Consider the following 57,671-nt stretch of genomic DNA (forward strand, 5'->3'; position numbering starts at 1 on the left):
AACGAGAACCGGCTTGCCGTGTATCCGCGCTTCTGGGCTTCATCGGTCGCGGCGAAGAGCTTGCGAACGACATCGAACATTCCGGTGTAGGTCGCGAGGTTTGAACGCGGCGTTCGTCCGATGGGGCGCTGATCGACGAGCACAAGGCGGTCGAAGGAGTCGAGGCCAGCGCTGCCTTCGAGCGAGAGGTCGTCGAGACGGTCATCGGGGTCATCCGCGTCGGCGGCAGCATCCCGAGTAGTGCCCAGCTGACTGCGTACTGCCTGCGCGAGCACGTGAGTGACGAGCGTTGATTTGCCGGAACCAGAGACTCCCGTGACCGCGGTCATGACGCCGAGCGGAAAATCAACGGTGAGATTGCGGATGTTGTGCAGCGAGGCTTTCTTCAGCCGCACCCAGGACTCGGGGGCGCGCACGTCGCGCGTCGGTCGCGCTTCCTGGGGAAAGAGGTAGCGCGCAGTGACCGATTCGGGCACATTCTTGAGGCCGTCGACGGGGCCGGAGTACACCAGTTGCCCGCCGCCTTCGCCTGCTCCGGGGCCGATGTCGACAATCCAGTCCGCCCGTCGGATGACGTCGAGATCGTGCTCGACGACAAAGAGAGAGTTGCCGGATGCCGTGAGGCGGTCGAGCACTTCCAGCAGCGGTGCCGCATCCGCCGGATGCAATCCCGCCGAGGGCTCGTCGAGCACGTAGACGACGCCGAAGAGGCCGGAGCGCAGCTGCGTGGCGATGCGCAGGCGCTGGGCTTCGCCAGGGGAGAGCGTGGTGGAGTTGCGACCGAGGCTGAGATAGCCGAGCCCGAGGTCGAGCAGAACGTCAACGCGGGCGATCACATCGTCGCCGATGCGGTGGGCGACCTCGTTGCCTTCAGACCCTTCGCTTTCGGAGTCGGCACGCGCCATGCCTTCGCGCAGTCGGTCGGCAAGGTCGGTCAGCGGAACGGCGTTCAATTCGGCGATGCTGAGCCCTGCGAAGGTGACGGACAGGGCATTGGCCTGCAGCCCGCTGCCGCCACACTCGGGGCACGTCATGCTCTGCACGAAGCGGAGCGCGCGCTCGCGCATCCGCTCGCTTTGGGACTGCGAGAGCACGTTCATGATGTGCTTGCGGGCACTCCAGAACTTGCCGTTGTACCCGTGGTCGACGCGACCCTCTTCGGGCTGGATGAAGACGGAGGGCTGCTCTTCGGTATACAACAACCAGTCGCGATCCTTGCGGCTGAGCGTGCTCCACGGTGCGCGGGTGTCGATGCCGAGCCCGTTCACGATGCTCTTAAGATTCGCGCCCTGCCACGCGCCCGGCCAGGCGGCGATGGCGCCGTCGCGGATCGACAGCGAGGCATCCGGAACGAGCAGATCTTCCGTGACGTCGTGAACGACTCCCAGGCCGTGACAGCGCGGGCAAGCACCGGTCGCGGTGTTGGGTGAGAAGGCTTCAGCCGAGAGGTGCGTGACGCCAGCGGGATAGGTGCCGGCGCGGGAATACAACATGCGCAACAGGTTAGAGAGCGTGGTGATCGTGCCGACGCTCGAACGCGAGCTGGGAGCGCCCCGGCGCTGCTGAAGCGCGACCGCAGGCGGCAGGCCTGTGATGTCCGTGACATCCGGAGCGCCGACTTGGTTGAGCAAACGGCGCGCATAGGGCGCAACGGACTCGAAGTAGCGGCGTTGAGCCTCGGCATACAAAGTGCCGAACGCGAGCGATGACTTTCCTGAGCCGGAGATGCCGGTGAACGCGACCATGCAATCCCGCGGTACATCGAGGTCAATGTTGGCGAGATTGTTCTCGCGGGCCCCGCGAACGCGAACCCAACCGTCACGATCGTTGCTGTTCATGGGTGCTCCGTTCTCACGGCGCGCGGAGATGGCGGATGCTCAGCAGCGCGCGCTCAGTCATGGTCGTCAAGAGTGGCGAATGTTCCACCCTACGGACAGGATGCTGAACGCTCGGTGAGCGTTCGCTGAGCGCGTGAGCCGCCGACGTGCGCGAGAGCGCCCCGGATGCGCAAGAGCCCCCCGGTATGCGTTAGTCGCTGAGCTTGGTGAGCTGCAGCAGACCGTCCCCGACCGGAATGAGTGAGCTGATCACTGCCTCCGACTGTGCGATCTCTTTGAGAAGAGTGCGGAAGTTGCTGACCGTTGAATCGCGCTGAGCAGGGTCGGCGACACGGTCGCGCCACAGGGCATGGGCAACAACGACAACGCCGCCGGGGCGAACGAGGCGCAGGCCGTGTTCGACATATTCGATGACTGATTGTGGGTCGGCGTCGATGAAGACGAGGTCGTAGCTTGACTCGTTCATGCGTGGCAGAACTCCGGCAGCTTTGCCACCGATCTGACGCACGCGATTCGACGGGATGCCGGCATCCGCGAACACGGCGCGAGCAACCTGTTGGTGATCGATTTCAGAGTCGATCGTGGTGAGTAGAGCGCCGGGGCTGCCGGCGAGCATCCAGAGCCCGCTGACGCCGACACCAGTGCCGACCTCGATGATGCTCTTGGCTCCCGTGGCCGCAGCGAGCAAGGCCAGCTGGGCGCCGACAGCGGGGCTGACCGCTTCGATTCCCAACTCGCTGGAATGCACGCGCGCCGCAGCGATCTCTGGGCGTTCGGTAACGAACTCCTCGGCGTACTTCCAACTCAACTGCTTGTCTGACACATTGCTCCTATCGCTGTGTCAACTGTAGACGCAGCAGCGGCAAGCGCAGGTAAGCTAAACGGGTGTCCTTCGGTCTCACATTCGACAAACTGCTGATCATCGGGATCATCGCTGTCTTTTTGCTGGGCCCCGACCGTTTGCCCTACTACGCATCGCAACTCGCACGCCTCGTCCGGTCGCTGCGTGACATGGCTAGCGGCGCCAAAGACCGCATGCGTGAAGAGATGGGCCCTGACTTCGATGACATCGACTGGAAGCAGCTCGACCCTCGTCAATATGACCCGCGCCGCATCATCCGCGACGCTCTGCTCGAAGACGAAACGCCTCCCGTGAAGGTGCGACCGCCACGATCCGCGGCGTATGCGGAACGGCAGGCGGCGCTCGCCGAACGACAATCGCAACTCAAAGCAGAACTCAAGGCCGGCGAACGCGCCCCCTTCGATAACGAAGCGACCTAGCGCGCCGGTGCATGCCCTCCGGCGCCGAAGCCTTGTCGGCGCCGGTGCCTCGTCGCCACCGACGCCTCAGTGCTAGCGGCGGCGCAGCACCTTCAGCACGGTCAATAGCGTGACCATGAGCCCCGCCATTGCCGCGAACTCGGCACCCGAGCGTGGCAACTGCAGAATGCCGTTCGACTGCGAGACCGTGCGGGATTGTGCGAAGCGCAGAATGCCCTCTGGCCCGTTGCGGCGCCCGAGCCCAGAGTGCTTCATGCCCCCCATCGGGGCGTCCACGCTCGCGAAGCTGCCGCGGTAGCCCTCGTTGATGTTGACGCTGCCAGCATCCAGGCGATCAGCCAAGCGACGGGCGTGCGCGATCGAGCCACTGAAGATGGAGGCGTTGAGGCCGAATTCGGTGTCGTTAGCGCGGTTGATGGCATCCGTGTCGCTGTCAACGGCGGTGATCGCTACAACTGGCCCAAACGTTTCGTTGGCGAAGCAGTCCATCTCGGCGGTGACTCCCGTGAGCACGGTCGGCGCGTAGAAGTAGGGGCCGAGGTCGGGACGCGGGATTCCTCCGGCGAGCACGATCGCGCCCTTCGCGACGGCATCGTCGACGTGGGCCTGAACACGCTCCAGTTGCGCCGCAGAGGTGAGCGAGCCGACATCGCCCGAGAAGTCGAGAGCCGAGGTCTGCGACAGCGCGTTCACGCGTTCGGTGAACGCGCGAGTGAACTCCGCCTCGATCGACTTGTGAACGTAGATGCGCTCGATCGAAACGCACAACTGGCCCATCGAAGCGAAGCAGGCGTAGACGGCATCCGCCGCGGCCTGAATGGGGTCGGCATCGCCGAGCACGAGAAGGGGATTCTTGCCGCCGAGCTCGAGCGAGGCACCGATGAGGCGCCCGGCGGCACGCTTGCCGACCTTCGTGCCCGTCGGGGTCGACCCGGTGAAACAGATGTAGTCGCTGGTATCGACAACGGCGTTACCGACTTGGTCGCCGGGCCCGGCCAGAATCGGCCAGACAGCGGCAGGAACTCCGGCATCGATGTAGGCCTCGCGGGTGGCGAGCATCGAGAGCGCGCCCTGATTGTCGATCTTCTGGATGACGGCACTGCCGGCGGCGAGCGCAGGCACGATATCCATGGCACCGAGAGCGATCGGGTAGTTCCACGGCGTAACAACACCGATGAGTTGCTTGGGGGAGTAGCTCACTCGCGTCGACATCAGCAGCGGAATGCCCGCCCGGCGACGCTTGGTCGCTAAAGTGCGCTCGGCCGAAAGCGCGTAGTAACGCGTTACCGTTGCCGCTTGAAAGATCTCTTCGAAGGCTTGCCCGCGCGTTTTGCCCGACTCGGTCTGCAGCAGGTCGAGCAACTCATCTTGACGTTCTAACAACAGATCGTGGGCGCGCAGCAGCACGCGGCGGCGGTACGCGAACCCGGCGTTTCGCCAGGCGCGTTGGGCGGTGCGGGCGGATGCTGCGGCATCCCGCACATCGCGCGCCGAACTCTGCGGCAACTCGTGCAGCGTCTCGCCCGTGAACGGTGCGATCACGGCGGCGGTGTCGGAGCTGGTGCAGCGCAACTGGGCGACGAGAGTGTCGCGACGACGCGACCCGATCAGTGAGGCAACGGTGGAAGACGACATATCTCAACACTACGACTGACCAGCACAATTTAGGCTGAGCAAAGCGCTAGGCTCACGAAGATGACGACCGCAGCGCCGCGAGCTCTTACCCGAAGCTCCATCGCCACCTATGCCATTGGTTCGCTGGGCACCGGTGGTTTTGGTGCCCTGCCCGGGCTCGTGCTGGTGTACTACCTGACCGACACCTTGGGCATTGCCGCCCTCGCGGCCGGCATTCTCGTGACCGCCGCCAAAGTGTGGGACGTGATCATCGATCCCGTGATTGGTGCGCGCAGTGACCGCAGCCTCGCCCACCGTGGCACTCGCCGACCGGCGATGCTCGTCGGCGCCATTCTGCTACCGATCCTGTTCGTCGTGACGTTCGCGGTTCCCGCCGGAATCGGCCCACTAGCCTCGGGTATTTGGGTCTTCATCGCGTTCGTGGCCACGGCAACCGCCTTCAGCCTGTTCCAAGTGCCGTACATCGCGCTGCCGGCCGAACTGACCCGCAGCTACGACGAACGCACGCGCCTCTTGGCCGTTCGCGTGGTCGTGCTCACTGTGGCGATCTTGCTGTTCGGCGCCGGCGCCCCCGAGATTCGTGACGCCTTTGCGGATGAACGGCTCGGCTATCTCGTGATGGCACTCTCGGCGGCGGCCCTCATGGGCGTTTCGCTCGTGATCTCTTCGTTCTCGGCGCCCACCGGCACGATCTCGGTGACTCCGACGGTATCGATCGTGGAAACGTATCGCTCGGGACTTGCCGCGCTCAAACGCAGCCAACCGTTCCGGGCGCTGCTGCTGACCTTCTTGCTGCAGGGACTCGCGACCGGTGTCATGCTCGCGGGAGCGCAATACGTCGCGACGTGGGTGCTGGGCACCGGGGTCGCGATCCTGTTTGTCTCGCTGATCGGCCCCGCCCTGCTCTTCGCGCCGGTGTGGGCTGCCATCTCGCGTCGCATCGGTAAGGAGCGCGCCTTCGTGTGGGCCTCGGCCTGCTATGGCGTGGGAGCGCTGCTGATCGTTCCGCAACTGTGGGCCCCCGGAGCGTGGATTTATGCGCCCGTCGCGCTCGCCGGAGCAGGCTACGCCGGCATGCAAGCCCTACCTATGTCGATGCTGCCCGACGTGATCTCCCACGACTCGCGCCGTCACAAGATCGCCTCGGCCGGCACCTTCGGAGGGGTCTGGACCGCGGGTGAAACGACGGGAATGGCCCTCGGGGCAACGGTGCTCACGACGGTGCTGGCGGCATCCGGCTATCTCGAATCGGTCGCCAACCAAACCGTGACCCAACCCGATTCGGCCATCGCCGGAATCATCATTAGCTTCAGCATCGTGCCTGCCGTGATCATCGGGCTCTCGTTGCTGACCTTTAGGCGCTACCCGTTGCGCCGTCACCACATTGATGAGGCCGACGGCGGCCCCCAGCCCACCCCCACCCCGAACCCCGCCAGTGGCCGAACCACCACTGCGAACGATCAGGAGACCCGATGAAGTTCGATCACCAGCCCGCCGACATTCTCGAGCGCCTCGCAGCGCTGCGCGAAGCGGATGCTCCCACCCACGGCGGCCATGTGCTGTCGTACGTTTACGACTCCGGCCTTGCTGAGCTCGACGAGCTTGCCGCCAGCGCCATCCGTGCCGTGCAGCCCGTGAATGGACTCGACCCGACGACGTTCACCTCGGTCGCGGTCATGGAACGTGAAGTGCTCGGCTTCGCTCGTGACCTGCTCGGTGGCGATGAGGATGTCGTCGGCACCGTCACGACCGGCGGCACCGAAAGCTGCCTGCTGGCCGTCAAGACGGCGCGCGATGTGTGGCGTGGTGCTGGCTCATCGGTACGCACGGGCACACCTCGACTCTTGGCTCCCGTGACTGTTCATGCGGCGTTCCAGAAGGCGGCGCACTACTTCGGGCTCGAACTGGATCTCGTGCCGGTCGGCCCCGGCGGTGATGTTGCGGCGGCTGATCTCATTGCGCGGATGGGCGACGATGTTGCCCTCGTCGTGGTGTCGGCGCCGAGTTATGCCCACGCGGCGATGGACCCTGTGGTGGAGGTCGCCGCGGCGGCAGCCGAGCACGGTATCGCCTGTCACGTAGACGCCTGTATCGGCGGTTGGGTGCTTCCCTTCTGGGACGACGTTCAGCCGTGGAACTTTGAGGTCGCCGGCGTCACGAGCATCAGCGCCGACCTGCACAAGTTCGGCTACTCGCCCAAGGGCGCTTCGGTCATTTTGCAACGCGGTCGCGACCGTCAGCGCACGCAGTATTTCGCGACGACGCAGTGGCCGGGCTACCCGATCGTGAATCCAACGATTCTGGGTTCGAAGTCTGCGGGGCCTCTGGCCGCAGCGTGGGCGATCATTCAGGCGCTGGGCACGAGCGGGCTCGCTGAGCTCTCCCAATCGTGTGCCCGCTCCACGCGTTCGCTGCGCGACATCATCGCCGGCATCGAGGGTTTGCGTGTTGTTGGCAATCCTGTGGGTCCCTTGCTCGCCATCGCGACCGACGAGTCGGTTGCTCCCGAGCGCCGCGTGGATGCGCATCACTGGGCTGATCAGGTGCGCGAGCACGGCTTCCTGCTGCAACTTCAGCCGTCTCTCGTGCAGAGCGATGGCAGCGTACTGCCCGCCACGACTCACCTCACGATCACGCCCGTGACCGCCGACGTGCTCGACGAGCTCAGCGTGGCGCTCGTGGCTGCGGCCGACGAAGTGCGGGGCGTGCCGGCTATCTCGGCCGAGGCAGTGCTCGCTGAGTTGCCCGCTGAGGCTCTCGCAGCGTTAGGGAACCCGGATGCCGCTCCGCTCGATTCCGCGACCGCTGCGGGCCTCCTGGGCGCGCTCGGCATCGGTGCAGGCGAGCAGGGCCTCCCCGAACGGATGGCACCGCTACTCGCCCTGATCGCCGCAATGCCCGCGCCCCTGACAGAACGCTTGCTCATCGAGTTGCTGGCGCGTTTGGTTGAGCCGCAGGCGTAGTGAGCGAAGAGAGGGCGACCGATGCTCGAGACCGAGTGCTGGGTTCGTTGGCGGACGACATCCTTGCGCTCGCGGGCGGTCGCTTGTTGATCGCCATCGACGGTGTTGACGGGAGTGGAAAGACAGCATTCGCCCGCGAGCTCGCCGCAGCGCTCTCGGGCACGTGCGTCATCGTCATCCATGTCGATGACTTCCTGAACCTCCGCGAGGTTCGCCACCGCCGAGGCCGCGACTCTGCGGAAGGGTTCTGGCTCGACAGTTACGACTATGACGCCTTGCGGCGCGACGTTCTGGCGCCGCTCGGAACAGGCGGAAGTGGCGCCTACCGAACCGCGGCCAGCGATCACCGGTACGACACTGCGGTGAGCCCGCCGCTCCAGTCCGCGCCCGAAAACTGTGTCGTCATTGTGGAGGGAATGTTCCTTCACCGCGATGAGTTGGTTGACGTCTGGGATTATTCGCTGTTTCTCGATGTTCCGTTCTCAGAAACAGCCCGTCGCATGGCGGTGCGAGACGGGAGTAATCCTGACCCCGAGCATCCATCAATGAAACGCTATGTCGGCGGGCAACGTCTCTATTTCGCGGGTGCTCAACCCTGGACGCGGGCAACTCGACTCGTCGACAACACCAACCCCCTCGAGCCGCGCATCCTTGCTGCGGGCACGCGAGCGGGGGACTAGTCGAGAACGGCGGGCCGCGTCATCCACACGTCGTGATCGTCGCTGTCGTAGGGCATGAAGCCGTGACGTTCGTAGAGGCGGATGGCGGGGCTGCCCTGCAGCACCATGAGGCGGAACGGGCGCACATCCGGTCGGCTGAGCGCATCGGCGAGTACTTGCGTGCCAATGCCTCTACCGTGCAGGTTGGTCGGCAGGTAGAAGTGTTCGATCCAGCGCGCGTCGGGTTCGTGGCGCACGGTGATGGAGCCGACATCCGCTCCCTCGACTTGGATGATCTGGGTGTTGTTCGCGACGAATGCCGTGCTCATCCATTGGCGCACACGCACGGGGTCGAAGAGTCCGTGGCGGTCGAGATCAGCGCGCAGCACGACGGCCCGCAGTTCGAGCAACCAGTCGAGGTCGGCATCGGTGCTGGGGCGTAGGGAAAAGTCCACGTCGAGATTCTAAGCCGGGCGGAGACGTGAAGTGGATGCGGCGCTTACGCCGTGTGCTCCCGCTCGAAACGCTGCGCTTCATCCACGAGCGCTTTCACGACCGCGCGCACGGAGGGGCGCTCGGCGCGGTCGGGACGCAACAGCGCCGAGATGAGCCGCGATGACGGCACGCCCTTCAACGGGCGAGTGACGAGACCGTTCTCGCGGTCACGAGTGGTGAAGCGCGGCAGGATCGCGATGCCGTGCCCGGCGGCCACGACGGCTTCGACGATGCTGTTGTCGGTGAGGCGTTGCGCCACTTTGGCTGGTGCGCCATTGGCGGCTTCGATGCGGCGCAGGATGCGGTCGAATGGCAGCCCCTGGGGCACGCCGATCCAGGTCTCGTCGATGAGATCGGCGGGGGTGAGGGCCGCTTTGCGACCGAGAGGGTGGTCCTCCGGCAGGGCAACATCGAGCGATTCCCGCATGAGGGGAACTACGGCAAGACCGCGCTCCGTCCAGGCGGGGAGAACGTGCGGAGAATCCGAGACCACAATGTCAAAATCAGCCGTGAGGTTGGCGACGTCTTCGAGCACCGAATCTTGGTCGTGACAGCTGAGCGTCAGCCCGGCCAAGCGGTTCACCGAATGAAAAAGCCCTGGCAGCAGCATCTCGCCACCGGTGGGGAAAATGGTCATGGTGACGTCACCGCGCGGAGACTCACGAAAGTCGTTCCACAGCGCTTCGGCCTTCTCGATTGCGGTGGCGACATCGGTCGCGGTCTGGGCAAGAGCGCGGCCCGCAGACGTGAGCACGATGCCTCGGCCTACGCGCTCGGTGAGGGGGATTCCGGCCTCGCGTTCCAAGATTTTGAGCTGTTGAGAAACGGCGGATGGCGTGCGCATCGTCGCCTTAGCGACAGCCGTAATGCTGCCGCGATCGGCCAACTCTCGCAGCAGTTCCAAACGCCGTATTTCCATGTAGTTAGCCTACAAGGTTAGATAAGAAAGATCATCTTGTTCTAAAAGGTTGCGGAACGTCAGAATATAGACATGAACTTCGAACTAATCATCATCGCGGCACTTGCTGCAACCGGTATCGTCGCAACCCTGCGTGCCGTTGCAACCGACGGATACCGTCGAGTGCCCACCCGCCGCTACAACACCATGCCGTAGCCAACCGCCAGCCGGTTTACGCAACACCACAGCATTTCTGCTGTGGTGTTTTTGCGTTAACGGGCGTGCTGGCCCCGTCGGGCAGTACGGGCGGCCGCTAGCGCGGGCTGAGGCCGAGCTTGCGGCCAGCGACGCTGCGCTTGAGCGAGCGGAGAGTCGCGGCGAGAGCCGTGATGGCCTGCGCCGCCGGATCCTCGGGAGCTGCGATCACGACGGGAACCCCGGCGTCGCCGCCTTCGCGCAGGGCGATGCTAAGCGGAATGGACGCGAGTACCGAGACCGGCTCTTCTGGCGTGGAGAGCTTGGCTGCGGCATCCGCCCCGCCACCGGAACCAAAGAGTTCGAGCACGCTGCCGTCGGGCTGGGGGAGCCCCGCCATGTTTTCGATGACGCCAATCACTCGTTGACCGGTTTGGCGCGCAACAAGGCCGCTGCGTTCAGCAACATCGGCGGCGGCCGACTGCGGAGTCGTCACGACAACCACATCGGAGTGCGGCAGCAGTTGCCCGAGCGAGATCGCGACATCGCCGGTGCCCGGCGGAAGATCGAGCAGCAGCACGTCGAGGTCACCGAAGAACACGTCGGTCAAGAACTGCTGAATAGTGCGGTGCAACATCGGTCCACGCCACGACACAGCCGTGTTGTCTTCGACAAACATGCCGATCGAAATGACCTTCACGTCGTAGGCGACCGGCGGCAGAATCATCTCGCCGACCTGGGTCGGCTTCGCGCCGTGCAGGCCCAAGAGCCCGGGAATCGAGAAACCAAAAACGTCGGCATCGATAACCCCGACCCGCAGACCACTCTGAGCGAGCGAGACCGCGAGGTTCGCCGTGAGCGTCGACTTGCCGACTCCGCCCTTGCCGCTCGTCACTGCCACAATCTGAGTCAGTGAATCGGGCCCGAACTGCATCGTCTTGGGCTTGCCCTTGCGCAGCTTCTCAGTGAGCGCCTCGCGTTGCGCGCGCGTCATCACCGATACGTTCACCGTGACCGCCGTGATGCCGGCCACACGCTCGGTAGCCTCACGCACGTCACGTTCGATTGAGGTGGCGGCCGGGCATCCGACAATCGTCAAGGTCAAGCCCACGGATGCCGCACCAGCGTCGTCGACGGTAACCCCAGAGATCATGTCGAGCTCTGTGACGGGACGACGAATCTCGGGGTCAATCACCGAGGCGAGGGAGGTGAGAACCGCGGCTTCGAGCTCAGCGTTCACGCTTCTCCGCGTCTTTGGTCTCGTCGTCTTTCTCGAGTTCTTCGAGCAGCGAGCGCAGTTCGGAACGAATGAAGTCTTTGCTCGCCAGATCGGTCATCGCGAGGCGAAGTGCGACAACTTCGCGCGCCAAATATTCGGTGTCGTTGAGGTTGCGCTCGGCACGCTGGCGGTCTTGCTCGATCTGTACGCGGTCGCGGTCATCCTGACGGTTCTGAGCCAACAGAATCATGGGAGCAGCGTAGGAGGCCTGCAGCGACAGTATGAGCGTCAACAGGGTGAAGTTGGTGGCGCGCGGGTCGAACTGCGCGTCGAGGGGCGCGCTCGTGTTGTAAATCAGCCAGACACCCACGAAAGCGGAGAGCCCGACAAGAAACCAGGGGGTTCCCATGCCGCGGGCGAACGCTTCGGAATAGCGGCCCATGCGGTCGCGGCTCTCGAAGATGCCGAAACCTGTACGCAGCCCCTTCGGGCTGTCGAGGCGTGCCTCATTGCGCTGAGACCGTGGAGTGCGTCGTTTAGCGAATGCCACGTGCTGACCTCCCTGCGCGAATGTCTTGCTGCTGAACGATAGTCAGCGGTCTAGTGGATGTGTCGTCAAAGCTGGCCGATTCATCTGTGGTGCTTCGCCAGTCGTCGGGAAGAAGATGGTCGAGCACGTCGTCAATGGTCACCACCCCGAGCAATCGATGGTTGTCATCGACAACCGGAACCGATACAAGGTCATAACTGGCGAGGATGCGCGACACCTCTGCCGCGGTCGTCGACGAGCGCACGGGTTCGAGCGTCTGGTCGATGAGCGCGCCGAGGCGTTCGTTGGGCGGGTAGCGCAGCATCCGTTGAAAATGGACCATGCCGAGCAGCCGCCCGGTCGGTGGTTCGTAGGGCGGCAGCGTGACACAAATAGCTGCGCCGAGTGCAGGGGCAAGATCGTGACGGCGGATGAGGGCAAGACCCTCAGCCACTGTTGCGTCAGCAGACACAATGATCGGCTCGGTCGTCATGAGTCCGCCCGCCGTATCGGGGGCGTAGCTGAGCAAGAAGCGAACATCTTCGGCTTCTTCGGGCTCCATGAGGTCGAGCAGGGTCTCACCGCGCTCGTCGGAGAGGTGGGCGATGAGGTCGGCAGCGTCATCCGGCTGCATCTCATCAAGAACGTCGGCGGCGCGGTCATCGTCGAGCTTATTGAGCAGGGCAACCTGCTCGTTCTCGGGCATCTCCTCGAGCACATCGGCCAGGCGATCGTCGGAGAGTTCGCCGGCGACCTCCATCATGCGCTGTTCGGGAAGGTCGAGCATCGCGTTGGCTAAGTCAGCAGGGAGAAGGTCGGAGAAGCTCGCCGCCAGCTGAGTGGCGGACTGCGCTTCGCCCTTGTTCTGGTTGTGCTTGATCTCATCCCACCGCGCGAAATCGGTGGGGCCCTTAGCGAAGAGGGGCGCACCGCTGGCCTTGGGGCGGCGGACGAAGAGCTGGCTAATCTCCCACTCGCCAATGTCAACTTCTTCAATAGCGACATCTTCAATATGGGCTTCGCCCGAACCATCACGCATGCTGACGCGACGACCAAGAAGCTCCGCCATCACTCGAATTTCGCCACCGCGCTGCTCGAAGCGGCGCAGGTTGAGAACGCCGGTAGTGATAATTTGCCCGGAGCCAATGCTTGTAACGCGACCGATCGAGAGAAAAACGTGGCGTTTACCGGGAATTTCAGCAATCATCCCGACGACGCGCGGGCTCGAATCGGCCCGCTCAACAACGAGCACATCGCGCACTTTGCCGACGCGGTCGCCATTGGGGTCGAAAACAGAGCAGCCCACCAAGCGGGCGACGAATACTCTTGAGGTGCTCACAAGTAAAACCCTACCCTTGCATGGGACAATGAGCTGATGAGTAATTTCAGTGGATTCTCCCGTCGTGCCCCTCTGCAGTCGAGTGTGCCGCGCGGCGACGTTCTTGCGAGCTTTGAGAGCTACACCGATGCCCAAGAGGCGATCAACAAACTGGCGAAGGCCGAGTTCGATGTCAAAGGCATCGCGATCGTTGGTCGTGACCTCACGACGGTCGAGGTCGTGACGGCCCGACTGAGCTACGGGCGTGCGGCGCTCGCCGGTGCCAGTACCGGTGCCTGGCTTGGACTGTTCTTCGGTCTCATCTCCACGATCATTGCGCCTATCACCGCGCAGCAAGTGGCGATCTTCTTCTCCGCAATCGTGGCCGGTGCCGGAATCGGAATGATCTTCGGCGTCGTGAACTACTCGATCATGCGCAAGCGCCGCGACTACGCCGCAACCTCGCAGCTGTTGGCCGAGCGCTACGACGTGATCATTTCGCCGAACCTCACCGCTAAGGCTCACACCGTTCTCGGTACAGCAGCGGCCGGTATGCCCGGAGTACACGCGGCACCGTTTGTGCCGACCCCGACGGGCACGCCAGAGGCGACACCCGCGCCGGAAGCTCCGGAAGCACCGGTCGACGGCGACGACGCGCCTAAGGCCTAAGGCACCGCTCGGGCATTAGGGCCGCGCGGTGCTTGGTACCGCTCGGGCCTCAGCCACAGCGCCGGCCTTCGGCGCCGCTGACACGGCGCGCGCCGAGCTTTCGCTGACGCGCGCCTACGCGACTACGAGCGGGCGATCCAGGCTTCTACGGCATCCGCCGTGCGCGGGATGTTGACCGACAGGTTCTCAGCGCCATCTTCGGTGACGAGAATGTCGTCTTCGATGCGCACGCCGATGCCGCGGTATTCCTCGGGCACGGTGATGTCGTCGGGCTGAAAGTACAGGCCGGGCTCGATCGTGAAGACCATGCCGGGCTCAAGAATTCCGTCGAGGTACATGTCGCGGCGGGCGGCGGCGCAGTCGTGAACGTCGATACCGAGGTGGTGGCTCGTGCCGTGCACCATGTAACGGCGGTGGAACTGCTTGTCCGCTTCCAACGATTCGGCGGCGGAGACGGGCAGCAGGCCCCACTCGGCAGTCTTCTCAGCAATGACACGCATTGCTTCGGCGTGGATGTCGCGGAACTTGATTCCGGGGCGCACGATCGCAAAGGCAGCATCCGCCGCTTCGAGCACGGCGTCATAGACGCGACGCTGCACCTCGGTGAACGTGCCGCTGATCGGCAGCGTGCGCGTGATGTCGGCGGTGTAGTAGCTGTCGAGCTCGATACCAGCATCGATGAGGATGAGGTCGCCGGGCTTCACGGGGCCGTCGTTGCGAGTCCAGTGCAACACGCACGCGTGCGGTCCGGAGGCAGCGATCGTGTCGTAGCCGACGGTGTTTCCTTCGGCGCGAGCGCGACGGTTGAACGTGCCCTCCACAAGGCGCTCACCGCGGGTGTGCTCGATGATGTTGGGCAGGTCGGCAACAACATCGTTGAAGCCCATCTGGGTGGCGTCAACGGCGGCCCGCATCTCAACGACCTCATAGGTGTCTTTGACGAGGCGCAGTTCGCTCAGGTCGCGGCTGAGCTCGTCGTCACCATCGTGCTCGAGGGCTTCAGAGTCGGCGGCGAGCAAACGGCGGCCATCGACCTGGTCGGTGACATCGCGGTCAGCGTCGCGCACGATCAGCGTCGAGGCGTCGACGCGGTCGAGCACAGCCTCGAATTCCGCCAGGGGCAGAGTGGCGACACCGAGGTCGATCGCCACGTTGGCGAGCGACGGGCGCGGACCAGTCCAGAATTCTCCGACATCCGGGTTCGCATAGAACTCGCTCGTGTCGCGGCCGGCGGCCGGGCGGAAGTAGAGAGTGGCGTCGTGGCCGGTGGTCGTCGGTTCCATCACGAGAACACTGCCGGCAACAACATCCGAGCCCCAACCGGTCACGTGCGCGAAGGTCGAGTGGGCGCGGAAGGGGTAGTCGGTGTCGTTCGAGCGCACCTTGGCTGACCCGGCCGGAATGATGAGGCGCTGGCCAACGTGAAGCTGCGACAAGCGCGCGCGGCGGGCAGCAGCGAAGGCCGCCTGCTCACGGGGAACGACTTCAGGATCAACCCGCTCAGCCCATCCCGTAGAGATGTAGTCCGAGAAGCCCGAAGATTGGGGCGTCGTAGAGCGGTTGGAGGTTGCGCGCGGGGTGGGTGCCGAAGAATCTGCCATACCTCTAGTGTCTCCCTTTGTGCGGTTAAACGCACTATTGAGAGGGTCCCTCACTGTTCGCAAAACTTTGCGGATGAGGCGCCCGAGGCTGGGCGCTTACTGAACGGGGGAGAGCGTCGCGAGCACCGGGCGGTGGTCGCTGCCGAAGCCATCGTGAGATTCAATGACGCGCATCCCCGTCGCCGTCCACTCGCTCGTGCTCATGACGTGATCAATCGGGGCGCCCAGAATCGCTGGCAGCTGAGTCGGCCACGTGCCGAGTGCGGCGTTGTCGGTGACCGAGGCGGCATCCGCGCAACTACCGAGAGCGTATTCAGCACCATCGGCGAGGGACGCGTAGTGATCGAGGGTCGAGTTGAAGTCTCCAGCGAGAATGGTGTTGCTGCCGCGGCATTGCTCGGCAAGCCAGTCGAGGTCGGTGCGCCAGTTTGCCATCTCGCCCTGCACGGGCGCGACGGCGTGCACGGCAACGATCGTGGGCATCGACGGGTCTTGGGGAATCGCCACGACACTCGGCAGCGTCGACGTGGTGCGCGTCTGCACATCAACGTCGTACTCGCCGAGGTCGACGCTGATGAGCACCGTGGTGGAGCGCGACTTGGAGATCTGGTCGTACGCCAGAGTGTGCACCCACATGCGTTGACCTTCATCGGCCATGCGCTGTGCGACCTCGAAGCCCAATTCGCGCGTTGTCTCAGGCAACGTGATGATGTCTGCATCGTTTTCTAGCGCAAGATCAGCAATAGCCTCGGCGCCCGGCGCATCGCCGAGGGTGTTCCACGACAACACGGTGATATCGCCATCGGCTTTCGTCTCGAAGCCCGGGCTTCCAAAACCTCGGGTCGACAACACCACGAGAGAGAGCGCGCTGAATGCCAGGCCGATCACCGCGAGCGATGCCGCGAAGCGGCGCATTCGAGGCGACAAGAGCGCGATGAGGGTGAGCGCGAGTACCGCTACGAAGGCCCCGGCAGCGCTCAGCCCGCGCAGCGACACCACCTGGGCGACGCCGACCGTCTGTTCGAGATCGAACAGCTGTGGCCACGCCGCGACAATAAGGGCGGCTGCGGTGGCGAGTATAAAGATCGCCGCGAGAAAGCGTTGAATCATAGCGACCTGAGCCTAGAGCAATAGGCTTGCATAATGCTCAACACCCCGATCGACCTGCACACTCACAGTGCCGTGTCAGATGGTACCGAAACCCCCACCCAACTCGTGCGCTCTGCCGCCCGAGCGGGGCTCGGAACGGTAGCGCTCACCGACCACGACTCCACCGCTGGCTGGCAGGAGGCGATTTCTGCGGCATCCGCCTCGGGAATCAATGTCATTCCGGGCATGGAGTTGAGCACCAATTTCGGCCCAGCGAGCGTTCACGTGCTCGCGTACCTCTTTGACCCGCTCGATCGCACGATCGTGACCGAGACGGCGCGCATCCGCGACGGTCGTCTGCGGCGGGCTGAGCGCATCGTCGAGAAGATCGCCCTCGACTACGACCTGACCTGGGATGACGTGCTCGCCGAATCGTCGGATGGCACGACGCTGGGTCGGCCGCACATCGCTGACGCGCTCGTGCGCAAGGGACACGTCGCTAATCGCAGTGCCGCGTTTGAGAGCATCCTGCACTGGCAGGGCGGCTACTACGAGAAGTACTACGCGCCGAGCCCGCTCGAAGGTGTGAAGATGATCGTCGCTGCCGGGGGAGTGCCCGTGCTCGCGCATCCAGCCGCCCACGGAAAATATCGGTCGATGGATGACGCGGTGATCCGTGAACTCGTTGACCACGGTCTGTTCGGGCTCGAGGTTTACCACCGCGACAACACCGAAGAGGGCAAAGCGTGGCTGTTGACGGTCGTCAAGAAGTTCGGGCTCGAAATCACCGGCTCGAGCGACTATCACGGCGAGGGCAAGCCCAACCGGCTTGCCGAAAACACCACGGCACCCGAAGTGCTCGAGAAGATCATTGCGCGTGCCACAGGATCACAACCGTTTATTGCAGGCGCTAACCCCGCCCCGGAGGAGAACTCATGACCACCAACGCCGAACAGTGGAACGCTTTGACCCCTGAACTGCTCCGCAGCCGGGGAAGTAACAAGTGGACCGCACCCGAAGGTGACCTGCTGTGCGCGGGTGTTGCCGAGATGGATTACGGCACCGCTCCGGCCGTGCTCGAAGAGTGGGCGGCCGTCGCCGAGCGTTTCGGCTTCGGCTACCCCGACGAGTCGGTCGGGCTCGAAATGAACGCGGCGACGGCACAGTGGCACCGTGAGCAGTATGGCTGGCAGCTGGATGCCGCCGACGTTCACCCCCTGCCCGACGTACTCAAGGGTCTCGAGCTGGCGATCACCAAGTTCAGCAAGCCCGGCGCTGCGGTCGTCGTGCCGACTCCGGCCTACATGCCGTTCTTAGCTGTGCCGAAGGACTTCGGGCGCGAGGTCATTGAGTCGCCCATGCTGCGCGGCGACGACGGCAGCTTCGCCCTCGACCTCGACGACATCGCCCGTCACTTTGCCGCCGGCGCCAACCTGCTGATTCTCGCTAACCCCGGAAACCCCACGGGCAAGGTGTATTCCCGTGACGAGCTCGTAGCGCTCGCCGAGGTTGCTGACGCGCACGGTGCGCGCATTTTTAGCGACGAGATTCACTCGCCCCTCGCCCTCTTCGGTAACAAGCACGTGCCTCTCGCGAGTGTGTCGGATGCCGGTGCGCGTGCCGCGATCACGGCCACCAGCACGTCAAAGGCTTTCAACCTGCCCGGGATGAAGTGTGCGCAGATCATCCTCAGTAACGACGCCGACCGCGCACAGTGGGAGTCGCTGAGCTGGCTTGCCACGCACGGCGCCAGCACACCCGGCATGAAGCTCAACACGGCCGCCTACCTTCGCGGTGAGCCGTGGCTACTCGAAGTGCGCGAGTACATCGAGGGCAACATCGAATACGCGCGCACAGCGCTCGCCGAGTTGCTGCCGGAGGCCCGGATGGCTCCCATGCAGGGCACCTACTTGGCGTGGCTCGACTTGCGCGCGTACTCGGATGAGCCGGAACTCTCTGAGATGTTGGCGGAGAAGGCAGGCATCCGGGTCAATGGCGGTGTCGGGTACGGCGCTGTCGGCGCTGGTCACATCCGGGTAAACCTGGCTACCTCGCGGCCCATTCTTGCGCGGATCATCGCACAGCTCGCTGCGGCGCTGAAGGCCTAACCACCGCTCAGCAGCTGTCTCGCGTTACGTTCTTTTGAATTCTGAGCGCGACCGCGCCCACCGTTGGACAGTCGTGGCACACTAAGCGCATGAGCGTTGTCGAGAACTCCAAACTGACCATCGTAGGCGCCGGCAGTGTCGGTGCCAGTGCCGCCTACGCCGCCCTGATCCGTGGCTCTGCCCGCCAGATCGCCCTGTACGACATCGCGACCAAGAAGGTGGATGCTGAGGTGCTCGACCTCGCCCACGGCACGCAGTTCACGGGCTCGAGCCAGATCATCGGCGGCAGCGACATCTCGGTTGCGGAGGGGTCGCACGTCGTGGTGATCACGGCGGGTGCCAAGCAGAACCCGGGCCAAACGCGGCTTGAACTTGCCGATGTGAATGCTCGGATGCTCGGCTCGATGATTCCGCAGTTGATGGAAGTCGCTCCGAACGCCATCTACGTCATCGTCACCAACCCGTGTGATGTGCTCACGGCGCTCGCGCAGGAGCAGTCGGGGCTGCCGCCCGAGCGCCTCTTCGCCTCAGGCACCGTTCTCGACACTTCGCGACTGCGCTGGAAGCTCGCGGAGCGCGCCGGGGTTTCGCCCTCGAGCGTTCACGCCTCGATCATCGGTGAGCACGGCGACTCCGAGTTTCCGCTGTGGTCGCGCGCGACCATCGGCGGCGTGCCGCTGCTCGAATGGCACCGCGATGGGCATCCGCGTATGACAGAGACCGAGCTCGACGAGATCGCCATCAGCGTGCGCGACGCCGCCTACAAGGTGATCGAAGGCAAGGGTGCGACGAACTATGCGATCGGCCTCTCGACCGCCCACATCGTCGAAGCGATCCTCGGGGATAAGCACTCGATCATGCCCGTGGCGCCTGTTCTTACGGACTTCCACGGCATCAGCGGCGTCGCCCTCTCAGTGCCGTGCATCGTCAGCGCTTCCGGCGCGAGTCCCATCAAGGAGACCACCTTCAGCGAGAAAGAGCTCGAGCTGCTGACCCGGTCAGCGACCGCCCTTCGCACGGCGGCAGAATCGTTGCGTCCCTAACTCAGCGGCGGACGCTTCGTCTGCCGTGCCGGGTCACACCAGCGCTTCTCCGGCAGTGCTACCCGCGTTAAGGACGAAAGCCCCGCACGGCGTGCGGGGCTTTCGCGTGAAGTGTGCTGGTTAGGCAGTGGGAGGCGTGCTCGGTGCACCCTCATTGCCGCCGCGACGACGACGAGTGCGCTTGCGGCGAGCGGGTGCTCCACCGTCGTGCGTTCCGCCGCCTTCGGGGCGGGTGCTGTCGTCATTGGCGCGGGCGTTAGCGACCGATCCTCCGTCGCTCGAGCGTGAGCCGGAACCGGATGCGGAATCCGATCCGGCGGAACGGGTGCGGTTGCGAGGCGGGCGTGACGAGTCGGTTGAACGCTGCGATCCGCGACCACCGCCTGATCCCGATCCCGATCCTGACCCGGAGCCACCGGTGCGCACAGCCGGAGCGTGCGATCCGGGAAGGCGGCCCTTGGTGCCCTCAGGAATGTTGAGGTCGGTAAAGAGGTGCGGGCTCGACGAGTAGGTCTCAACCGGCTCGGGGATGCCCATTTCGAGCGCCTTGTTGATGTGCGTCCACTTGAGCATGTCTGCCCAGTCCACGAACGTGACGGCAACACCGGTCTTGCCGGCGCGGCCGGTACGGCCAGCACGGTGCAGGTAGGTGTCGTGGTCATCCGGGATGGTGTGGTTGATCACGTGTGTGACGTCGTTGACGTCAATGCCTCGTGCCGCAACATCCGTCGCGATAAGAATGTCTTTCTTGCCCGCCTTGAACGCGGCCATGGCGCGCTCGCGCTGCTCTTGGTTGAGGTCACCGTGCACGGCAGCAGCGTTGAAGCCACGGTCGTTCAGTTCTTCAACGAGCTTGGCCGCCGCACGCTTGGTGCGCGTGAAGACAACCGTCTTGCCGCGGCCCTCAGACTGCAGGATGCGAGCAATGACCTCATCTTTGTCGAGGTTGTGCGCGCGGTAAACGACGTGCTTGATGTTCTTCTGCGTCAAGCCCTCGTCGGGGTCGGTAGCGCGGATGTGAATGGGCTTGTTCATGAAGCGACGAGCGAGAGCCACGATCGGGCCGGGCATCGTTGCCGAGAACAGCATGGTGTGGCGGGTAGGAGGAGTCTGCGCGAACAACTTCTCGATGTCGGAAAGGAAGCCGAGGTCGAGCATCTTGTCAGCCTCATCCAGAACCATCACCTTGATGTCCTTGAGCGAGAGCATGCGCTGGCTGGCGAGGTCGAGCAAACGACCAGGCGTACCGACGATGACTTGAGCGCCGGCCTTGATCTGCTCGACCTGACCTTCGTAAGCCTTGCCGCCGTAGATGGCCGCAACCTTGGTGGAACGATTGGATGCTGCGAGCACGAGGTCTTCCGCTACCTGAACACACAGCTCGCGAGTCGGCACCACGATGAGTGCCTTTACTCCGGGCTCCGGATCGGTGCCGAGCGACTGCAGTACAGGGAGACCGAAACCGAGCGTCTTGCCGGTACCCGTCTTGGCCTGGCCGATGATGTCTTGGCCGGCGAGGCCCATGGGAATTGTTTGCGTTTGGATCGGGAACGGTTCGAGGATGCCCTTGGTTGCAAGTGCATCGACCATGTCCTGATCGATATTGAGTTCTGAGAAAGTCACGTATGAAGCCCGTCTAGGTGCGAGGCGCCCTTTTTGACCTGGGGCGCTGGAGACCCCCTCCTGAGTCGGGGGGATGCCCGCAGTTTAGCGGGTTGCGCTGGGGTGAGGCCGTGAATTGAGGCGGCGAGGCGCGTTGCAGCAGAGACGTAGGGCACCGAGACGCTCTAAGCTGGCTGCGTGGTTAAGTGGTTTTCGCGCAAACCAGGTCGCATCGAAGTGCCTCGCCTTCGATCACGAGCTGATGCTTCCGCGACCGAAAAAGTAGCCCTAGCGGAGTTCGCTCCCGACATCCTCGCGTTCCTCGGGCGTGCAGCGTATGTGCAACTCATGATCTTCGAAAACCTCTCGCGAGTGATTTCGACGGCGCCAACGACGGCAGCCAAGACAGCAATCGGCAAAGCGGCCGAGTTGTCGATGGCGAAGCACCGCAAGCTGGTCGACGAGATCACCAAAGCTGGCGGTTCGCCCGCCGAAGTGATGGACACCTTCACCAACGAGGTCGACCAGTTCGACCGCATCGCTCGAGGTGCCGACTGGTACGAGTCATTGATCTCGGCCTATTTGAGTGCCGGATTCTTCGACGACTTCTACGCCCGCCTCGCTGCGGGGCTCCCCACGGAATCCCACACTCGGCTCGTCGCAATTTTTCGCGCAGAATCGGGCGAGAAGGTGCTGGCGGAATTCTTGCAGGCGGCAATTGACGAGAATCCTCGTCTGGATTCGCGCCTGGCGATGTGGGGCCGCCGCCTCATGGGCGACATGATGCTGCTGGCTCGTTCCGCGCTGGTCTTTCCCGACCACACGCGCAACACCGAAGCCCAGGTTGAACCCGTGTTCACGGAGCTCGTCGCGTCGCACACCCGCCGAATGGATGCGCTCGGCCTGACCGCTTAGCAGCGATCGTCTCGCTGCTGAGGCTCTAGGTGTCCAGCTATCTAGCTGCCTTGCTGTCTAGTTGCCGTGCGACAGTGTTTCGAAAGCACGCACATCGGCGACTTCGCGGTGACGCGGAAGCATGACAGCCGTGACCAGCGCTGCAGCGATGCCGGCGAGAAGACTCGCAACCCAGATCCAGCCGCCGTCGAAAGTCAGTCCGACCCAGACGAGAGCGACCCAGACGGTCGCTGTGACCGCGGCGCCAATGGCGGGCAGCAGTGCCGCGCCGTACATGCCGCGCGAGGGCAGCAGGTAACGAATGATGGTCGCGAGTGATGCCCCGATGACGGTGACGAACAGCAGTTCCACTGTTAGGCCACGAATCCGATGCGGCGCGACTCTTCTTCTCCGAGTTCAACGTAGGAGACCGATGCGGTGGGAACGATGTAGAGCTTTCCCTTGGCGTCGCGCAGGCTCACGTACTTGGCATCCGAGTTCAATGCCTCGGCAATGATGGTTTCAACCTCGCTCGACGACTGTGCCGACTCGAAGTTGATCTCACGGGGGCTGTTGTTGATACCGATGCTTATGTCCACGAAGACAGATTACGACACAACGCGGGGCGATGAATGTCCCGTTCACTGTCAGCGCATCCCGATACCGTTGATTCATGGTCACCTTGCCCCCTGAGCCAGCGGATGTCGCGGCTTCCGCTCCGCCGAATCTCGACGATTCTCAGCGCGCTGTCGTCGACCTCGCTGACGGTAGGAGTGCGGTGGTCGTCGGCGCGGCAGGTTCCGGCAAAACTGCGACTCTCGTAGAACTCGTTGCCGAACGCGTGCATGCTCGCCAATGGTCGCCGGAGCAGATCGTGGTGCTCTCGGCCACTCGGCAAAGTGCAACGGCACTGCGGGATCGTCTGGCCGCTCGCCTCGATGTGCCCACGCTCGGGCCGATGGCGCGCACGGCTAATTCCTTGGCGTTCGAAGTCATTCGCGAAGCGGCGGCCGTCGCCGGAGACGGCGCGCCCACACTTTTGACCGGCGCCGAACAAGACCAGATTATTTCTGACCTTCTCGCCGGTGAAATTGCCGACGGCACGGGGGCGCCCTGGCCGGCGCACCTCGATCCCGAGGTTCGCCGCCTGCGGGGCTTCCGCACCGAGTTGCGAGATCTGATGATGCGCTGTGTCGAGTTCGGGGTGGCTCCCGAAGACCTCGCGGCGCTGGGCGAACGCACCGATCGGCCGGAATGGGTGGCGGCATCCGCCTTCATTTCGGTTTACGACGCCGTGAAAGCCAGCTACCGTGACCGGCATTTCGACGCGAGTGAGCTGCTGGCCGAGGCCGCCGCACTGATCGAGGGCGGTCACTACGCCGCAATCGATCGGCTGCGGCTGGTAGTGGTGGATGACGCTCACGAGCTCACCGAAGCCACGATTTCGCTCGTACGGGCGCTTGCTTCTCGCGGCATCACGATCATCGGTTTCGGTGACCCCGACCTCACCACGGGCTCGTTTAGAGGCGCTCAGCCTGCCGTGCTCTCGCAGTGGACCGTGCGGCTCGGGCTGGAAAATTGCGAATCACTATTCTTGTCGTCGGTTCATCGCCACTCTGCCGAGTTGCGCCACACCGTTACGGCGCTGACTCAGCGCATCGGTGTGGCCGGGCTCATCGAGCAGCGCAAGTCGCCGGCGGTCGCTACCGGGCCGTCGAGCATCTATAGCTTTCAGCTCTCGACCCCCGCTGAAGAGGTCGCCTTCATCGCTCGGCACTTGCGCGAAAAGCACGTGTTGGAGTCGGTGCCGTGGTCGCGCATGGCGGTCATCGTGCGCACGGGATCCTTGATTCCCTCGCTCGCACGTCAGTTGCGCACGCTCGAAGTTGGCACGAGTGTGTCGAGTGCGCGCAGCGCGGTCCGCGACGAGTTCAGCGTGAACGGACTCATCGTGCTGCTCGAGTTGGCGCTGGCACGTCGCCCGCTGGATGCCGCGGCGGCCGTCGAATTGCTGTGCAGTTCAGTCGGCGGTTTCGATGCCGTCTCGCTGCGCCGCCTTAAAGCGGCCCTACGTCACGAGGCATTGGGCGCCGAGATTTACGACTCGGCCGACGAACTGATTGCTCAGGCGATGGCGGCCCCCGCGGGGTTTGTCACGATCGACAATCGCGTTGCTCGGCACGCTGCTGCGGTGGCCAAAAACCTGCGCGAGACGGCTGACGCCGGTGCCGCGGGTGACACTATCGAAGAGCTTCTCTGGGGTGCGTGGCAGCGCAGCGGGCTGGCAGACCGGTGGTTCGACCAAGCCCTCGGTGCGGGCGTCGTGGCCGAAGAAGCCAACCGCCACCTCGACGCCGTCGTTGCTCTCTTCTCCTCGGCTAAGCGTTTCGTGGAGCGTCGCCCGGATGCTCCCGCGAACGTCTTTCTCAACGAATGGCTCTCGGCCGATGTCGCCGAAGACACGCTCGCGGCTCGCTCCATTATGGATTCGGTCACCGTCGGAACGCCGGCATCCGTCATCGGCCAAGAGTTCGATGTCGTAGTTGTCGCCGGATTGCAAGAGAACGTGTGGCCCAACCTTCGCGTGCGTGGCTCCCTGCTCGGCGCGCCTGACCTGCCGCGGGTACTCGCGGGGGAACAGCTTGCCGTGGCCGACCGTCGCCGCGAAGTGCTGCACGACGAACTGCGCATGTTTGCGCAAGCGGTGTCGCGCGCGACGAGTGAAGTGATCGTGACGGCGGTGGCCGGTGACGACAATATGCCGTCGCCCTTCGTGACTCTGATCCCCGAACCCGACGAGCCCGTGCGCTCACGACCGCCGCTGAGTCTGCGCGGCCTGGTGGGAGTGCTGCGCCGCGAATTGACGACCGGTACGAATCCGGATGCTGCGGCGTCGTCCCTCGCGCGGCTCGCCGCCGAAGGCGTCCCCGGAGCCGATCCGCGCTCGTGGTACGGCTTGCGAGCCCCGAGCACGACCGAACCTCTGGTCGACCTCACCGAACCGGATGCCGAAGTTCGCGTCTCGCCCTCGCGCATGGAGTCCTTCGAGACCTGCCCGTTGCACTGGGCCATCGACCAGCTGGGCGGATCAACGTCAAACACGGCCTCGAACCTCGGCACGCTCATCCACGATGTTGCTGAAACAGCAACCGATCTCAGCGCCGACGCGCTCTTCGCAGCCGTTGAAGAACGGTGGAGCGAGATGACGTTTGAAGCCAGCTGGCAGTCGGAGGCCGAAAAGCGGCGCGCTAAGAAACTCACGCAGCACCTCGCCACCTACCTGCGCGATTTCACCGCCAACGGGGGAGAGCTCGTGAGCAACGAAATGGGTTTCACGCTGCCACTCGAGCAGGCCCTACTCAGCGGAAAGATTGACCGCGTCGAGGTGTACGGCGGCACCACCGCCGTGATTGTTGACCTCAAGACAGGCAAGAACGAGCCAGCGACCGATAAGGCCGTGGCCGATCATCCGCAGCTCGCGGCCTACCAGCTCGCCTTCGCATCGGGAGCGATCGAGGGAGTGCCCGAAGGGCTCGTGAACGGTGGCGCCAAGCTCGTGGTGCTCTCGCCCTCGGCCAAGACCCGCGATTACGTCGACCCCAAACAACAACCGATGAGTGACAAGGAGCTCGAACTGTTCCGACAGCGCGTGATCGAGGATGCACGTGGAATGGCCGGCAGCGTCTTCGTGGCCCGGGTGAGCAGCCACTGCACCGACCCGTGGAGCTTCGGCAATTGCCGCATCCACGTCGTGCCGGCGGTGAGCGCCCGATGATCTCCTCCGTAGACCTCGCCGGGCTCCTGGGAATCCATGCCCCCACGCCGCAGCAGCAAGTCGTGATTGAGGCGCCCCTGTCGCCGGCGCTCGTGGTGGCGGGGGCTGGCAGCGGTAAGACCGACACGATGGCCAGCCGGGTGGTGTGGCTCGTGGCCAACAATTTCGTAACCCCCGACCAGATCCTTGGTCTCACTTTTACGCGCAAGGCAGCGGGATCGCTGAGCAAGCGCGTGAGCGAGCGCATCGCGATTCTGCGCGACGTTCAGAACCGGCATCCGGAACACTTCGAAGCAACACCCGAGACCGCTTCGATCGAATTCGATCAGCCGACGATCTCCACGTATAACTCGTTTGCGAGTGCGCTCTTCACCGAGAACGCACTGCTCATCGGGCGTGAACCGGAGTCGACACTGCTCAACGACCCCTCCTCGTGGCAGCTTGCCCGCAAGCTCGTCGTCGCGAGTACGGATGACCGGCTCGTCGGCCTCGAGAAGTCGATCAATGCGCTCACCGAGGCTGTTCTCGACCTCAGTCATGCGCTCAGCGACAACGTTGCGAACGCGGATGACGTGGCCGCCTACGCGCAGCGCTTCACCCAGATCTCTGAACTCCCGTATGCCGACACCGCGCGCAAGAAAACTCCGTACGCCTCCGTGACCGATGCCGTCGCCGAGATCGGGTCCCTCGAACCACTGCTCGACCTGGCTGTGCAGTACGCGCAACAGAAGCGAGCGCAGGGCCTCCTCGAATTCAGCGACCAAGTCGCGCTCGCGCTCGAAGTCGCTCAGCGCTCGCAGGATGTCGTCGACCACTACCAAGACCGCTACCGCGTCGTGCTGCTCGACGAGTATCAAGACACCAGCGTCGTGCAAACCCGGCTGCTCGCCCGCCTCTTCGGCAACCACTCCGTGATGGCGGTCGGCGACCCGCACCAGTCGATTTATGGCTGGCGTGGAGCGAGCGCCGCCAACCTCGCGCGCTTCAGCCGCGACTTCACCGAGAACGCGGATGCGCAGTACTTTGCGCTCTCCACGAGCTGGCGCAATGCGACCACGGTGCTCGATGCGGCCAACGTGATCGTCGAGCCGCTCAGCGCGCGCTCGCCCGTTCGGGTGGAATCGCTCGGCGCCCGACCGAATGCACCTGCTGGTGCCGTCGATGCGCACTACTTCGAGCACATCGACGAAGAAGCCCAGGGCGTCGCGACTTGGTTTGCGAGCGCTCTCGCCCCGCAAGCGTGGAATCACTACGACCCTGATCCCGACGCGGTGGCTCCGGAGCCGCCCACCGCCGCCATCCTCTTCCGCCGTCGCAGCGACATGGATCGCTTCGCCACCGCACTCGCCGCCCATGACGTTCCTTACCACGTGCTGGGAATCGGCGGCCTGCTGTCGACGCCCGAAATCGTCGATCTGGTTAGTGCGCTGACCGTCATCCATGACCCCAGTGCGGGTTCCGAACTGATCCGCCTGCTCTCGGGCGCGCGCTGGTCGATCGGTACGCGTGACCTGCAAGCTCTCGCTGATTTGTCACGCTGGCTGCTGAGTCGTTCCGTATCGCACACCGAGCTGAGTGACGAAGTGAAACAGCGGATGCGGGAGTCAGTTGCAGTCGACGATTCGGCATCCATTGTTGACGCTCTCGACTTCGTGGGCGAAGCCCCAGCCTCGCACTCGCAGCTCGAAAAATTCAGCGCCGAGGGGCTGTCGCGACTGAAAGACGCCGCCAAGCAATTGGCCTTCTTCCGCTCGCGGGCCGGCCTCGAGCTTGGAGATCTCGTGCGATTGCTCGAACAAGAACTGCTGCTCGACATCGAGGTTGTCGCGAGCCGGCCTCAGGCTCAGGGCATGGCTAATCTGTACGCCTTCCACGATGAGCTTGCAGGCTTCCTGGCGAGTGACGATCAAGCCAACCTCGCCAGCTTTTTGTCCTGGCTGCGCCGTGCTGCTCAGCAAGACATGATGGGGCCGCGTAGCGATGACGCCGAAGCCGGCACGGTGCAACTGCTCACGATCCACGCTTCTAAAGGTTTGGAGTGGGACCTCGTGGCGGTGCCACGCCTCGTTGACGGTGAAGTCCCCGCGACTTCGCGAGAGGGCAAGGGGTGGGTCTCGTTCGGCAAACTGCCGTTCGCCTTCCGCGGCGACGCTGCGGAGCTCCCTGAACTCGAGTGGGAAAACGCTCAATACCAGTCGCAGTTCGACGGCTCCCTCAAAGAGTTCAAAGCAGCCCTGGCCGACCGCCACCAAGCGGAAGAACGGCGTCTCGGCTATGTCGCGATCACTCGTGCCCGCGACAACCTGCTGCTGACCGGATCGTTCTGGTCGAGCCGGAGTAAACCGCAAGCCCCGAGCACCTTCTTGCAAGAGCTTGAGGAGCGCGAATTGATCGGTGAGCTGCCAACCGATCCTGTGAACGACGAAAACCCCACGCTCAACGATGTTGTCGATCCGCTCTGGCCCTTCGACCCGCTCGGCAATCGTCGAGCAACTGTCGAGGCGGCTGCACAGCTGGTCACGACCGCCGACCCCGGCGCTGATGGCCTCTGGGCCCACGAGATCGACCTCCTGCTCGCCGAACGCGCCCGTGCCGCGAGCGAAGCTCGCCGCACCCCGTTGCCGCAGCGCATCCCGGCATCGCGCTTCAAGGACTACATCGCTGATCCCGAAGCCGTGGCGCTCTCGCTGCGGCGCCCCATGCCGGAGAAGCCTTACCGAGCAACGCGACTGGGAACCCAGTTTCACGAGTGGGTCGAATCACGGTTCGGCTCTTCGGCCTCCACCGAAACGCTCGATGCGTTCTCGCTCGAACTCGACGGAGCCGACGACGACAGTGCAGCGGATGCCGAAAAGCTGGCCGAGTTGCAAGCCACGTTCGAACGTTCGGCGTGGGCCACGCGGCAGCCGATCGACGTCGAAATCGAGATTCACGTTCCCTTCGGCGACCGCGTTGTCATCTGCAAGATCGACGCGGTGTACGCCAATGGCGACCGCTACGAAGTCGTTGATTGGAAGACCGGTCGGGCCCCGCGCGATGAGGCTGACCTTGAAGCCAAGCAACTGCAGCTCGCGCTATACCGCCTCGCCTACGCGCAGTGGAAGGGCATTGCTCCTGACATGATCGATGCCGCGTTCTACTTTGTGGCCGACGACACCGTTATTCGCCCGAAGCACATCTCCAGCGAGAGCGAGCTGCGGCAGGCGTGGGCGGGTTCCGTCGGCACAGCGCCGAGTTTCGGCGGCTAGACCCGCTGGTGCGCCCGACTCGACCCGGTGCTGAACCCAGCTCTAGATCACGCGCTACACCCGGCGCTGTACCGGCCGGCTCAGGATCGCCGTGCTGAGCGCCTCGACGGGTTCGCGGGCAGCCATCGGGTTGTCGAGCAGCACGAAGTCCACGTCGCCGAGCTCGGGCAGCTCAAACGATGCCGGCACCTGCGCAAGGTCGGCGGGGATGAGCGATTGCGGAAACACGGCAATGCCGATTCCCGCGCGAACCGCGGCAAGCGCACCGTTCACCTCTTTCACGTTGCAGGTGATGCGCCAGGTGCGCCCATCCGCCTCCAGCGCTCGCATAGCGTAGGCGCGGCCCAAACTGGGCGCCTGATACGCGATGAGGGGCACGGGGGAGCCTGCTTCGAGCGTCATGCTCTTGTGGCCCAACCACACCATCCGGTCGCGGCGTACGAGTCGCCCGCCTTCGGCTCCGGCATCCTGCTTCACGAAGATCAAGTCGAGCTGGCCAGCCTGCAAACGGCGTACGAGATTGCCGCTTTGGCTCACCGTCAGTTCGAGGTTGATATGCGGATACAGCTGGCGAAAGTCGCGCAGGATGCGGGGCAACTGAGTGAGGGCAAGGTCGTCGGCCGAACCAAAACGAAGCCGGCCGCGCATAGCGGAACCGGTGAAGTACTTCACCGCTTGATCTTCCGCCGCGAGGATGGCGCGGGCGAAACCAAGCATCGCCTCGCCGTTGTCGGTAAGGGAGACAGCACGAGTGTCACGCATCACCAGAATGCGCCCGGCCGCGGTTTCGAGCTTGCGAATGTGCTGACTGATCGTCGGCTGGCTGAGCTCTAGGGCGCGGGCGGCATCCGTAAAGCTGCGGTTCTCGGCGACGGCGACGAACGATTTGAGAAGTACGGGGTCGAACACTTTGCTCCATTACGAAACGTAATTGAATTTATAGGCTCGATTATGCCGCGGAATGAGCGCGGAGACAATACGGTTGAACGCGTGAGTATGCCATCTGAGACGTCCCCCGCGACAGTTCCCATCTCGGCGGTCATGCAGCGCCCACTGTGGCGCGACACTTTTAGCTCGCTGCGGTTGCACAATTACCGCCTCTACGTGATCGCGCAATTCATCGCGTACACCGCAGCCTGGGTGCAACGCATCGCCGTCGACTGGCTCGTTCTTGAGCTCACCGGCAACGTCGCCCTCGTGGGGCTCACGATTGCCATCCAGTTCACGCCCACGATCGTGCTCGGCGCCTACGCGGGAGTCATCGCCGACCGGTTCAACAAACGCATTACGCTCATGGTCGCCCAGTCGATCATCGGCCTGCTCAGCCTCTCTCTCGCGATCATCACCATTATGGGAGCGGCGGAACTCTGGCTGGTGTACATTCTGGTGTTCCTGATGGGGGTCGTGCAGGTGTTCGATAACCCCGCCCGAGCCGTTTTCGTCAACGAACTTGTCGGCCCTCGTCATCTGCGTAACGCCATCAGCCTGAACGCCTCAATTTTTCACGCGGGCGCATTTCTTGGCCCGGCCCTCAGCGGTATTCTTATCGTCGCTGCGGGCTCGGGGTGGGCAATTGGGATCAACTCCATTGCCGTGGTTATCGGCGTGATAACCCTCGCGTCGATGCGTAAAAACGAGATCCTCGTTGCTCCCCGTGCCGTGGGCGCGAAGGGACAGATTCGCGAAGCACTGCGCTACATCAAGGCAAAGCCGACTCTGTTTTGGACGATGGTCATGGGCTTTGTCATCGCGGTCTTTGGAATGCCAATGCCGACACTTCTCGCGGCCATGGCCAACACGGTATACGACACCGGTGCCAGCGGCTACGGTCTCTACAACTCGCTCGCCGCGATCGGCGCTCTCCTCGGGGCGCTTGCCTCAGCGCGCCGCTCTAGCCTGCGGTTGCGCACGATTATTTTCGGAGCCGTTCTCTACGGCCTCATGATGATGCTGGCCGGAATCGTTCCCGTCTACGGTCTCTTTTTAGCCGTTCTCATCGGTGTCGGACTTAGCCGCTTGCTGCTCATGACGGCCGCGGAGACGATGGTTCAACTGTCGTCGAATCTCGTCATTCGTGGTCGCGTCGTTGCTTTCTGGGTGATTGTAATCCTGGGTGGCCAAGCTATTGGCGGCCCCCTCATGGGAACCATCGCGGAACTCTGGGGAGCCAAGCTAGCCTTCGTTATCGCCGGGGGTGTTCCCGCGACCGTCGCGATCGCCATCGCGATTTTGCTCGCTCGCTCGGGCCGGTTGACAGTAAAGGTTGCACCGCGGCGTAACGGTCGCTGGGTCGCGATTGTGCCGCATCACCAATTACGCACGATCACGGAACCGATCACGATCGTGGATGCTGACGCCATTCAGGCCGGAATCGATCCGCATCCTGCACCGAAGCGCAACAAGCTGCGTTCGCTGCGGTCATCGCTGCTGCGCCAGTCGGCGTCGAGACGGCGTTCTGACCGGTAGTGAAATGCTGCTATGACCGGTGACGATGAGCGACGGCCGCAGAGAGTCCCGCAATTCAGCCGTAGTAGCGAGCCGACACGGATGCCGCGAGGGTGTTAGACCGCGCGGTTGTCCTTACGCAGCATGGCTTCGACTTCTTCGACCGCCATTGTCGGCGCGGTGTCGGTGCTAATGGGATTCATGATGTCGTCACGAATGTCATCGAGAAGCGTTGTCAGCATTTCACCGGCATCATCAACGATCTCTGTGCTGCGTACTTCGGTGCCATGCAGCAGCCACTTCGCGACCGAAAGCTCAGCATAGAAGTTGGCGCGCTGCTTCAACTGGCGGTCACCAGCACCCCGAGCATCCGCGTAGGCACCAAAAGCGGTATCGATGATCGCCTCATTGCGGGGCCCGAGCAGCCACTGCAGGTCGGTGGCAGGATCGCCGACCTTGATGTCTTGCCATCCCAGCACGCCGGTGACGGCGTTGTTTGCGCTCAAAAATGAGTCCGAGACGAGGGAACCGTTGATGACGGTGGGCTGAAACTGCCACAGCTTGGAGTCTTCGGCCGCTTCGCGCCACCGTTCCAGCAGAGCCGCGGGCACGAGCTTGGTGGCGGCAGCACGGTCGATGATCGAAATGCAGGCGCGTAGTGCCTCGCTGGCGGTCTGCACGGGGAGGCCGGCATCCGCTACAAAGCTCGTGGGGAGGGCGTGAATGGCAGCGATGGCGGCTCCGATAGACGCCGAGAGCGACTTGGGGCCCGTGGTGTACGAGCGCATAGGAACTTTGTTGCCGTAAACGAATTCATAGACGATGCCGCGGGTTTGGCCGACAGGAACCTGCCCGGCGTAACTCGTTACATCGAAGGGAAGGCGCGTACGCACTCCAGCGCTCAGCGCGCGCAACGCCACGAGATCAGCGGACTGCGCATTTTCGGCGGCGGCGTTGCGGGGAACGCGAATAATCCAGTGCTTACCGGCGCGGTCGGTGATGAGCGCCGAGTCGAAGTCGTTGCCATTACCGGTGCCGAACGGGGCGGCTGCGGCGACTTCGAGTCCCTCGACAGCGGAGGTCGCCAGCGCGGCTAGAGTGAGATGTGATCTGGCCATAACACTCAGGGTAGGTCGCTCTGGCGTGCATTTGCCGTACGCCACGCACTTGGGACGGGGTCGATACATGTCACAATCTTTTCTTTCGCGGCTGCCACTGTCGCGATATGAGATTGATCGTGACCACTTAGCTCGAGAAGATCCACGTCTTCTTGATCGTTTGTGGCGTGACTCGGCGACGCGCGTGCTGCCCATTTTTGATGGGTCGGCGCTGCTGGCGGCCGATGGTTCTTTGGCCTTGCTCCACCCGGATGCGATCGAGCGCGGCCACACGAGTGTTTACTTGGGGCGGTCGACGTCTGACACAAGCCCCGAGCCCGTTGGCACTCCCATCGTGACCGTTGAGCTCGAGGATGCCGGTCACTTTGCCGAGGCGAACTGGGGCAACCTGCGCAGTATTGCAACGCAACTGAGCGACCGGGATGCCGGGCTCTTCACCGAGGCGCTGGCTATCTTGAACTGGCACTCCTCGCACTTGTTCTCGCCGCGCACGGGAGAACCGACTGTCGTGGAGAAGGCCGGCTGGGTTCGCCGCGATGTGGCCTCGAAACTCGAGATCTATCCCCGCACTGACCCCGCGATCATCGTCGGCGTGACTGACAACGACGACCGCCTCTTGCTCGGTTCGAACGCGTTGTGGGAGTCCAATCGCTACTCGCTCCTCGCCGGTTTTGTCGAACCAGGGGAGTCTCTGGAATCAGCGGTACAACGCGAGATCTTCGAAGAGTCAGGCGTACCGGTCGTTGATCCGGTCTATTTGGGTAGCCAGCCGTGGCCCTTTCCCGCGTCGCTCATGCTCGGGTTCACCGCGTCCGTCGCTCCGGGTTTCACGGGCCTCGGCACACCAGACGGCACAGAAATTCTCGATCTGCGCTGGTTCAGTCGAGACGAACTTGCCAACTCTTTGAACGACATCCGTCTGCCAGGACACTCGTCGATTGCACGCGCGATCATCGAGCACTGGTACGGCCAACCGATTGACGAACAACCGTGACGCTTGATGCCAATGCACTACTCGACGCTCTTGATGAAGGCCAGCGTCAGGCCGCCGAAACACTCCTCGGGCCGGTCTGTCTGCTTGCTGGCGCCGGCACCGGAAAGACTCGCGCTATTACGCATCGCATTGCGTACGGTGTCGCGACCGGTGTGTACCCTCCCGGACGAGTCATGGCCCTGACCTTCACTAACCGTGCGGCTGGCGAGCTGCGCGGTCGACTGCGTGCCCTCGGCGCCGACGGTGTCGCGGCTCGCACGTTCCACGCCTCCGCGCTCTCGCAACTCAACGCGTTCTGGCCGCAGACCATCGGTGGCACCATGCCGCGACTGCTTGAGGGCAAAGCGCGCATGATCGCCCACGCCTCTGACTCGCTCAAGCTGAAGCTCGACACTGCGACGCTGCGCGATGTTGCGGCCGAAATCGAGTGGCGAAAGACCTCGCGGATGTCGGTGGAGCAATACGGCAACGCCGGTCGCACGCCTCCCGCAGCGCTCACAATCGAGCGCATGGTCGAGTTGCAGACCGCGTATGAGGCGATCAAGGATGCCCGGCGCCAGATCGACTTCGAAGACGTGCTGTTGGCTGCCGCCGGAATGATCGAGGCCGAACCTCGCATTGCGCAACAGGTTCGCGAACAGTACCGGTTCTTCGTCGTCGACGAATATCAGGACGTCTCGCCGCTCCAGCATGAACTTCTGCGGCTGTGGGTTGGCGACCGCGACGATCTCTGCGTCGTCGGCGATGTGAGTCAAACCATCTATTCATTTGCCGGGGCGAGCCCGGAGTTCTTGCTGCGCTTCGCATCGCAGCACGACAACGCTGCGGTGCTGCGTCTCGAGCGCAACTACCGCTCCACGCCCGAAATCGTGCACACCGCCAACCGTCTGATGACGAATCAGAAGGGCGCACTGACCCTGCAGGCAGCCACGACGGAACATTCGCCCACGCCGCAGGTCACCGGGTATGACGACGACAACGCCGAAGCGACCGCAATCGCCGCCACCATCTCCGCTCAGATCGCGGCGGGCACGAGCCCCGAAGAAATCGCTGTGCTGTACCGCATCAATGCTCAATCGCAGCCCATTGAGGCTGCGCTCTCGGCCGCGGGAGTTCCCTTCCTCGTGCGGGGAGCCACCCGCTTCTTTGATCAGCGCGAAGTCAAAGAGGCCATCATGCTGCTGCGCGGTGCTTCGATCAGCACCGCCACCGAACCTCTCTTCAAATCGGTTAGTGACATCCTGCGGTCGATTGGTTGGTCTCAGGATCCGCCCGAGACGGCCGGTGCGGTTCGCGAACGCTGGGAGTCGCTCAACGTGATCATGCGCTTGGCTGAAGACGCTGCCCCCGAAGTCACGCTGCGCGAATTCGTCGCTGACTTGGTTGACCGCCAGAGCAGCAACAACGAACCCCTGCGCTCGGCCGTGAACTTGGCCACACTGCACTCGGCTAAGGGCCTTGAGTGGGAGTGCGTGCACCTCATCGGGCTCAACGAGGGGCTATTGCCGATCAGCTACGCGCGCACCCCCGACGCAATCGACGAAGAACGACGCCTTCTGTATGTCGGGATCACTCGTGCTCGTCGATCGCTCGGGATGTCGTGGTCGGCTAGTGCACAAACAGGCCGGGGTGGGCGTCGTGCCCCCAGTCGGTTCCTCGACGATGTTCGCGATCGGACTCAGCGCTCGTAACGTTCGCTACTTGCTGGCAACCGCAATCCGGGTGGCGAAAACGCAAGCTCTCATCCCTTCGGCCCGTCGCGTAGTCGATCCGAACCGACGACGTGGCATCAGCGGGGGTCTGATCGAACACGGTGTACCCACCGCGACCGAGGCGGTGCAGGGCCATGCGGCCCGCTTCGGCCGCTGCCTCTGCAACAAGCGTCGGAGTCTCGGCGAGCGAGGTGCGCCCCATGAGCTGAGTGGCGATGGCAGGCCAGGACGGGTCGGCATCGCGACGGTGCATGTCGATGCAGAGCAGGCACCCGGTTATCCCCGGTGTCACCACAGGCCCCACCTCGGCAGCAGAGTCGGAAATCACTACCGGCAGGTGCGGGATGTCGCGGCGCAGCCAGTGCGAGTGCACCGAGGGCGGGATGGCGAAGTGGCCAACCAAGATCGCAAGATCGGGATCGGGCTGGCTCAGATCGTGAGGTGTCGCAGCGACTTCGACGGTGACGCCGCTGGAGGAGAGGATCGCGGCGAGTGACTCGACGACGGCACCTGAACCCAACACGGCGACCTGCGCGCTGGGCGGCTGTGGGGGAGTTGCAACGAGTATCGCCGAAAGGGAATCGATGAGTTCGTTGCACTCGAGGGGGTGGGTGCTCGCCAGCATCTCTAAGCCGCTGCGACTTATTCCGGCGACCAATGCGGAGAGAATTTTCTCCTGTGCTTCGGTCACGTTCGGCAGCACAACAGCGGGCGGGTCGATGCCAAATTGGGCGCTGGTGGGGGATCGCCACACAAGCGGTAGTCGGGGGTCTACGCGCAGGATCATGTGCCTATTGTGCACACCTGTCCGATTGGTCAGTGTGAAGATTCCACAGCACAAAAATGAACGGTCGCCAAAGAATGCCCGATCGGGGTCCGATTAAGCCGCCGATGGCCGCCCTAGGAGTTATCGCCCTCGTGCGGGCGGTCACCAGATTCGTCGTTCAGAAGATCGTTAATGGCCTGGTCGATGTCATCCGGAGTAGTGCCGCCGTCGCGCAAGCGCGCAACCAGAGCCGCCGGATCGTCGATGTCAGCCGCCGTCGGCATGAGGTCGGGGTGTGACCACAGCGAATCGCGCTGTTCCGCGCCGAGCTCATCGGTAACGTGTTGCCACATAGCTGCAGCTTCGCGCAGTCGACGCGGGCGAAGTTCGAGACCGACGAGGGTCGCGAACGCTGACTCGGCGGGGCCACCGGAGGCACGACGTCGTCGCACGGTTTCGGCAATTGCGCCGCGTGCTGGCAGGCGAGAAGTGGCGGCAGCGGTGACGACGTCGACCCAACCTTCGACGAGCGCCAAAACGGTCTCGAGACGCTCAAGAGCCTCCCGCTGTTCTTCGCTCTTCGGCGGGATGAGTGACCCATTGGTCATGGCGTCACGCAGCTCTTCAGGATTGTTTGGATCGAAGTCGCTGGCGAGCTCGGCAATGGCATCCGAATCAATGTGGATGTCGTGGGCGTACGCCGTCACAGAAGTCATGAACTGAAGACGAAGCCATTTCGCGTGCCGGAATAGCCGAGCGTGGGCTAGCTCGCGCACCGCCAAGTAGAGGTGGATCTCGCTGTCGGGCAGGTCGAGACCGTTGCCGAAGGCAAAAACGCTCTGCGGAACAAGCACCGCCTGCTGCTCGTCGAAGAGGGGGATGCCGATGTCGCCTCCCGACACAACCTCGCTCGACAACTGGCCCACTACCTGACCGAGTTGCATGGCGAAAAGGGTGCCGCCGATGTTGCGCATCACCTTGCTGGCGCCGTTGAGCATTTCGTTCATCTCTTCGGGAGCATTCTGTTTGAGAACGTCGGTGAGAGAATTCGCGATGGAGTTGGCTACCGGCTCAGCCAACTGGGTCCAGATGGGCATCGTGATCGTGACCCACTCGCTGCGACTCAGCAGTTTGGGCTCGACCGTCAGCTCGGAGATGTCGGTGACCTCATTCAGCCAGAGGGCGGCAACGTGCAGCGCTTGCTCAAGCTTGCTGCGCTCTGCGGGGAGCGAGACAACCGTGCTCTGAGAAGCGAGGTTCTTGGCCTGCTCAAGGGCGATGTCCCAGTTGATGCCGTCGCCCGACTTGCCGAGGGCATTCTGGAGCTGACTGAGCAGCTGTTGGATCATTGCTGGATCGTTGGGCAAGCCTGCCGCACCGGCCAGCTTCGCGGGATCGATTTCACCATCGCCCGAGAGGAAGTCCCGCATCATGTCGCGGAACTCGTCTTCAGAATTGTTCTCAGCATTGTCAGCCATGGATTAACGCTAGCCGCTCGATGCCGTGCGCGGCTGAGTTTTGACCTAGGCTAGTGACTCTTACCGTGCGCCTGTGGCGAACACCGCTCCCCACCCCGTAAGGACCTAGGTGGCCCTGTTTACTGATAATCGACCCGAACCGTCACCACGTCGCGCCCGAAGCGGTTGGCTGGGATGGCTGATCCTGAGCGTCGCACTCGTCGGAACGCTGCTTGCGACCCTGGTTCCCTCGCCGTACATCATCGAGCAACCAGGCCCGGTTTACGACACTTTGGGCGACGTGGAAATCGATGGCGCTCTCGTGCCGCTCATCCAGATCCCCGTCGAAACGACGTATCCCACCGAGGGCGCGCTCGATATGCTGACCGTCAATGTGCGCGGTAATCCTGACTCGCCCTTGAGCTGGTTCGAGGTTGGTGCCGCCTACTTCGACCGCAGCCGCGCGATCGTGCCTGTCGAATCGGTCTATCCCGTCGGCGTCACCGTTGAAGAATCGGCCGAAGCCGGTCGAGTTCAGATGGAGTCTTCGCAACAGGAAGCGATCGCTGCAGCACTCTCCGACCTCGACTACGAGTTCGACGCCACTCTCACGGTCGCAGAAACTTCGGAGGGTGGACCTTCGGATGGCGTGCTCGCGGCCGGAGACGTCATCCTCACGGTGAATGGCGAGGCCTTCGCCGATGTCGCTGGACTGCGCGACACCATCGCCGAAAACGGCACGACCACACCCGCGGTGGTTGTGTTTGAACGCGACGACGAAGAACTCACCGTCGAGATCACTCCCGAGATGAGCGAGGGTGACGACCCCATCGCCATCATCGGCGTCGTGGTCGGTAGCGAATACAACTTCCCGGTTGACGTAAAGATTCAGTTGGAGAACGTTGGTGGCCCCAGCGCTGGAATGATGTTTGCCCTGGGGATCATCGACAAGCTCACTCCGGGCGCCATCAACGGCGGTCACGAGGTTGCGGGTACGGGAACGATCACCGCTACCGGCGATGTTGGCCCGATCGGCGGCATCCAGCAAAAAATGTACGGAGCGAGTGCGGCGGGAGCCGACTTCTTCTTGGCGCCGGTTGAGAACTGCGATGAAGTCGTAGACAACACCCCCAAGGGCCTCACGGTGTATGCGATCGACAACCTCAACGACGCCATCGTTGCGTTGGCGAGCATCCGCGGAGGCCTTAGCGGTGCCGGACTGCCTTCCTGCAGCGACCAATAGAGCCCCGCTGAGGCAAGTCACGCTGAGAGCGATCATCAGCCCCGCGCCCATGAAAGACCTTTAAGATATAGCCAGGCCCCCAATTTCAGGAGCGAAGTACTGTGTCGAGTCAAACCCAACAAGCCCCGACGAGCAAGACGAGGTCTGCGTTTACGATTACGGCGATAATTCTCGCTGTAATAGTGATCGCGTTCTTCTTGTTCTCGAGCCTCTATGCCGATGTTCTCTGGTTCAGCCAGACCGGCTATCTGGAGGTTCTCACCACTCAGTGGATTGCAACAGCCGTAATGTTCGCCATTGGCTTTGTCGCCATGGCCGTACCGGTGGGCGTTAGCCTTCTGGTCGCATTCCGCGCTCGCCCGATCTACGCGAAACTCAACGCGCAATTAGAGGGCTACCAGCAGGTTGTAGAACCCTTGCGCAAGCTCGCCATGATCGGCATCCCGATTCTGCTCGGCGTATTTGGTGGTGTTTCTTCGGCTAGCGCGTGGCCGGTCGCTCTTCAGTGGCTGAACCGCAGTTCGTTCGGAACGACCGACCCGCAGTTCGGGCTAGATATCTCGTTCTACTTCTATGAGCTTCCGATGTACCACTCGATCGTCGGGTACGCGTCAGCGGTGCTCATCCTCTCGTTCCTTGGCGCACTGGCTACGAGCTACCTCTATGGTGCGTTGAGCGTGAACGGGCGCGAAGTTCGTATCTCGCGTTCCGCGCGCGTACAGCTCGCGATCACCGCGGGCATCTTCTTCGCCCTTCAGGCGGTGAGCATCTGGCTTGATCAGTACACGACGCTGTACTCCACCAGCCAGGGCTTCTTGCAGACCGGTGCGAGCTACACCGAAGCCAACGCTACGATTCCTGGCCGTGCGATTCTCGCCGGCATTGCCGCCATCGTTGCCATCCTCTTCATCGTCACGGCCATCATCGGTCGCTGGCGTTTGCCGATGATCGGTACGGCGCTGCTGCTCATCAGCGGTCTCGTCGTCGGAAACCTCTACCCGTGGGTCGTTCAGCGCTTCCAGGTAGACCCCAACGCGCGTACCTACGAGTCTGAATATATTGATCGAAGCATCGAGGCAACTCGCGACGCATATGGCATCGCCGATGTTGAGGAGATTCCCTATAGCGCCTCGACTGATGCCGAGTCCGGTGCGCTTCGCGAAGACGCAACAACCACCGCGAACATCCGTATCCTCGACCCTGCCATTGCGCCGCAGGCTTTTGCCCAGCTCGAGCAGTTCAAGCAGTACTACCAGTTCGGTAGTTACCTTGATGTTGACCGCTACGAGATCGACGGTGAGATTCAAGACACGGTGATTGCCGTCCGTGAACTCAACCAGTCCGGTCTTGGCGAAGCGCAGTCTTGGTACAACAATGCTGTCGTCTACACCCACGGCTATGGCGTGGTTGCAGCATTCGGAAACCAGCGTGCCGCCGATGGCCAGCCAGTGTTCCTCGAGTCGGGCATCCCGAGCACTGGAGATCTCGGCGACTACGAGCCTCGCGTTTACTTCGGTGAGGACTCTCCGGATTACTCGATCGTTGGTGCCCCGGAAGGTGCTGACGACATCGAACTCGACTACCCCTCGGGTGGAGAAGACAGCGAGCAGAACGCCACGACGACTTTTGATGGTGACGGCGGGCCTGTGCTCGACAACATCTTTAAGAAGCTTGTCTACGCAGTGAAGTTCCAATCCGAGCAGATCTTCCTCGCCTCAGATGTAACTGACGAGTCGCAGATTCTTTACGATCGCGAGCCTCTCGAGCGTGTAGCGAAGGTTGCTCCGTACCTCACCCTCGACAGTGACGTGTACCCGGCCATTGTGGACGACCGGATTGTGTGGATCGTCGATGGATACACCACCGGCGCTAACTACCCTTACTCGCAGGTTGAGCAGCTCTCCAGCGCGATTGCTGACACCTACACGCCGGCGCCGCAGTTTGCGCTCGACGACGTCAACTACATCCGCAACTCGGTCAAGGCGACCGTTGATGCCTATGACGGTTCGGTGAACCTGTACGCGTGGGATGACGAAGACCCGGTCCTGCAGACGTGGAACAAGATCTTCCCGAACTCGCTTCTTGCGCAAGACGAAATGAGCGTCGAACTGCTGGATCACGTGCGCTACCCCGCCGACCTGTTCAAGGTTCAGCGCGAAATTCTGGGATCCTTCCACGTGACGGATGCTGGCTCGTTCTACTCAAGTGATGACCAGTGGGTTAGCCCGGAGGATCCGGTTTCGGGAACCGGTTCGCTTCAGCCCCCGTACTACCTCACGATGCAGGTTCCGGGAACAGAAGACCCCGCGTTCACTCTGTACTCGACCTTCATTCCTAAGGGAACAGCGGACGCCAGTCGAAGTGTTCTCACCGGTTATTTGACGGCGAACTCGGATGCGGGACCTGATTACGGCAAGCTCACGTTGCTGACGCTGCCGAAGCAGGACACTGTTCCTGGTCCCGGACAGGTGCAGAACAGCTTCAATACCAACACGATCGTGGCCAACCAGCTTGCTCTTCTCCAACAGGGCGATACCGAGGTGAAGCTCGGTAACCTGCTGACGCTCCCCGTCGGCGGCGGGCTGCTCTACGTGCAGCCGGTCTACGTTCAGTCGACCAGCGGAACTCAGTACCCACTGCTGCGCAAGGTGCTGGTGTCGTTCGGTGACGAGATTGCCTTCGAAGACACTCTCGACGAAGCACTCGACACACTGTTTGGTGGAGACTCTGGCGCCGAAGCCGGCGACGGAGAAGTTCCGGTAACGCCGGATGTTCCCGTTGACCCGGATGTTCCTGTTGACCCGGATGCGCCAGTAGACCCGGATGCACCGGTTGTCACTCCCGGTGACAATGCGGCACTCGACAGTGCACTCGCCGACTACAAGGCAGCCCTTGCCGACCGTAACGCGGCCTATGCAGCCAACGACCTCGTCGCTGCTGCTGAAGCTGACCAGGCAATGGTCGACGCGATCGAGCGGGCAATCGCCGCAACCGAGTAGCTAATTCTGACTCAGCGGGCCGCTGCAGACTGTGTGCCCGCTGAGTTCGGTTTTCGAGCCGCTCACCCTGTGTTACGCTTTATATACGCCGCGGGGTGGAGCAGTTCGGTAGCTCGCTGGGCTCATAACCCAGAGGTCGCAGGTTCAAATCCTGTCCCCGCAACGAAAAGATGTTTCTGACATCACAACAAAAATCCCTCTCCTTTACGGAGAGGGATTTTTGTTTTAAGCCGTTGTCGTCATCAGTCACCCCGAGAACGCCCGCGGCCTCGCTCGGAGGCACCCGCGGGCGTCGTCAAGATGGGCTGGCGATCGCGCGAGCGAGCACCTACTGGGGGTCGTTCCAGGACCAGATGTCGTCACCGCGCAACGTGGCATCCGCACCGCCGTCGTTGTAAATAACTTGCCCGGTGATGTGTGTGTTCTCCACGCTGGTGAGCCAGATCAACTGATGCGCGATCGATTCAGTCGGTTGGTGGTAATTGAGCGGCATCGGCACAGCGGTGTCAACCATCGCGCGCCCCGCCTCCGTGGAGAGAAGCTCCTCGGTCATGGGGGAGAGCACGGTGCCCGGTGCGACCGCATTCAGTGGGATCCCTGCCCCTGCCCAGTCTTCGGAGATAGATTCCCGGCGTACCCATCGTGAAAGGGCACGCTTGGATGCGGGATAGACGAGGTAGCCCACGCGCGGCCCCTGTGCGGTGAGTGTGTCAGCGATAGAAAGGGCTAAGGCTTCGTCGCCTGCAAGTGCAGCTTCGATGAGCTCGGGGGAACTGGGCTGCATCGACGCCATCGATGACACCACAACTGCTCGTGGAGCATCCGATTTGCGTAGGGCGGGCAAGAGTGCGCGCAAGAACTCGGTGACTCCGAAGTAGTTGATCGATATGGTTGCTGAGATCGGGGCGGAGATGCCGGCGCACGCAATGACTGCGTCGATTCGCCCTCCGGCAAGTTCCGATGCCTGAGTTGCTGCGGCGTTGCGTCCGGCGGGGGTCGAGAGGTCGGCTTCGATGTCGGCATTTTTCAGATCAATCCCGATGACGTGTTCGCCGCGCTTGGTCAAAATGTCTGCTGTTTCTGCGCCGATTCCTGATGCGGAGCCGGTGATTACATACGTGCGAGTCATTGCTCAACCTTTCCTCTGTGTTTATTGGCACTCTACGCCAATATTAGAAGAGTGGGGCATACTGGTGGCGTGACAGCTGCCAGTGCGACCCCCGACGAATCCGAGAGACGCCGCGGACGCCCCACGGTCATTGATGCCGAGCAGCTTCTGCACGCAACGCTTTCCTTGTGGCGAGATCGCGGTTACCAGGAGACAGGATGGCGGGAGATAGCGGAAGTCACCGGGGTGAGCGTTCGCACTCTCATCCGAAGATTCGGTGAGCGCTCGAGGATCCCGTGGGTGGGGTTGCCCGCTGCCGTAGCGCGGCTGGAGGGGGCTCTCGCGATCGCCCCACAGGCTGCTCCGTTGGGGGCGGTGGTGCGTAACGCAATAGTTGCGTCGGTCTCCCACGAAGACGGAGTGCTGCGACTGAGCCCTGACTGGATCTCGCTCGTGTCTGAGGTGCCCCAGTTGCGCGCGTCGGCTCCTATTGCGAACGCCGCCTGGGTGGACGCTCTGGCTCGCTTTATCGCTGATCGACATCCGGATGCTCCTGCCGCAGCGTGTCGTGCACTCGCGGTCGCTTATGAGGCGGCAACGTTCTCCGCGCTCGTGCAGTGGGCGCGAGCCGGCGCGGAGGGCGCGCCGGACCGCGCGGTAGGCGACATGTTGGCGTGGCTCGACATCCGACTGCAGAGTCCGAGGCGCTATTCCTAAACCTGCGGTTTCTCAGAAATGGTAACTGGATCGGTTGTGGTTTCTGCATCAGGAACCGGGTCGAGAAAAGCAAAAAGACTGGGCAGGCGCCGATCGCGCAAGGTACTGGAGGCGGCAAGGCCGATCAGTACTCCGAGAGCGATGGCGATCATAGTGCCCACCGTTGTAATCAAGGTGCCGCTTGCATCGCCCCCTCCCAGCGCTTCGGTGACACCCACGAGGCCGAGACCTCCGGGCACGAGCAACCAGAACGCGGGAAGAAAGCTCACAATGGCGGGCGGTCCAGTGCGGTGGCGGGCCACCAAGACTGCCACCGGGGTCATGGCGATGGCGCCGATGAGAGCGGAGAGCACCCCGCCGAAGAGAACGTCACCGATTACTTGAGCTCCATAGGCGACGTAGAGAACGAGTAAAATCCACGGGATCGACGCAGGACGCGCGCACTGGTAGACGCTGATTCCCACCCCGAAGACGGCAATGGCGATCCACGGTGCAATCGGCCCCAGAACCTCTCCGGAGGCCTCGAGCTCAATTCGGGGCACACCAATCAGCGCACCGGCGGAGACGATGCCGACCGCGAGAAGAAGCAGCCTCATCGCTCCAGCTGCGGCACGGGCAGAGCCAGACATGATGTGCCCGGTTGCCAGCTCGATTACTGCTGTCGTGAGCAACCCTCCCGGGAGCAGCACGACGAGTGGCGCGATCAGCGACGGCAGTATGGCCGAATCATCGGTGGCACGAGCAACCAGCAAAATGATCAGCGATGAGCCGAGAGCGGCGCTCACGATGACGAGAGCGTCATAGCTCGAGGGCAGCCGTTCACCCAGCAGGAGCAGGGTGCCCACTCCAATTCCCAAGACCGCAGCGACTAACACGCCGAGCCAGGACGAGCCAAGCAAGACTGCGATGGCGCCGGTGGTCAGCGCATAGGCGGCGACGCGGTGAAAGGCGGAAAAGGGAGGAGCGAGTTCCCTCACCTTGGCGATTTGTCGGCTCACCCAGTCGGCCGAGCCAGACCGGGCGCGCCCCACCTTCATGATGCGATCAATCACATCCACCTGATGCAAAAGGTAGGAGCGGCCGCCAGCGGAAACGGCGCGTGTGAGTGTGGCGCCATCGTTGTCGAGCGACACGAAGAGAGCGGTCGGAAAAACCACTACAGTGGCGGACGCGAATCCGTTGGCGGTGGCGACATCCTGAACTGCCGTTCTCACCATGCTGACGGGGTAGCCGCTATCGACCATAGAACTGCCGAGTTCCGCCAGTGCATCGAGCGTTACGGCAGCTGACTGTGCGCGCGGCGGCGCAGCACTTCTGTGCGCTGAGGTCGCTGCGGCTTTCGGCTGAGGGCGACGGCGAAGAATGAGCCAGAGCACGACAATGCTTGCGGCGAGTACCGTCACGGCAATGAGCAGCGTGGTAAGGGATACATTCGACGTCGCTACGCTCGGCGGAATCGCGGGCAAAGGCGACACGGGAGCGGGAGACTGCTCCGTCGGGGTCGGGGTCGGGGTCGGGGCGGGCGTCAGGCTTGCCGTTGGGCTCGGGCTCGCGGTCGGGCTCGCGGTAGGCGTTTCGGTGGGGGAGAGCGTGGTCGCGGGTGTCGGTGCTGGCGTTGCGGGTCTCGTCGTGACGGTGGGGGCCGGTGTGGGCGTCGCCGTGGCGACCGCGTCGGGCGCTCCGGGCTCGTCAACCGCCACTATCGCCGCAGAGGCGGGCGAGCTGCTGCTGACTGTTAGCGCGGCGGGCGCAGCAAGGGCGCCAGCGCACGCCACAAGGGCGAGCACGCGGACGAGCACCGGGTACCTTCTCTTCTGCGCCATCCTAGAACCTCCGGTAGCAATCGTCGCACGAGAGAAAGGTACGGGGTATCGGCGGCGACAGCGAATACTGCTGCGCCGCGATTCTGAAGGGCCGCGCTATTTCCAGGTGTCGACGAGAGCGTGGACCGCAGCAAAAACGGAGTGCAGCTGCGCGGCATCGGCCTGCGAGCGAATCGTGACTTGAAGTCCGAGGAAGAGCGTGGAGAGCAGCTCAGCGCGTTGACCTGTGAGCGCAGCATCCGGAGCATTCTCGGGCAGGGCAAGTGCGGCCAAGGCTGTCATCTGCCGGATCATGAGATCGCGGTACTCAAGCGAAAAGTCCTCGAAGCCGGGGGCTGTTCCACGCAGCTCATTGCTGGCGCTAACGGCGAGACACCCTCGACTGCCGGCCTCGGTGTGAGCGAACTCTTCAAAGAGGTCGAAGAAGTTGTGGATGCCGGCAATGCCGGGCCCTGCCGTGGCGCGCATGCCGGTGAGGTGTTGCTCACGCTCGGTCAGGTAGCGGCGCAGCACGGTGGCGAAGAGCTGCTCTTTGTCGCCGAAGGTGCGGTAGAGGCTGGGTTTGTGAACACCGCTGGCCTCAACAATGTCGCTGAGCGACGTGTGACGGTAGCCCTGCTGCCAGAACAGATCGGTGAGCTGCGTGAGCACGGCGTCGGCGTCGAAAGCGCGCGGGCGCCCCGCCGTGGTGCCCGTTGTTGCGCTCATCCTCTCACTATACGCGCAGGCTTCTGCGTTTGAAACCTACTGGTATCAAATGGGTGGATGGCGATGATACTGTTTGGTATCAAAACTAGGGAACGAGACGCTCGATGAACAACCACGCCGCCCACACCGCCCTCGTCACCGGAGCTAGCTCCGGAGTCGGCTGGGAAGCCGCAGCCCAGCTCGCTGAGGCAGGCTACGGCCGCGTCATCGTCACCGCCCGCACCCCCGCGAAGGCAGAGGACGCGCGCACGGCTCTCCTTGCTCGCGTACCGGGCGCGCAGTTCGTACCGCTCGCGCTCGACCTCAACGACTTCTCGTCGATCGAGAAAGCTGCACAGGCGCTCGTGGAGGCGGCAATCCCCATCGACGCCCTCATCCTCAATGCGGGTGTCGCGGCAACCAGTGAGCTGCGCCGCACCGCTGACGGTATCGAGCAGGTCATGGCGGCGACCCTCACCGGACACCACGCGCTGACCATGCACTTGCTCCGCGCCGAGATGCTGAGCGGCCACGCGCGCATCATCATTGCTGGATCGGAAGCCGCGCGCGGCGATGTTCCCACCTTCTCGAACATCGATGTTCAGGCGCTCGCTGCGGCATCCTTCGGCGGTGATCTCGAACGCGCCATTGAGGCCGTTCTTCGCGCGGACAAGCCTGTGAAGTTTGCCAACGGCACGCAGTATGCGACCGCCAAGACGTTCGCGGTCTGGTGGGCCAAGGAGCTCGCGACCCAACTGCCCGCCGGCATGACGGTGAACACGGTCTCGCCCGGCAACACTCCTGACACGAAAGCATCTCGAGAGATGCCGGCGATCATGCGCCGCGTCATGCTGCCCGTCATGAAACTCATGCCCAGCATGTGGCACAGTGTGCCCACGGCTGCTGCCCGCTACCTCACCGTGATCGATATGCCGGATGGCGTGACCGGCCAGTTCTTCGCGTCGCCGCCTCAGAAGATGACCGGCCCCGTCACCTCCATGACGATGAGCCACTTCACCAACGTTGCGGGCCAGCGTGCGCTGTGGAACGTGGTTTCGAGGCTCGCCGTTTCTGGCGGAGCGAGCACTCGCTAGCTAGCTAACTAGCTTCAGCGGCGCTGAGAAGGCCGTTGCAGCCGCTCGTTCGCGGACAGCGCTGGAGTGCGTACAAGAAGTAGTAGAGATCCGACGAGCAAGAGAAGGGCTCCTGTCGCTGCGGATGCCGCGATCGAGGAGCCGGTGTAGGCCAGCGCGGGGCTAGCCGCCGACGTCGTTTCCACGCCTGCGACGCTCGGAACCTCCGGCACTTCGGGCACTTCGGGCACCTCGGGGGTGACTACAGGGGCAACGAGGAGCACCGTCGACTGGTTCGACAGGGCTGTGGTCTGCTCCGACGTCACGGTAGCGACATTACTGAGATCGCTCGATTGATCGGTGACGACGAGAGTTGCCTCGCAGGAACCAGTTGCGCCCGGTGCGAGGGTGTTAGCCAGCGCAGCGCAATCGAGGCTCAGGCCCGGAAGGCTCGTGGCGACATCCACTGCAGTGAGAGTGGTGTTGCCGTCATTCGTGATGGCAATGGTGAAAACAAGAGTGTCGCCCGCGGCGGTGAAAGTCGATACGTTCGCGGTCTGCGTCGCCGTCAGCGCGGGCACCTGAGTGATCGCTGTGGTGGCGGTATCGGCTTCGGACGTCACTGTCTCGCCCCAGGCGTCGCCGGAGACGGTGGCCGAGTTGGTGTAGCTGCCGGCATCGATCTCACCTTGAGTCACGGCATGCTCGGCGGTGCAGGTCATGGTTGCGTCGACGGCGAGGGTGGTCGCTGGGCACGACAGGTTCTGAGCACCAGCGTCATCGATCTCGACGTTGTCGAGCGCGAGTGTTCCGGTGTTGGTTACGAGAAAGGTGTAATCGATGAGGTCGCCCACGTTAGTGGCGGTCACGGGCAACTCTGCAGCGCTCTTATCGATCGTGAGGTCGGCGGTGCCGTCCACGACTGAGGGGCCGATGAAGCTCATGCCTTCGCGCTTGGCGTCGCCCGTGGCGTCTTCATCGCCGACGATGACAACCATTCGATAAACCGGAGTCGCGAGATCTGCGGTGAAGCCAACCCAGCGTGTGCCCTCATTGCCACACCCATCGTCTGAGTTCGAGCACAGCGATTGATCTCCGATAGGGGCGATCTCCGATTCAGAGAGCAGAGTGTCGTCGGCCGAGTACAGTCGCAGCAGTGCCGGCACTCCCAGGCCATCGGTGCGTGTTTCGAGGTCGCCGAACCAGGCGCCAAAGCCCAGAACGCCGGTGGAGAACCGGAACTCAACGCCGTCTCGAGTGTCGGCGTTGTCGCCACTGTTGCTGGAGGCGCCGTAGCTATAACCGGTCGTCGCGGTGCAGCCTTGGAGAAGCGTGGGGCGCGGGGCGCCGTCTTGGAGCGTGTCTCCGCCTCCGGTGCACTGAGCTTTGCCTTGCGTCGCAGCGCTGCTGACTCCGAAGAAGGTCACCTGCGCGTCGGTGTTATACATCGTGTGTTCCACAGAAACTGTGGTGCCGGCCGGAGTGGTGCCGATGACTCCGGTCACTAACCGATTATTGGGGCCGGCAATATCGAAGGGCGCGGGCACTATGCCCCCGCGCGTTGTGACGGCAGCAGCCCACGTGTCGCGAAGTTCTTGCGCGGCAAGGTGGCTGGCGATGCTGCCTCCGTTTACCTCGTCAGAGATGCTGTCGTAGGTCGCTGCGGATGCTGGGAGCGCTCCGAGCGCAACCAGGGCAACAGAAACGGCCGCGGCCACAGCGGCTTTCGGCGCGAACGCGCGCTGTCGGGGTGCGACAGCGGGAACAAGAATCGGGTTTTTCATTGTGAATCCTTAAACGTGACGTCGCTTCGGATGCAACCGATCACCTCTTTAGACTATCGCCACCAGCACTTTGATTCAGGACCCATTTCGGGTGACCGAGTTCGGGTGGCGCGCATCGAGGGAGAATCGCATGATCGACGTACTCAACAACGTAGAAGCAATCACCGTTTTTTCAGATGACGTGGCGCTGTCGCGAGAGTTCTATACGGCGGTGTTTTCCGCCTCGGTGATTTTCGAAGACGAGGTGTCCTGCATGTTTAAGGTGGGCACGCTGGTGGTGAATGTGCTCGCGCGAAGTGAGGCTGCTGAGTTGATCGGGCCCGCAGCCGTTTCGGAGCCAGGGGCTGCGGCATCCGTCATGCTCACCGTCAATGTACCCGATGCGGATGCCGCGTGCGCCGCCGTGCGCGAGCGTGGCGTCGAGCTCGTGAATGGGCCCGTCGATCGGCCATGGGGTCGCCGCACTGCGGTGTTTCTCGATCCGTCGGGGCTGCCGTGGGAGCTCGCGCAGGAGCTGGGCTAGTTCTCGCGGGGGGCCTTAGCTGGCCGCTCAATCTTGAGCATGACGAGGGCGCCGACGATCAGCACGGGGCCAATGAGGCGCGCGAGTTGGCCGAGAGATTCCACGCCCGAGGTGAGAACCCCTACGAACTGCTGAGTCATCGGAAAGTTGATCGCCTGCACCCCGAGGTAGAGGGCCGGGATGATGAAGTCGAACACAATGAAGCTGATCGCCGTGAGAGCGACTCCCGCCCAGAAAGCGATTTTGGGGCGAAGAAGTTGATCGATCATTCGTAGCTCCTGTGTTTCGTGGGCGTAACAGTTTCAGGGTAACCCGCCGAGAGTCTGCGGCGAGAGATAAATGAATAATCCTAATGACGGATGCCGGGGTTAGGTTTAACGCATGACTTCGTTGCAGGCGCGCATCATTGCTGACTTGAACACCCAGCCCACGATTGATTCCGCTGGCCAGATTCGCCGGCGCATCGAGTTCCTCAAGGAGTACCTGAAGGCCTCGCACGCCAAGGGACTCGTGTTGGGCATCAGCGGCGGTCAAGATTCGTCGTTAGCTGGCCGCATTTGCCAGCTCGCGGTTACTGAGCTGCGCGCCGACGGGGTCGAGGCCCAGTTCGTGGCCGTGCGTTTGCCGCACGGGGTGCAACGCGACGAAGACGATGCGCAATTGGCACTCGATTTTATTGAGGCCGACCGCGAAGTGACCTTCAACATCCAGCGTGCCGTCGACGGTATCGCCGCTGAGTTCGCGGATGCCGTGGGCGAGCCAATCACGGACTTCAACAAGGGCAACGTCAAGGCTCGCGAGCGCATGGTGGCGCAGTACGCCATAGCCGGGCAGCTCGGCTACCTCGTGGTCGGGACCGACCACGCCGCCGAAGCCGTCACGGGCTTCTTCACCAAGTTCGGCGACGGTGGCGCCGACGTGCTGCCGCTCACGGGCCTCACCAAGCGTCAAGGTAAGCAGCTCCTCATCCACCTCGATGCTCCCGAGCGTCTCTACGAAAAGGTGCCGACCGCAGACCTGCTCGACCACACGCCCGGCCAGGCGGATGAGGCCAACCTCGGCGTCACCTACGAGCACATCGATGATTACCTTGAGGGCCTCGACGTGCCCGCCGAGGCTGCCGCCGACATCGAGCAGAAGTACCTCAACACTCGCCACAAGCGTTCAGTACCCGTCTCTATGTACGACGAGTGGTGGACTGCCTAACTCGCTAGGGCGCTGCGTGAGCGTCCGCGATCAGTGTGCTGAGGGGCGCGTCACATCCACCATCCACGCATAGTTGAAGGCACGCTCCCGCCAGGCGTCGTAGCGGCCGGAGACGCCGCCGTGGCCCGCCGCCATCTCGGTCTTGAGCAGAGCATCCGCCCCCACCTCACGCAGTCGGGCAACCCATTTGGCGGGCTCGACATAGAGCACGCGGGTGTCGTTGAGGGAGGTCACCGCGAGAATCGGTGGGTAGTGAGTGTCGTGCACATTCTCTAGTGGTGAGTACGACTTCATGTAGTGGTAGACCTCTTCGTTATGCAGGGGGTCGCCCCACTCGTCCCACTCGATAACCGTCAGCGGTAATGAGGGGTCGAGGATCGACGTGAGCGGGTCGACGAACGGGACAACCGCAAGGATGCCCGAGAACAGCTGCGGGGCGAGGTTCGCGACGGCGCCCATGAGCAGGCCGCCAGCGCTTCCGCCCTCGGCAACGAGACGGTCGCTTGACGTCGTATCGATGTCGATAAGGTGGTGAGCGCACGCCACAAAGTCGGTGAACGTGTTGCGCTTGTGCAGCTTCTTGCCGCCCTCGTACCAGGTGCGGCCCAGCTCACCACCGCCGCGCACGTGTGCGACAGCGAACACCATGCCGCGGTCGAGCAGGCTCAGGCGGCCAACGGTGAAGCCCGGGTCGATACTGATTTCATACGAGCCATAGCCGTAGAGCACGGTCGGCGCCGGGGTGCCCGGTTCCACGAGGTCGTTGCGGTACACGAGCGAGATCGGCACCCGAGTGCCGTCGGAGGCGGTGGCCCATTCCCGACGCTGGGTGTACAGCGCGGGGTCAAAGTGACCAAGCACCGGCTGCTGTTTGCGCACGACCAGCTCGTTGTCATCCACGAGGTAGTCGTACACGATGGTCGGGGTGACGAAACTGCCGTAGCTGAGACGGATGCTCGGCTGTTTCCACTCGGGGTTCGAGCTGAGACCCACGGTGAAGAGTTCGTCGTCGAACTTCAGTTCGTGGGGAGTGTCTTCGTAGCGCCCGCCATGCTTCGGAACGATCGCCACCGCCACGCGCGTGAGGCCCTCGCGGCGGTACTCGATCGCCACGAAATCCTTGAAGGCATCCACACCCTCGAGGCGCACCGCTTCGTTGTGGGGGAGTATCACACGGCGCTCGCCGAGCGGATCCGCCGCCGCAACGCTCACAAGCTCGAAGTTGATCGCATCCTTGTTGTGCACGATCAGCAGGCGATCCTGCGTGCCGACGATCACGTGCTCGACGTCGTACTCGACGCCGACCTCGCGCGGCCACACGACCTCGAACTCACCGGTCGGATCGCTCGTGTCGAGCAGTCGCGTCTCGCTCGTCAGACGTGAACCCGCTTCAATCGCCAAATACTTGCCACTTCGCGAACGACCTACGCCCACCCAGAAACTCTCGTCGGGCTCATGAAACACCTGCACCGCGGATGCCGCAGCCGTGCCCAACTCGTAGCGCCAGACAGTATCGGGGCGCCACGCATCATCCACCGTCGTATAGAAGACGTACTTGCCCGTGGCGTCCAAGAGCGCGCCTCCCGCGGTGCCCGGAATCTCATCAGGGAGGTCATCGGCGGCGCTGAAGCGGATGACGTTGTTCGCGCTCGCAGCGGCGTCGCCAGCGCCGGTGTCATCTGTGGTGTAGCTCGTGCCGGCGCTCGCGGCAGCCGTCACATCGCCGAGCTGACGTACGCGCAGCGTGTAACGCTCGTCGCCCTCGATGTCGACGCCGTAAAGCAGCAGCGTGCCGTCGTCGCTCAGCGAGAAGGAGCCCAGGCTGAAGAAGTCGTGCCCCTCGGCTTCGACGTTATCGTCGAGCAGGATCTGCTCGCCGGGAAGCGTGCGGGGAACGGCGGCGACGGCCGCGTCGGCACCATCCGCAGCAGCGTTGCCAACGGTTCCAGCGTCACCAGCAACGGGCCCAGCAATCGTCGGCGGCGTCCAGTCATCCTCCCCAGCGATCGGCGCGCGGCAGTGAATCGGGTACTGCTTGCCCTCTTCAGTGCGACTGAAGTACCACCACTGCCCGCGACGAACCGGAACGCTCAGGTCGGTCTCTTGCGTGCGGCCCTTGATCTCTTCGAAGATCTGCTCCTGCAACACACTGAGGTGACTCGTGCGGGCGGCCGTGTACGCGTTCTCGGCATGGAGATGCGCGAGGGTGTCGGGGCTCTCTTTGTCGCGCATCCACTCGTAGTTGTCGACGTAGTGGTCGCCATGCTGGAGGCGTTCTGCGGGAATCTTCGCGGCTTCAGGAGGGGTGAGCATGACTTCAGCGTATGCCCGATTGCTGGGCGCCGGGAGTGCGATCATAGAGCTACCTCAATGATCGGAGTCTCGGATGCCTCACCCCCTCGTCACCGCGAATGAACTCGCCGCGCTGCTCGACGACGCTGCGAACGGGGGAGCACCGGTGCGGGTTCTCGATGTGCGCTGGAGCTTGGGTGGGCCGGCCGGCCGGCCTCTCTATGAGGAGGGACATATTCCCAGCGCGGTCTATGTTGATCTCGACACCGAGCTGGCGCGCCACGGTGAACCAGAAGAGGGTCGTCATCCGCTGCCCACGGTCGACGCTTTTCAGGCTGCCGTGCGCCGCTGGGGGATCAACGATGGCGACACCGTTGTGGTCTATGACGACTGGAACAGCCTCGCCGCCTGCCGCGCCTGGTGGCTGCTGCGCTACATGGGCATCGAGAATGTGCAGGTGCTCGACGGTGCCCTCTCTGCGTGGACGGCGGCCGGGCATCCGCTCGCTATCGGCGCCGACGACATGACCGCCGTTGAGCCGGGCACGGCAGCCCTCAGTGCCGGCAACGAGCCTGCCTTGAGCGCGGATGACGCTGCCGCGCTCGCCGAAACCGGCGTGCTGCTGGATGCCCGTGCAGGCGAGCGCTACCGCGGCGAGGTCGAGCCGATCGATCCGCGAGCCGGTCACATTCCCGGGGCTATCAGTGCGCCCACTTCCGGCAACCTCGGTGAAGACGGCCAGTTCTTAGACTCCGAAGCGCTCCGCGAACGGTACGAAGCCCTCGGCGTGAGCGTCGACCGGGCAGTCGGTGTGTATTGCGGTTCGGGCGTCACGGCCGCGCACGATGCGCTCGCGCTCACCGTCGCAGGATTCCGCCCGGCGCTGTTCCCCGGCTCGTGGTCGGCGTGGTCGAACCAGCCGGAGCGCCCGGTCGCAACAGGCGCGACGCCGTAGCCGCGACGCTGTAGCGGCAACTTCCTAGCCGAGGCATCCGCTCGAGTCATTCGGCGCCACTCATCTTTAACGCGAACTCCTCTTAACCGCGAAGGGCCCCAACACCACCACAGTGTTGGGGCCCTTCGCGTGGATCGTTAGGAGATAACGTCTTGCAGCAGTTCTTCGTGGAGGTCCTTGCGAACCATCGACACAACGTAGCCGATCACCAGGGCGATGAAGGGCGACAGTACGAGGAACCAACCGAAGGCATTGAGGCCGAAGGCGGTCACGGTCGGGTCGACTCCCTCAGCGAGCGTGAGGTCACCGGCGAGGAGGCCGAAGCGTGACATCAGCAGGTACTCGGCGAGCACGAGTCCGATGAATGCCAAGACCGGCGCAATCATCGTCACGAAGATGTTTTCGGTGCCCTTGTTCTTGAGGAAGAAGCTGATGATCGCGACGCAGACGAGCGCTTCGATCAGCACAATCGCCACTACGGCGAGACCACTGAACCAGAAGAACATGTTGCCGACGGGGTCGAGCTGGAATGCGGCGAACAGCACGATGACAACACCGCTAATGATCGACACGATGATGGATGCGCGACCGGGGGCTCCGCGACCGTTCACGGTTCCCACCGAGCTCGCCAATACGCCACCGCGGCCAAGCGCGAAGAGGTAGCGGCTTGCGGCGTTCTGGAAAGCGAGCAGTCCAGCAAACATGCTCGTGAGCACGAGGATGCTCATCAGCGTCGCAAGCCACGGGCCGACGTATTCGCTCGCGAGCGTGAAGAGTACAGCGGCGGGGTCTTCGAGGCCGCCTGAACGTTCGAGCGTCTGGTCAATAACGTTCGAGGCGCCCATTCCCGTAACAAGGGCGAAAGCGGTGAAGGCAAACAGCACAGTGATGAGGCCAACAGCGAGGTAGGTGGCGCGCGGTACGGCACGCTTCGGGTTGACACTTTCTTCGCCGTAGATAGCGGTTGCTTCGAAGCCGATGAAGGATGCAAACGCAAACGCGAAGGCGATACCGGCGGAACCGGCAAGACCACCGGCAAGGATGAGATCGGGCGAGAACGATGCACCCCAGTTGAGTCCTTCTGGCCCACCGTCGGCGAGGATCGCAACAGCAGCGATCACAAGAACGATGAGTTCGGCGATCATCAGCACACCGAGCACCTTGGCGCCGATGTCGACGCGCAACAGCGAGAGTGCGGTGACGGCGATCCACGCGAGGAGAGTCCAGGCCCACCAAGGGAGGAGCCCGACTTGCCCGGCCATGACGCCGCCGAAGAATCCGTAGATGGCGAGCTGGATGGTGAGGTACGCGAGGATCGACACGAACGACGAGGCGATCCCGGCGTGGCGGCCGAGCCCACGACCGACGTAAGCGAAGAAGGCGCCGGTGTTGGTGACGCGTTGGCTCATCGCGGCGTAGCCGACGCTGAACAAGAGAAGCACGATGCCGGCGAAGAGGTAGGCGCCGGGGGCGGCGGCTCCGTTACCCAGAACGATAGCGACGGGAACGGCGCCGGTCATTCCGAGAAGTGGCGCGGCGGCGGCCACGACAAAGAAGACGATTCCGATTACGCCGAGTCGCCCTTTGCGCAGGGTTCGATCGGGGCTTTCCTGGGATTTTTGGTCAAGCGCCATAGTGAAACTCCTCATTGAGTTCTGAATCAAGTCGTCCGTATCCGAACGAGTTGCGTTCAACAATGGCGAAGACAGGGTGTCTTAGTCAAGCGTTTTCAGAAATTCATTCGGATACGAACCGTTTTGGGCTACACTCTGGCGCATGACCGAACTCAATGGATTCCTTCCTCCCCTCACGCCGCGCGGGTCAAGTTCGCTCGTGCCGAAGATGCCCTGGTACTACTCGGGAACGCTACTCACTGTCGAGTACTTGACCGATCCAGCCAACGTACGCGCGATCCTTCCTGACGATATTGACCTCGCTCCCGAACAACCTGGCGCCGTTGCCATTGTCTGGGCCGACTGGCAGTCCTGCAGCACGGGCGGCCTCGAACTGCTCGACCCCGTGCGCGCGCAGTACCTCGAAGCGTTCATGGTGGTGCGCTGCTCCCACAAGGGCATCGTCTATAGCCGCTGCGTCGCCATCTGGGTCAACAAAGACTTCGCTATCGGCCGCGGTTGGTTCCAGGGCTACCCCAAGAAGCTCGGCAACATTGCCGTTACGCGAGTCTTCAACAAGGGCAGGGCCACCCCCAAGCTCGAGAACGGCGGCCAGTTCGGAGCGTCGATCGCCGCCTACGACCACCGCCTCGCTTCTGCCGTCGTCACGTTGCGCGAGCCCGCCGAAAGCAATGGCTTCGTCAATGGCCACAAGATGCTGCACAGCCGCTTCATGCCCTCCATCAGCAAGGATGCGGGAATGTCGCTCGACCAGCTCATCACCATGGGCGGCACCGACGTCGAGATTGGCGAGACCTGGAAGGGCGATGCCGAACTTCACCTTGAAGACTCGCAGTGGGATGAGCTGCATTCAATCCTGCCCGTGCAAGAGATTCTCGGCGGCTACTACCGCGAGATCGGAGTCACCTTCAACGGTGGCGAACTCGTAGAAGACCGCTCACAGGCGATCTAAGCGCCGACTGCGGCCGCGGCATCCGCTCGCTGCTGCAGTCGACACCGCCGCTCACAGTGGCTTACAGCGCGACACAGAAAAGCCCCGCCGATTCGCTCGGCGGGGCTTTTCTGGCGTCGTATTCGTTACCGGCTTAATAATCGGCGAAGTACTCGTCGATCTCCCACTGGCTCACGTCGCGCGTTGCCTTGTCTGAGACGGCATCTTCGTAGCGCATCACCTCGTCACGCTTGAGCACGCTGAAGACGTCGATGACGGTGCTGCCCATGGTGTCGCGCATCACCGTGTCGGCGTCGAGGGCGTCGAGCGCGGCAGTGAGGGTCATGGGCAAGATGTCAGCCGATTCGTCTTCGTAGGCCCAGCCTTCGACTGCTGTGGGGGCAGTCAGCTTGCGCTTGATCCCGTCGAGGCCAGCAGCGAGAGTGGATGCGATGAGCAGGTACGGGTTCGCTGCCGGGTCGCCGAGGCGAACTTCGAGTCGCGTGCCTGCGCCGCGCTCCGGCGGTACCCGCAGCATGGCGCTGCGGTTGTCGTGGCCCCAGTTGGCGCGGTACGGAGCCAGAGTGTCGGGCCCAAGGCGCTTGTAGGCGTTTACGGTGGGGTTCGAGAGCGCTGCGAGTGAACCCGCGTGGGCGAGGATGCCGCCGATCATGTGGTTGGCCATCTCTGAGAGCCCAGAGCCGCCATCCGACATGATGTTGTTGCCGTCTTTGTCGACGACCGAGAAGTGCAGGTGGAAGCCGCTGCCACCCTCGTCGTCCCAGGGCTTGCCCACGAAGAGCGCGTGCTTGCCGGTGCGAGCGACGATGTCGCGAACCGCGGTCTTGAAGAGGAAAGTGCGGTCGGCGGCATCCAGAGCCTCGCTGTGCCAGAGGTTGATCTCATACTGTGCGGGGCTGAACTCGTGGTTGCCGGCGAAAACGCCAATGTCCATGCCGTCGAGCATGCGCATGAGGTTCAAAAACTGCCCGCCGGGGTCGACGTGCTCGCCGGTTGTGTAGACGCGACCGGTGCGGCTGAGGCTGCGGCTCCAGCCGTTCTCTTCGTCGTAGTTGGCGATGTAGAACTCAAGTTCGGGGCCCACAGTGGGGGTGAGGCCAAGGGCGGCGTATTCGGCGATGACC

Annotated in this window: 48 protein-coding genes and 1 tRNA gene (2 of these 49 running past the window's edge); 24 read left to right on the plus strand and 25 right to left on the minus strand. The window is 63.2% G+C overall.

From position 1 onward, the window contains the following. On the minus strand, positions 1-1,838 hold the 5' portion of the coding sequence (uvrA, locus tag ESZ53_RS13625) for an excinuclease ABC subunit UvrA (protein WP_129073323.1). It extends 640 nt beyond the left edge of the window; the window shows 1,838 of its 2,478 coding nt (coding positions 1-1,838); the start codon lies at positions 1,836-1,838; the stop codon falls past the left edge of the window. 190 nt (positions 1,839-2,028) lie between these two features. Further along, positions 2,029-2,661 carry an O-methyltransferase gene (locus ESZ53_RS13630; protein WP_129073324.1) on the minus strand — a complete coding sequence of 211 codons (633 nt, stop codon included), beginning with the start codon at positions 2,659-2,661 and terminating at the stop codon, positions 2,029-2,031. A gap of 62 nt (positions 2,662-2,723) precedes the next feature. On the opposite strand from ESZ53_RS13630, the gene ESZ53_RS13635 reads away from it, so the two are divergent. Continuing rightward, complete coding sequence (locus ESZ53_RS13635; RefSeq protein ID WP_129073325.1) at positions 2,724-3,119, plus strand: sec-independent translocase; 396 nt, start codon at positions 2,724-2,726, stop codon at positions 3,117-3,119. Between the two features lie 72 nt (positions 3,120-3,191). Here the strand turns inward: ESZ53_RS13635 and ESZ53_RS13640 are convergent, their stop codons facing one another. After that, complete coding sequence (locus ESZ53_RS13640; protein WP_129073326.1) at positions 3,192-4,754, minus strand: succinic semialdehyde dehydrogenase; 1,563 nt, start codon at positions 4,752-4,754, stop codon at positions 3,192-3,194. Between the two features lie 60 nt (positions 4,755-4,814). On the opposite strand from ESZ53_RS13640, the gene ESZ53_RS13645 reads away from it, so the two are divergent. From ESZ53_RS13645 to ESZ53_RS13655, 3 genes are read left to right on the plus strand one after another with little or no spacing between them, the layout of a single operon-like run. After that, positions 4,815-6,230 (plus strand): MFS transporter, encoded by a 1,416-nt coding sequence (locus tag ESZ53_RS13645; protein ID WP_129073327.1) that lies wholly within the window; start codon positions 4,815-4,817, stop codon positions 6,228-6,230. Further along, complete coding sequence (locus tag ESZ53_RS13650) at positions 6,227-7,717, plus strand: aminotransferase class V-fold PLP-dependent enzyme (RefSeq protein WP_129073328.1); 1,491 nt, start codon at positions 6,227-6,229, stop codon at positions 7,715-7,717. The genes ESZ53_RS13645 and ESZ53_RS13650 overlap by 4 nt, the downstream gene beginning before the upstream one ends. Further along, positions 7,717-8,397 carry an AAA family ATPase gene (locus ESZ53_RS13655; RefSeq protein ID WP_210403808.1) on the plus strand — a complete coding sequence of 227 codons (681 nt, stop codon included), beginning with the start codon at positions 7,717-7,719 and terminating at the stop codon, positions 8,395-8,397. Before ESZ53_RS13650 ends, ESZ53_RS13655 begins: the two co-directional genes overlap by 1 nt. On the opposite strand, the gene ESZ53_RS13660 is transcribed toward ESZ53_RS13655, so the two are convergent. Both ESZ53_RS13660 and ESZ53_RS13665 read right to left on the minus strand, forming a co-directional pair. Next, the gene (locus ESZ53_RS13660; protein WP_129073329.1) at positions 8,394-8,831 is read right to left on the minus strand and encodes an N-acetyltransferase; all 438 of its coding nucleotides are present in this window, start codon (positions 8,829-8,831) and stop codon (positions 8,394-8,396) included. The two genes, ESZ53_RS13655 and ESZ53_RS13660, sit on opposite strands and share 4 nt — an antisense overlap. A gap of 44 nt (positions 8,832-8,875) precedes the next feature. Continuing rightward, positions 8,876-9,790, minus strand: a complete 915-nt coding sequence (locus tag ESZ53_RS13665; protein ID WP_129073330.1) for a LysR family transcriptional regulator — start codon at positions 9,788-9,790, stop codon at positions 8,876-8,878. Positions 9,791-9,862: 72 nt separating this feature from the next. Here ESZ53_RS13665 and ESZ53_RS14540 point away from each other — a divergent pair, with 72 nt between their 5' ends. Then, positions 9,863-9,985 (plus strand): hypothetical protein, encoded by a 123-nt coding sequence (locus ESZ53_RS14540; RefSeq protein WP_256386345.1) that lies wholly within the window; start codon positions 9,863-9,865, stop codon positions 9,983-9,985. A 97-nt stretch (positions 9,986-10,082) separates the two neighbouring features. Here the strand turns inward: ESZ53_RS14540 and ESZ53_RS13670 are convergent, their stop codons facing one another. Genes ESZ53_RS13670 through ESZ53_RS13680 form a run of 3 tightly spaced genes read right to left on the minus strand, consistent with a single transcriptional unit; the run spans position 10,083 to position 13,051 of the window. Beyond that, entirely contained in the window at positions 10,083-11,204 is a 1,122-nt protein-coding gene (locus tag ESZ53_RS13670; RefSeq protein ID WP_129073331.1) for a P-loop NTPase, read from the minus strand. Next, positions 11,194-11,733, minus strand: coding sequence for a DUF1003 domain-containing protein (locus ESZ53_RS13675; protein ID WP_129073332.1), 540 nt, complete (start codon positions 11,731-11,733; stop codon positions 11,194-11,196). Before ESZ53_RS13675 ends, ESZ53_RS13670 begins: the two co-directional genes overlap by 11 nt. Next, a complete protein-coding gene (locus ESZ53_RS13680) occupies positions 11,720-13,051 on the minus strand; it encodes a magnesium transporter MgtE N-terminal domain-containing protein (RefSeq protein WP_129073333.1) in 1,332 nt (443 codons plus the stop codon). Before ESZ53_RS13680 ends, ESZ53_RS13675 begins: the two co-directional genes overlap by 14 nt. A 36-nt stretch (positions 13,052-13,087) precedes the next feature. Between ESZ53_RS13680 and ESZ53_RS13685 the strand changes: the two genes are divergently transcribed. After that, entirely contained in the window at positions 13,088-13,699 is a 612-nt protein-coding gene (locus ESZ53_RS13685; protein WP_210403809.1) for a general stress protein, read from the plus strand. Between the two features lie 122 nt (positions 13,700-13,821). Here the strand turns inward: ESZ53_RS13685 and ESZ53_RS13690 are convergent, their stop codons facing one another. Both ESZ53_RS13690 and ESZ53_RS13695 read right to left on the minus strand, forming a co-directional pair. Continuing rightward, positions 13,822-15,300 carry an aminopeptidase P family protein gene (locus ESZ53_RS13690; protein ID WP_129073334.1) on the minus strand — a complete coding sequence of 493 codons (1,479 nt, stop codon included), beginning with the start codon at positions 15,298-15,300 and terminating at the stop codon, positions 13,822-13,824. Positions 15,301-15,396: 96 nt separating this feature from the next. Further along, the gene (locus ESZ53_RS13695) at positions 15,397-16,410 is read right to left on the minus strand and encodes an endonuclease/exonuclease/phosphatase family protein (protein ID WP_129073335.1); all 1,014 of its coding nucleotides are present in this window, start codon (positions 16,408-16,410) and stop codon (positions 15,397-15,399) included. Between the two features lie 33 nt (positions 16,411-16,443). On the opposite strand from ESZ53_RS13695, the gene ESZ53_RS13700 reads away from it, so the two are divergent. From ESZ53_RS13700 to ESZ53_RS13710, 3 genes are all read left to right on the plus strand, one after another. Next, entirely contained in the window at positions 16,444-17,328 is an 885-nt protein-coding gene (locus ESZ53_RS13700) for a PHP domain-containing protein (protein WP_129073336.1), read from the plus strand. Further along, on the plus strand, positions 17,325-18,497 hold the full coding sequence (locus ESZ53_RS13705) for a MalY/PatB family protein (RefSeq protein ID WP_129073337.1): 1,173 nt from the start codon (positions 17,325-17,327) through the stop codon (positions 18,495-18,497). The genes ESZ53_RS13700 and ESZ53_RS13705 overlap by 4 nt, the downstream gene beginning before the upstream one ends. Before the next feature lie 89 nt (positions 18,498-18,586). Next, complete coding sequence (locus ESZ53_RS13710; RefSeq protein WP_129073338.1) at positions 18,587-19,540, plus strand: L-lactate dehydrogenase; 954 nt, start codon at positions 18,587-18,589, stop codon at positions 19,538-19,540. Positions 19,541-19,660: 120 nt separating this feature from the next. Here the strand turns inward: ESZ53_RS13710 and ESZ53_RS13715 are convergent, their stop codons facing one another. Next, positions 19,661-21,163 (minus strand): DEAD/DEAH box helicase, encoded by a 1,503-nt coding sequence (locus ESZ53_RS13715; RefSeq protein ID WP_129073339.1) that lies wholly within the window; start codon positions 21,161-21,163, stop codon positions 19,661-19,663. 177 nt (positions 21,164-21,340) lie between these two features. Here ESZ53_RS13715 and ESZ53_RS13720 point away from each other — a divergent pair, with 177 nt between their 5' ends. Then, entirely contained in the window at positions 21,341-22,057 is a 717-nt protein-coding gene (locus tag ESZ53_RS13720) for a ferritin-like fold-containing protein (protein ID WP_129073340.1), read from the plus strand. A gap of 57 nt (positions 22,058-22,114) precedes the next feature. Here ESZ53_RS13720 and ESZ53_RS13725 read toward each other — a convergent pair whose 3' ends face one another. Both ESZ53_RS13725 and ESZ53_RS13730 read right to left on the minus strand, forming a co-directional pair. Next, on the minus strand, positions 22,115-22,408 hold the full coding sequence (locus ESZ53_RS13725) for a hypothetical protein (RefSeq protein WP_129073341.1): 294 nt from the start codon (positions 22,406-22,408) through the stop codon (positions 22,115-22,117). Positions 22,409-22,410: 2 nt separating this feature from the next. Continuing rightward, the gene (locus tag ESZ53_RS13730) at positions 22,411-22,635 is read right to left on the minus strand and encodes a DUF3107 domain-containing protein (RefSeq protein WP_129073342.1); all 225 of its coding nucleotides are present in this window, start codon (positions 22,633-22,635) and stop codon (positions 22,411-22,413) included. 74 nt (positions 22,636-22,709) lie between these two features. On the opposite strand from ESZ53_RS13730, the gene ESZ53_RS13735 reads away from it, so the two are divergent. Both ESZ53_RS13735 and ESZ53_RS13740 read left to right on the plus strand, forming a co-directional pair. After that, the gene (locus tag ESZ53_RS13735) at positions 22,710-25,811 is read left to right on the plus strand and encodes an ATP-dependent DNA helicase (protein ID WP_129073343.1); all 3,102 of its coding nucleotides are present in this window, start codon (positions 22,710-22,712) and stop codon (positions 25,809-25,811) included. Continuing rightward, entirely contained in the window at positions 25,808-29,059 is a 3,252-nt protein-coding gene (locus tag ESZ53_RS13740) for an ATP-dependent DNA helicase (RefSeq protein ID WP_129073344.1), read from the plus strand. Before ESZ53_RS13735 ends, ESZ53_RS13740 begins: the two co-directional genes overlap by 4 nt. 54 nt (positions 29,060-29,113) lie before the next feature. On the opposite strand, the gene ESZ53_RS13745 is transcribed toward ESZ53_RS13740, so the two are convergent. Further along, positions 29,114-29,968: a LysR family transcriptional regulator gene (locus tag ESZ53_RS13745; RefSeq protein ID WP_129073345.1), complete on the minus strand. Its 855-nt coding sequence runs from the start codon at positions 29,966-29,968 to the stop codon at positions 29,114-29,116. A gap of 87 nt (positions 29,969-30,055) precedes the next feature. Between ESZ53_RS13745 and ESZ53_RS13750 the strand changes: the two genes are divergently transcribed. Then, positions 30,056-31,525 (plus strand): MFS transporter, encoded by a 1,470-nt coding sequence (locus ESZ53_RS13750; protein WP_231595674.1) that lies wholly within the window; start codon positions 30,056-30,058, stop codon positions 31,523-31,525. Between the two features lie 95 nt (positions 31,526-31,620). Here the strand turns inward: ESZ53_RS13750 and ESZ53_RS13755 are convergent, their stop codons facing one another. Next, positions 31,621-32,622 (minus strand): phosphotransferase, encoded by a 1,002-nt coding sequence (locus ESZ53_RS13755; RefSeq protein ID WP_129073347.1) that lies wholly within the window; start codon positions 32,620-32,622, stop codon positions 31,621-31,623. A gap of 67 nt (positions 32,623-32,689) precedes the next feature. On the opposite strand from ESZ53_RS13755, the gene nudC reads away from it, so the two are divergent. After that, positions 32,690-33,616: an NAD(+) diphosphatase gene (gene nudC / locus ESZ53_RS13760; protein WP_129073348.1), complete on the plus strand. Its 927-nt coding sequence runs from the start codon at positions 32,690-32,692 to the stop codon at positions 33,614-33,616. Beyond that, a complete protein-coding gene (locus tag ESZ53_RS13765) occupies positions 33,613-35,307 on the plus strand; it encodes an ATP-dependent helicase (protein WP_129073349.1) in 1,695 nt (564 codons plus the stop codon). The genes nudC and ESZ53_RS13765 overlap by 4 nt, the downstream gene beginning before the upstream one ends. Here the strand turns inward: ESZ53_RS13765 and ESZ53_RS13770 are convergent. Together ESZ53_RS13770 and ESZ53_RS13775 are read right to left on the minus strand one after the other, a co-directional pair. After that, positions 35,225-36,115 carry a hypothetical protein gene (locus ESZ53_RS13770; RefSeq protein WP_129073350.1) on the minus strand — a complete coding sequence of 297 codons (891 nt, stop codon included), beginning with the start codon at positions 36,113-36,115 and terminating at the stop codon, positions 35,225-35,227. The two genes, ESZ53_RS13765 and ESZ53_RS13770, sit on opposite strands and share 83 nt — an antisense overlap. A gap of 113 nt (positions 36,116-36,228) precedes the next feature. Next, complete coding sequence (locus tag ESZ53_RS13775; protein ID WP_129073351.1) at positions 36,229-37,572, minus strand: zinc-dependent metalloprotease; 1,344 nt, start codon at positions 37,570-37,572, stop codon at positions 36,229-36,231. A gap of 109 nt (positions 37,573-37,681) precedes the next feature. Between ESZ53_RS13775 and ESZ53_RS13780 the strand changes: the two genes are divergently transcribed. From ESZ53_RS13780 to ESZ53_RS13790, 3 genes are all read left to right on the plus strand, one after another. Beyond that, the gene (locus tag ESZ53_RS13780) at positions 37,682-38,794 is read left to right on the plus strand and encodes a PDZ domain-containing protein (protein WP_129073352.1); all 1,113 of its coding nucleotides are present in this window, start codon (positions 37,682-37,684) and stop codon (positions 38,792-38,794) included. Positions 38,795-38,895: 101 nt separating this feature from the next. Further along, positions 38,896-41,793, plus strand: coding sequence for a UPF0182 family protein (locus ESZ53_RS13785; RefSeq protein WP_210403810.1), 2,898 nt, complete (start codon positions 38,896-38,898; stop codon positions 41,791-41,793). Between the two features lie 89 nt (positions 41,794-41,882). After that, a tRNA-Met gene (locus ESZ53_RS13790) sits at positions 41,883-41,956 on the plus strand. A 165-nt stretch (positions 41,957-42,121) separates the two neighbouring features. Here the strand turns inward: ESZ53_RS13790 and ESZ53_RS13795 are convergent. Next, a complete protein-coding gene (locus tag ESZ53_RS13795; protein WP_129073353.1) occupies positions 42,122-42,922 on the minus strand; it encodes an SDR family NAD(P)-dependent oxidoreductase in 801 nt (266 codons plus the stop codon). 69 nt (positions 42,923-42,991) lie between these two features. Between ESZ53_RS13795 and ESZ53_RS13800 the strand changes: the two genes are divergently transcribed. Continuing rightward, a complete protein-coding gene (locus tag ESZ53_RS13800; protein ID WP_168187254.1) occupies positions 42,992-43,618 on the plus strand; it encodes a TetR/AcrR family transcriptional regulator in 627 nt (208 codons plus the stop codon). Here ESZ53_RS13800 and ESZ53_RS13805 read toward each other — a convergent pair. Continuing rightward, the gene (locus ESZ53_RS13805) at positions 43,615-45,441 is read right to left on the minus strand and encodes a threonine/serine exporter ThrE family protein (RefSeq protein ID WP_129073355.1); all 1,827 of its coding nucleotides are present in this window, start codon (positions 45,439-45,441) and stop codon (positions 43,615-43,617) included. The two genes, ESZ53_RS13800 and ESZ53_RS13805, sit on opposite strands and share 4 nt — an antisense overlap. Before the next feature lie 96 nt (positions 45,442-45,537). Next, the gene (locus ESZ53_RS13810) at positions 45,538-46,149 is read right to left on the minus strand and encodes a TetR/AcrR family transcriptional regulator (RefSeq protein ID WP_129073356.1); all 612 of its coding nucleotides are present in this window, start codon (positions 46,147-46,149) and stop codon (positions 45,538-45,540) included. Positions 46,150-46,253: 104 nt separating this feature from the next. Here ESZ53_RS13810 and ESZ53_RS13815 point away from each other — a divergent pair, with 104 nt between their 5' ends. After that, on the plus strand, positions 46,254-47,222 hold the full coding sequence (locus ESZ53_RS13815; protein ID WP_129073357.1) for an SDR family NAD(P)-dependent oxidoreductase: 969 nt from the start codon (positions 46,254-46,256) through the stop codon (positions 47,220-47,222). Positions 47,223-47,236: 14 nt separating this feature from the next. Here ESZ53_RS13815 and ESZ53_RS13820 read toward each other — a convergent pair whose 3' ends face one another. Beyond that, entirely contained in the window at positions 47,237-48,985 is a 1,749-nt protein-coding gene (locus ESZ53_RS13820; protein ID WP_129073358.1) for a hypothetical protein, read from the minus strand. A gap of 130 nt (positions 48,986-49,115) precedes the next feature. Here ESZ53_RS13820 and ESZ53_RS13825 point away from each other — a divergent pair, with 130 nt between their 5' ends. Beyond that, complete coding sequence (locus tag ESZ53_RS13825) at positions 49,116-49,508, plus strand: VOC family protein (RefSeq protein ID WP_129073359.1); 393 nt, start codon at positions 49,116-49,118, stop codon at positions 49,506-49,508. On the opposite strand, the gene ESZ53_RS13830 is transcribed toward ESZ53_RS13825, so the two are convergent. Further along, positions 49,505-49,777 carry a hypothetical protein gene (locus tag ESZ53_RS13830; protein ID WP_129073360.1) on the minus strand — a complete coding sequence of 91 codons (273 nt, stop codon included), beginning with the start codon at positions 49,775-49,777 and terminating at the stop codon, positions 49,505-49,507. The genes ESZ53_RS13825 and ESZ53_RS13830 overlap by 4 nt on opposite strands. A gap of 112 nt (positions 49,778-49,889) precedes the next feature. Between ESZ53_RS13830 and nadE the strand changes: the two genes are divergently transcribed. Continuing rightward, on the plus strand, positions 49,890-50,714 hold the full coding sequence (gene nadE / locus ESZ53_RS13835; RefSeq protein ID WP_129073361.1) for an ammonia-dependent NAD(+) synthetase: 825 nt from the start codon (positions 49,890-49,892) through the stop codon (positions 50,712-50,714). 30 nt (positions 50,715-50,744) lie between these two features. Here the strand turns inward: nadE and ESZ53_RS13840 are convergent, their stop codons facing one another. Further along, positions 50,745-53,027, minus strand: a complete 2,283-nt coding sequence (locus tag ESZ53_RS13840; RefSeq protein ID WP_129073362.1) for a S9 family peptidase — start codon at positions 53,025-53,027, stop codon at positions 50,745-50,747. A gap of 73 nt (positions 53,028-53,100) precedes the next feature. Between ESZ53_RS13840 and ESZ53_RS13845 the strand changes: the two genes are divergently transcribed. Further along, positions 53,101-53,961, plus strand: a complete 861-nt coding sequence (locus ESZ53_RS13845; RefSeq protein ID WP_129073363.1) for a sulfurtransferase — start codon at positions 53,101-53,103, stop codon at positions 53,959-53,961. A 137-nt stretch (positions 53,962-54,098) separates the two neighbouring features. On the opposite strand, the gene ESZ53_RS13850 is transcribed toward ESZ53_RS13845, so the two are convergent. After that, a complete protein-coding gene (locus tag ESZ53_RS13850; protein WP_129073364.1) occupies positions 54,099-55,595 on the minus strand; it encodes an APC family permease in 1,497 nt (498 codons plus the stop codon). A 142-nt stretch (positions 55,596-55,737) separates the two neighbouring features. Between ESZ53_RS13850 and ESZ53_RS13855 the strand changes: the two genes are divergently transcribed. Beyond that, entirely contained in the window at positions 55,738-56,547 is an 810-nt protein-coding gene (locus ESZ53_RS13855) for an acetoacetate decarboxylase family protein (RefSeq protein WP_129073365.1), read from the plus strand. 133 nt (positions 56,548-56,680) lie between these two features. Here the strand turns inward: ESZ53_RS13855 and ESZ53_RS13860 are convergent, their stop codons facing one another. Continuing rightward, a protein-coding gene (locus ESZ53_RS13860) for a glutamine synthetase family protein (RefSeq protein WP_129073366.1) crosses the window boundary here: on the minus strand, positions 56,681-57,671 show its 3' portion. It continues 356 nt past the right edge of the window; only the last 991 of its 1,347 coding nucleotides appear in the window; the start codon falls outside the window, past its right edge; it ends in the stop codon at positions 56,681-56,683.

This window comes from Salinibacterium sp. UTAS2018 (genome assembly GCF_004118935.1).
GTDB lineage: Bacteria > Actinomycetota > Actinomycetes > Actinomycetales > Microbacteriaceae > Rhodoglobus.

Excerpts from the sequence above, each read along its gene's own strand:
- ESZ53_RS13825 (WP_129073359.1), top strand. The coding sequence starts at position 49,116 with ATGATCGACGTACTCAACAACGTAGAAGCAATCACCGTTTTTTCAGAT.
- ESZ53_RS13690 (WP_129073334.1), bottom strand. The coding sequence starts at position 15,300 with ATGGCAGATTCTTCGGCACCCACCCCGCGCGCAACCTCCAACCGCTCT.
- ESZ53_RS13820 (WP_129073358.1), bottom strand. The coding sequence starts at position 48,985 with ATGAAAAACCCGATTCTTGTTCCCGCTGTCGCACCCCGACAGCGCGCG.
- ESZ53_RS13705 (WP_129073337.1), top strand. The coding sequence starts at position 17,325 with ATGACCACCAACGCCGAACAGTGGAACGCTTTGACCCCTGAACTGCTC.
- ESZ53_RS13695 (WP_129073335.1), bottom strand. The coding sequence starts at position 16,410 with ATGATTCAACGCTTTCTCGCGGCGATCTTTATACTCGCCACCGCAGCC.
- ESZ53_RS13755 (WP_129073347.1), bottom strand. The coding sequence starts at position 32,622 with ATGGCCAGATCACATCTCACTCTAGCCGCGCTGGCGACCTCCGCTGTC.
- ESZ53_RS13805 (WP_129073355.1), bottom strand. The coding sequence starts at position 45,441 with ATGGCGCAGAAGAGAAGGTACCCGGTGCTCGTCCGCGTGCTCGCCCTT.
- ESZ53_RS13640 (WP_129073326.1), bottom strand. The coding sequence starts at position 4,754 with ATGTCGTCTTCCACCGTTGCCTCACTGATCGGGTCGCGTCGTCGCGAC.
- ESZ53_RS13710 (WP_129073338.1), top strand. The coding sequence starts at position 18,587 with ATGAGCGTTGTCGAGAACTCCAAACTGACCATCGTAGGCGCCGGCAGT.
- ESZ53_RS13645 (WP_129073327.1), top strand. The coding sequence starts at position 4,815 with ATGACGACCGCAGCGCCGCGAGCTCTTACCCGAAGCTCCATCGCCACC.
- ESZ53_RS13735 (WP_129073343.1), top strand. The coding sequence starts at position 22,710 with ATGGTCACCTTGCCCCCTGAGCCAGCGGATGTCGCGGCTTCCGCTCCG.
- ESZ53_RS13700 (WP_129073336.1), top strand. The coding sequence starts at position 16,444 with ATGCTCAACACCCCGATCGACCTGCACACTCACAGTGCCGTGTCAGAT.
- ESZ53_RS13845 (WP_129073363.1), top strand. The coding sequence starts at position 53,101 with ATGCCTCACCCCCTCGTCACCGCGAATGAACTCGCCGCGCTGCTCGAC.
- ESZ53_RS13770 (WP_129073350.1), bottom strand. The coding sequence starts at position 36,115 with ATGATCCTGCGCGTAGACCCCCGACTACCGCTTGTGTGGCGATCCCCC.
- nudC (WP_129073348.1), top strand. The coding sequence starts at position 32,690 with ATGTCACAATCTTTTCTTTCGCGGCTGCCACTGTCGCGATATGAGATT.
- ESZ53_RS13665 (WP_129073330.1), bottom strand. The coding sequence starts at position 9,790 with ATGGAAATACGGCGTTTGGAACTGCTGCGAGAGTTGGCCGATCGCGGC.
- ESZ53_RS13650 (WP_129073328.1), top strand. The coding sequence starts at position 6,227 with ATGAAGTTCGATCACCAGCCCGCCGACATTCTCGAGCGCCTCGCAGCG.
- ESZ53_RS13740 (WP_129073344.1), top strand. The coding sequence starts at position 25,808 with ATGATCTCCTCCGTAGACCTCGCCGGGCTCCTGGGAATCCATGCCCCC.
- ESZ53_RS13685 (WP_210403809.1), top strand. The coding sequence starts at position 13,088 with ATGAGTAATTTCAGTGGATTCTCCCGTCGTGCCCCTCTGCAGTCGAGT.
- ESZ53_RS14540 (WP_256386345.1), top strand. The coding sequence starts at position 9,863 with ATGAACTTCGAACTAATCATCATCGCGGCACTTGCTGCAACCGGTATC.
- ESZ53_RS13830 (WP_129073360.1), bottom strand. The coding sequence starts at position 49,777 with ATGATCGATCAACTTCTTCGCCCCAAAATCGCTTTCTGGGCGGGAGTC.
- ESZ53_RS13840 (WP_129073362.1), bottom strand. The coding sequence starts at position 53,027 with ATGCTCACCCCTCCTGAAGCCGCGAAGATTCCCGCAGAACGCCTCCAG.
- ESZ53_RS13750 (WP_231595674.1), top strand. The coding sequence starts at position 30,056 with ATGCCATCTGAGACGTCCCCCGCGACAGTTCCCATCTCGGCGGTCATG.
- ESZ53_RS13815 (WP_129073357.1), top strand. The coding sequence starts at position 46,254 with ATGAACAACCACGCCGCCCACACCGCCCTCGTCACCGGAGCTAGCTCC.
- ESZ53_RS13810 (WP_129073356.1), bottom strand. The coding sequence starts at position 46,149 with ATGAGCGCAACAACGGGCACCACGGCGGGGCGCCCGCGCGCTTTCGAC.
- ESZ53_RS13855 (WP_129073365.1), top strand. The coding sequence starts at position 55,738 with ATGACCGAACTCAATGGATTCCTTCCTCCCCTCACGCCGCGCGGGTCA.
- nadE (WP_129073361.1), top strand. The coding sequence starts at position 49,890 with ATGACTTCGTTGCAGGCGCGCATCATTGCTGACTTGAACACCCAGCCC.
- ESZ53_RS13775 (WP_129073351.1), bottom strand. The coding sequence starts at position 37,572 with ATGGCTGACAATGCTGAGAACAATTCTGAAGACGAGTTCCGCGACATG.
- ESZ53_RS13850 (WP_129073364.1), bottom strand. The coding sequence starts at position 55,595 with ATGGCGCTTGACCAAAAATCCCAGGAAAGCCCCGATCGAACCCTGCGC.
- ESZ53_RS13795 (WP_129073353.1), bottom strand. The coding sequence starts at position 42,922 with ATGACTCGCACGTATGTAATCACCGGCTCCGCATCAGGAATCGGCGCA.